The organism is Streptomyces sp. NPDC020731 (assembly GCF_044334705.1).
Classification (GTDB): domain Bacteria; phylum Actinomycetota; class Actinomycetes; order Streptomycetales; family Streptomycetaceae; genus Streptomyces.
This window is the reverse complement of sequence record NZ_JBIRTN010000002.1, coordinates 225516-281931: the sequence shown is the minus strand read 5'-3', so window position 1 is coordinate 281931 and position 56416 is coordinate 225516. Positions and strand designations below refer to the sequence as shown.

The 56416-nt window shown below is 71.8% G+C and carries 49 protein-coding genes (2 of these 49 only partly in view); 19 read left to right on the top strand and 30 right to left on the bottom strand.

Features of this window, described 5'->3' with window-relative positions; translation table 11 throughout:
* The 4 genes from ACH4VX_RS03985 to ACH4VX_RS03970 all read right to left on the bottom strand — a co-directional run.
* Positions 1 to 755: the 5' portion of an AIM24 family protein gene (locus tag ACH4VX_RS03985; protein ID WP_398365748.1), read on the bottom strand. Its footprint begins 1 nt before the window's first position; the window shows 755 of its 756 coding nt (coding positions 1-755); it begins with the start codon at positions 753 to 755; its stop codon straddles the left edge of the window (only 2 of its three bases are visible, at positions 1 to 2).
* Between the two features lie 17 nt (positions 756 to 772).
* Positions 773 to 1453, bottom strand: a complete 681-nt coding sequence (locus ACH4VX_RS03980; RefSeq protein WP_215205501.1) for an AIM24 family protein — start codon at positions 1451 to 1453, stop codon at positions 773 to 775.
* 12 nt (positions 1454 to 1465) lie between these two features.
* Complete coding sequence (locus ACH4VX_RS03975) at positions 1466 to 3166, bottom strand: TerD family protein (RefSeq protein ID WP_398365747.1); 1701 nt, start codon at positions 3164 to 3166, stop codon at positions 1466 to 1468.
* A gap of 136 nt (positions 3167 to 3302) precedes the next feature.
* Positions 3303 to 3899: a M48 family metallopeptidase gene (locus ACH4VX_RS03970; RefSeq protein ID WP_398365746.1), complete on the bottom strand. Its 597-nt coding sequence runs from the start codon at positions 3897 to 3899 to the stop codon at positions 3303 to 3305.
* 217 nt (positions 3900 to 4116) lie between these two features.
* Between ACH4VX_RS03970 and ACH4VX_RS03965 the strand changes: the two genes are divergently transcribed.
* Together ACH4VX_RS03965 and ACH4VX_RS03960 are read left to right on the top strand one after the other, a co-directional pair.
* Positions 4117 to 5343 carry a TOMM precursor leader peptide-binding protein gene (locus ACH4VX_RS03965; protein ID WP_398365745.1) on the top strand — a complete coding sequence of 409 codons (1227 nt, stop codon included), beginning with the start codon at positions 4117 to 4119 and terminating at the stop codon, positions 5341 to 5343.
* The gene (locus ACH4VX_RS03960; protein ID WP_398365744.1) at positions 5336 to 6703 is read left to right on the top strand and encodes an ABC1 kinase family protein; all 1368 of its coding nucleotides are present in this window, start codon (positions 5336 to 5338) and stop codon (positions 6701 to 6703) included. The genes ACH4VX_RS03965 and ACH4VX_RS03960 overlap by 8 nt, the downstream gene beginning before the upstream one ends.
* 43 nt (positions 6704 to 6746) lie before the next feature.
* Here the strand turns inward: ACH4VX_RS03960 and ACH4VX_RS03955 are convergent, their stop codons facing one another.
* The 5 genes from ACH4VX_RS03955 to ACH4VX_RS03935 all read right to left on the bottom strand — a co-directional run bounded on the left by ACH4VX_RS03955 (position 6747) and on the right by ACH4VX_RS03935 (position 10712).
* Complete coding sequence (locus ACH4VX_RS03955) at positions 6747 to 6950, bottom strand: hypothetical protein (RefSeq protein WP_398365743.1); 204 nt, start codon at positions 6948 to 6950, stop codon at positions 6747 to 6749.
* A gap of 136 nt (positions 6951 to 7086) precedes the next feature.
* On the bottom strand, positions 7087 to 7410 hold the full coding sequence (locus tag ACH4VX_RS03950) for a hypothetical protein (RefSeq protein WP_398365742.1): 324 nt from the start codon (positions 7408 to 7410) through the stop codon (positions 7087 to 7089).
* Positions 7407 to 7775 (bottom strand): WhiB family transcriptional regulator, encoded by a 369-nt coding sequence (locus ACH4VX_RS03945; RefSeq protein WP_385049698.1) that lies wholly within the window; start codon positions 7773 to 7775, stop codon positions 7407 to 7409. Before ACH4VX_RS03945 ends, ACH4VX_RS03950 begins: the two co-directional genes overlap by 4 nt.
* Positions 7776 to 7942: 167 nt before the next feature.
* Positions 7943 to 8257, bottom strand: a complete 315-nt coding sequence (locus ACH4VX_RS03940) for a hypothetical protein (RefSeq protein ID WP_398365741.1) — start codon at positions 8255 to 8257, stop codon at positions 7943 to 7945.
* A 163-nt stretch (positions 8258 to 8420) separates the two neighbouring features.
* Positions 8421 to 10712 carry an ATP-dependent DNA helicase UvrD2 gene (locus ACH4VX_RS03935; RefSeq protein ID WP_398365740.1) on the bottom strand — a complete coding sequence of 764 codons (2292 nt, stop codon included), beginning with the start codon at positions 10710 to 10712 and terminating at the stop codon, positions 8421 to 8423.
* Between the two features lie 100 nt (positions 10713 to 10812).
* Here ACH4VX_RS03935 and ACH4VX_RS03930 point away from each other — a divergent pair, with 100 nt between their 5' ends.
* Entirely contained in the window at positions 10813 to 11070 is a 258-nt protein-coding gene (locus ACH4VX_RS03930; protein WP_398365739.1) for a mycoredoxin, read from the top strand.
* Between the two features lie 87 nt (positions 11071 to 11157).
* Here ACH4VX_RS03930 and ACH4VX_RS03925 read toward each other — a convergent pair whose 3' ends face one another.
* From ACH4VX_RS03925 to ACH4VX_RS03900, 6 genes are all read right to left on the bottom strand, one after another.
* On the bottom strand, positions 11158 to 11733 hold the full coding sequence (locus tag ACH4VX_RS03925) for a hypothetical protein (RefSeq protein ID WP_398365738.1): 576 nt from the start codon (positions 11731 to 11733) through the stop codon (positions 11158 to 11160).
* A gap of 126 nt (positions 11734 to 11859) precedes the next feature.
* Positions 11860 to 12804 carry an NAD(+) diphosphatase gene (nudC, locus tag ACH4VX_RS03920; RefSeq protein ID WP_398365737.1) on the bottom strand — a complete coding sequence of 315 codons (945 nt, stop codon included), beginning with the start codon at positions 12802 to 12804 and terminating at the stop codon, positions 11860 to 11862.
* Positions 12805 to 12952: 148 nt separating this feature from the next.
* Positions 12953 to 14365 (bottom strand): dipeptidase, encoded by a 1413-nt coding sequence (locus ACH4VX_RS03915; protein WP_398365736.1) that lies wholly within the window; start codon positions 14363 to 14365, stop codon positions 12953 to 12955.
* Positions 14366 to 14375: 10 nt separating this feature from the next.
* Positions 14376 to 17849, bottom strand: a complete 3474-nt coding sequence (locus ACH4VX_RS03910) for an ATP-dependent DNA helicase (RefSeq protein WP_398365735.1) — start codon at positions 17847 to 17849, stop codon at positions 14376 to 14378.
* 100 nt (positions 17850 to 17949) lie between these two features.
* Entirely contained in the window at positions 17950 to 21252 is a 3303-nt protein-coding gene (locus tag ACH4VX_RS03905) for an ATP-dependent helicase (RefSeq protein ID WP_398365734.1), read from the bottom strand.
* Between the two features lie 257 nt (positions 21253 to 21509).
* Complete coding sequence (locus ACH4VX_RS03900; RefSeq protein WP_398365733.1) at positions 21510 to 21896, bottom strand: MGMT family protein; 387 nt, start codon at positions 21894 to 21896, stop codon at positions 21510 to 21512.
* Positions 21897 to 22082: 186 nt separating this feature from the next.
* Between ACH4VX_RS03900 and ACH4VX_RS03895 the strand changes: the two genes are divergently transcribed.
* The 3 genes from ACH4VX_RS03895 (at position 22083) to ACH4VX_RS03885 (ending at position 28015) form a co-directional block, all read left to right on the top strand.
* Positions 22083 to 24767: a lysylphosphatidylglycerol synthase domain-containing protein gene (locus ACH4VX_RS03895; RefSeq protein WP_398365732.1), complete on the top strand. Its 2685-nt coding sequence runs from the start codon at positions 22083 to 22085 to the stop codon at positions 24765 to 24767.
* Between the two features lie 69 nt (positions 24768 to 24836).
* Entirely contained in the window at positions 24837 to 26378 is a 1542-nt protein-coding gene (locus ACH4VX_RS03890) for an alpha/beta hydrolase (RefSeq protein WP_398365731.1), read from the top strand.
* Between the two features lie 137 nt (positions 26379 to 26515).
* A complete protein-coding gene (locus ACH4VX_RS03885; RefSeq protein ID WP_398365730.1) occupies positions 26516 to 28015 on the top strand; it encodes an alpha/beta hydrolase in 1500 nt (499 codons plus the stop codon).
* Between the two features lie 71 nt (positions 28016 to 28086).
* Here the strand turns inward: ACH4VX_RS03885 and moeZ are convergent, their stop codons facing one another.
* The 7 genes from moeZ to ACH4VX_RS03850 all read right to left on the bottom strand — a co-directional run bounded on the left by moeZ (position 28087) and on the right by ACH4VX_RS03850 (position 36955).
* A complete protein-coding gene (gene moeZ / locus ACH4VX_RS03880) occupies positions 28087 to 29265 on the bottom strand; it encodes an adenylyltransferase/sulfurtransferase MoeZ (protein ID WP_398365729.1) in 1179 nt (392 codons plus the stop codon).
* A 63-nt stretch (positions 29266 to 29328) separates the two neighbouring features.
* A complete protein-coding gene (locus ACH4VX_RS03875) occupies positions 29329 to 30084 on the bottom strand; it encodes a spherulation-specific family 4 protein (protein WP_398365728.1) in 756 nt (251 codons plus the stop codon).
* Entirely contained in the window at positions 30072 to 31091 is a 1020-nt protein-coding gene (locus ACH4VX_RS03870) for an NAD-dependent epimerase/dehydratase family protein (RefSeq protein ID WP_398365727.1), read from the bottom strand. The genes ACH4VX_RS03875 and ACH4VX_RS03870 overlap by 13 nt, the downstream gene beginning before the upstream one ends.
* A 246-nt stretch (positions 31092 to 31337) precedes the next feature.
* Complete coding sequence (locus tag ACH4VX_RS03865; RefSeq protein ID WP_398365726.1) at positions 31338 to 32462, bottom strand: hypothetical protein; 1125 nt, start codon at positions 32460 to 32462, stop codon at positions 31338 to 31340.
* Positions 32459 to 34135 (bottom strand): DUF3492 domain-containing protein, encoded by a 1677-nt coding sequence (locus tag ACH4VX_RS03860; RefSeq protein WP_398365725.1) that lies wholly within the window; start codon positions 34133 to 34135, stop codon positions 32459 to 32461. The genes ACH4VX_RS03865 and ACH4VX_RS03860 overlap by 4 nt, the downstream gene beginning before the upstream one ends.
* Positions 34136 to 34307: 172 nt before the next feature.
* Positions 34308 to 35891 (bottom strand): DUF3152 domain-containing protein, encoded by a 1584-nt coding sequence (locus ACH4VX_RS03855; protein WP_398365724.1) that lies wholly within the window; start codon positions 35889 to 35891, stop codon positions 34308 to 34310.
* Between the two features lie 8 nt (positions 35892 to 35899).
* Entirely contained in the window at positions 35900 to 36955 is a 1056-nt protein-coding gene (locus tag ACH4VX_RS03850; RefSeq protein ID WP_398365723.1) for an alpha/beta fold hydrolase, read from the bottom strand.
* 219 nt (positions 36956 to 37174) lie between these two features.
* Here ACH4VX_RS03850 and ACH4VX_RS03845 point away from each other — a divergent pair, with 219 nt between their 5' ends.
* From ACH4VX_RS03845 to ACH4VX_RS03830, 4 genes are all read left to right on the top strand, one after another.
* A complete protein-coding gene (locus tag ACH4VX_RS03845; RefSeq protein ID WP_398365722.1) occupies positions 37175 to 37402 on the top strand; it encodes a hypothetical protein in 228 nt (75 codons plus the stop codon).
* 199 nt (positions 37403 to 37601) lie between these two features.
* Complete coding sequence (locus tag ACH4VX_RS03840) at positions 37602 to 38246, top strand: TetR/AcrR family transcriptional regulator (protein WP_398365721.1); 645 nt, start codon at positions 37602 to 37604, stop codon at positions 38244 to 38246.
* A gap of 152 nt (positions 38247 to 38398) precedes the next feature.
* Positions 38399 to 38626 (top strand): DUF3107 domain-containing protein, encoded by a 228-nt coding sequence (locus ACH4VX_RS03835; protein ID WP_030220063.1) that lies wholly within the window; start codon positions 38399 to 38401, stop codon positions 38624 to 38626.
* 177 nt (positions 38627 to 38803) lie between these two features.
* Positions 38804 to 39073, top strand: coding sequence for a hypothetical protein (locus tag ACH4VX_RS03830; protein WP_398365720.1), 270 nt, complete (start codon positions 38804 to 38806; stop codon positions 39071 to 39073).
* Between the two features lie 129 nt (positions 39074 to 39202).
* Here ACH4VX_RS03830 and ACH4VX_RS03825 read toward each other — a convergent pair whose 3' ends face one another.
* A complete protein-coding gene (locus tag ACH4VX_RS03825) occupies positions 39203 to 39958 on the bottom strand; it encodes a ferritin-like domain-containing protein (protein WP_398365719.1) in 756 nt (251 codons plus the stop codon).
* A 492-nt stretch (positions 39959 to 40450) separates the two neighbouring features.
* Here ACH4VX_RS03825 and ACH4VX_RS03820 point away from each other — a divergent pair, with 492 nt between their 5' ends.
* The gene (locus tag ACH4VX_RS03820) at positions 40451 to 42721 is read left to right on the top strand and encodes a DEAD/DEAH box helicase (RefSeq protein WP_398365718.1); all 2271 of its coding nucleotides are present in this window, start codon (positions 40451 to 40453) and stop codon (positions 42719 to 42721) included.
* Positions 42722 to 42797: 76 nt separating this feature from the next.
* Positions 42798 to 43673 (top strand): alpha/beta fold hydrolase, encoded by an 876-nt coding sequence (locus ACH4VX_RS03815; RefSeq protein ID WP_398365717.1) that lies wholly within the window; start codon positions 42798 to 42800, stop codon positions 43671 to 43673.
* On the opposite strand, the gene ACH4VX_RS03810 is transcribed toward ACH4VX_RS03815, so the two are convergent.
* Positions 43670 to 44704, bottom strand: a complete 1035-nt coding sequence (locus ACH4VX_RS03810) for an ArsR/SmtB family transcription factor (RefSeq protein ID WP_398365716.1) — start codon at positions 44702 to 44704, stop codon at positions 43670 to 43672. The genes ACH4VX_RS03815 and ACH4VX_RS03810 overlap by 4 nt on opposite strands.
* A 70-nt stretch (positions 44705 to 44774) precedes the next feature.
* Between ACH4VX_RS03810 and ACH4VX_RS03805 the strand changes: the two genes are divergently transcribed.
* Positions 44775 to 45683: an aldo/keto reductase gene (locus ACH4VX_RS03805; protein WP_398365715.1), complete on the top strand. Its 909-nt coding sequence runs from the start codon at positions 44775 to 44777 to the stop codon at positions 45681 to 45683.
* Between the two features lie 449 nt (positions 45684 to 46132).
* Here ACH4VX_RS03805 and ACH4VX_RS03800 read toward each other — a convergent pair whose 3' ends face one another.
* On the bottom strand, positions 46133 to 47026 hold the full coding sequence (locus tag ACH4VX_RS03800; protein ID WP_398365714.1) for an NYN domain-containing protein: 894 nt from the start codon (positions 47024 to 47026) through the stop codon (positions 46133 to 46135).
* A gap of 229 nt (positions 47027 to 47255) precedes the next feature.
* Between ACH4VX_RS03800 and ACH4VX_RS03795 the strand changes: the two genes are divergently transcribed.
* Positions 47256 to 47408 (top strand): hypothetical protein, encoded by a 153-nt coding sequence (locus ACH4VX_RS03795; RefSeq protein WP_398365713.1) that lies wholly within the window; start codon positions 47256 to 47258, stop codon positions 47406 to 47408.
* A 108-nt stretch (positions 47409 to 47516) separates the two neighbouring features.
* Here ACH4VX_RS03795 and ACH4VX_RS03790 read toward each other — a convergent pair whose 3' ends face one another.
* The 3 genes from ACH4VX_RS03790 to ACH4VX_RS03780 form a co-directional block, all read right to left on the bottom strand.
* Positions 47517 to 48122: a MarC family protein gene (locus tag ACH4VX_RS03790; RefSeq protein WP_398365712.1), complete on the bottom strand. Its 606-nt coding sequence runs from the start codon at positions 48120 to 48122 to the stop codon at positions 47517 to 47519.
* 52 nt (positions 48123 to 48174) lie between these two features.
* The gene (locus ACH4VX_RS03785) at positions 48175 to 49032 is read right to left on the bottom strand and encodes a PHP domain-containing protein (protein WP_398365711.1); all 858 of its coding nucleotides are present in this window, start codon (positions 49030 to 49032) and stop codon (positions 48175 to 48177) included.
* Between the two features lie 119 nt (positions 49033 to 49151).
* Entirely contained in the window at positions 49152 to 49793 is a 642-nt protein-coding gene (locus ACH4VX_RS03780) for a DUF6758 family protein (protein WP_398365710.1), read from the bottom strand.
* Between the two features lie 166 nt (positions 49794 to 49959).
* Between ACH4VX_RS03780 and ACH4VX_RS03775 the strand changes: the two genes are divergently transcribed.
* Positions 49960 to 51210 carry an MFS transporter gene (locus tag ACH4VX_RS03775; protein ID WP_398365709.1) on the top strand — a complete coding sequence of 417 codons (1251 nt, stop codon included), beginning with the start codon at positions 49960 to 49962 and terminating at the stop codon, positions 51208 to 51210.
* Between the two features lie 30 nt (positions 51211 to 51240).
* Here the strand turns inward: ACH4VX_RS03775 and ACH4VX_RS03770 are convergent, their stop codons facing one another.
* Complete coding sequence (locus tag ACH4VX_RS03770; protein WP_398365708.1) at positions 51241 to 51825, bottom strand: suppressor of fused domain protein; 585 nt, start codon at positions 51823 to 51825, stop codon at positions 51241 to 51243.
* A gap of 496 nt (positions 51826 to 52321) precedes the next feature.
* On the opposite strand from ACH4VX_RS03770, the gene ACH4VX_RS03765 reads away from it, so the two are divergent.
* Together ACH4VX_RS03765 and ACH4VX_RS03760 are read left to right on the top strand one after the other, a co-directional pair.
* A complete protein-coding gene (locus ACH4VX_RS03765) occupies positions 52322 to 53443 on the top strand; it encodes a magnesium and cobalt transport protein CorA (RefSeq protein ID WP_398365707.1) in 1122 nt (373 codons plus the stop codon).
* 23 nt (positions 53444 to 53466) lie between these two features.
* Positions 53467 to 53982 carry a hypothetical protein gene (locus ACH4VX_RS03760; protein ID WP_398365706.1) on the top strand — a complete coding sequence of 172 codons (516 nt, stop codon included), beginning with the start codon at positions 53467 to 53469 and terminating at the stop codon, positions 53980 to 53982.
* On the opposite strand, the gene ACH4VX_RS03755 is transcribed toward ACH4VX_RS03760, so the two are convergent.
* Positions 53979 to 54731: a hypothetical protein gene (locus ACH4VX_RS03755; RefSeq protein ID WP_398365705.1), complete on the bottom strand. Its 753-nt coding sequence runs from the start codon at positions 54729 to 54731 to the stop codon at positions 53979 to 53981. The two genes, ACH4VX_RS03760 and ACH4VX_RS03755, sit on opposite strands and share 4 nt — an antisense overlap.
* A 214-nt stretch (positions 54732 to 54945) precedes the next feature.
* Between ACH4VX_RS03755 and ACH4VX_RS03750 the strand changes: the two genes are divergently transcribed.
* Positions 54946 to 56229 carry a magnesium transporter MgtE N-terminal domain-containing protein gene (locus ACH4VX_RS03750; protein WP_398365704.1) on the top strand — a complete coding sequence of 428 codons (1284 nt, stop codon included), beginning with the start codon at positions 54946 to 54948 and terminating at the stop codon, positions 56227 to 56229.
* On the top strand, positions 56219 to 56416 hold the 5' portion of the coding sequence (locus ACH4VX_RS03745; protein ID WP_398365703.1) for a DUF1003 domain-containing protein. Its footprint extends 411 nt past the window's final position; only the first 198 of its 609 coding nucleotides appear in the window; its start codon is at positions 56219 to 56221; its stop codon lies off the right edge, out of view. The genes ACH4VX_RS03750 and ACH4VX_RS03745 overlap by 11 nt, the downstream gene beginning before the upstream one ends.

Below are 56416 nucleotides of genomic sequence, written 5' to 3'. Positions count from 1 at the left end.
CAGCTCCAGACGTTGCCCTGGTTCTGACCGCGGGCCCCCTGCTGTCCCATGCCGTACTGGGCGGCGACGCCCGAGCCGAGCTGGGCGTTCTGCGGCGGCAGCAGTTCGCTGGGCTGGACGAGCACGAAGCCGCTGCCCATGAAGCTGAGCTCCCAGCCCTCGCCGGTGCTGCCGCGGCGCCGCCACACCCCGGAGGAGTGGGTCTGGGCCTGCATCTGCACGCGCAGGGACGTGGACCAGGCGACGATCGCGTCGGCGTCGCAGTTGACGTACTTGTCCGGCGTCACCTGCATCAGCAGCGGCATGCCCGAGGTCATCAGGGCGACCTTGCCGCGGCCGGTGATGTTGAGCTGGTACTTCCCGGAGCCGGAGATGCCGTACAGGCTGTCGACGGCGATGACCTCGTGGTGCAGCGAGGAGTCCATCGCGAGCACATAGCTGCTGTCGACCGTCAGCCCGTCCTGCTCCACCTCCATGACGTGGACGCGCTGGGCGAGGTTGGCGAGGTAGACGGTGCCCTGCCCGTGGCAGCGCATCAGGTCCAGGCCCTCACCGGTCTGCGCACGCGCGCGTGATGCGCTGTTGCTCTGGAACTCGGCGTCGAACTCGACGAGCCCCTGGTAGGCGACCATGGTGCCCTTGCGGGCGAGGACGTCGTCGTGGCCCTCCAGGGCGACGCGGAGCATCTGCTGGTTCTGCAGGCTCCAGCGCTCCTGGGTCTGCTGGTCGTTGAAGGCGAAAAGCGGGCTCTGCATGGTGTGGTTGCTCCCCCTCAGCCCCGGACCCGGAGACGGTCCGTGCTGTCCTCACTGGGCTGGACGACGACGATGCCCTGACCGGAGAAGGCCATCTGGTATGCCTCTCCGCTGCCGCGGCCGATCAGCGACTGGGCCCGGAAGCTGCGCTTGCCCTTCACCTTGAGGTTCGGGGACCAGGCCACCAGGGCGTCCGGGTCGACGTACGTCTCGTCGTCGCCGCCGCCGCAGTCCACGACGATCGGCTTGCCGCGCGAGGTCAGCGCGACCCAGCCCTGCCCGGAGATCTTGGTGTTCCACAGGCCCTGTCCGGCGAACTTCGCCAGGCCCTTGACCCGCTCCACGCCCCACGTGAGATGGGCGTCGAAGGCGAGCAGGTTGGTGGCGTTGACGGAGATGCCGTCGCCGTTGAGGTTGATCACGACGACGTTGGCGCCGTAGTCGGCGAGGTAGAGCAGGCCGTCGCCGGAGCACTTCATCAGCGGCGCGCCCTCACCGGTCATCCAGTCCTTGGCGATCTGGCGGACGGCCGGCGGGTTGGGCTCGTACTGGACGAACCCTTCGTAGGCGACCATCGACCCCACGCGCGCGAGGAGGTCGTTCCCGGTCTGCATGGCGACCTTCAGCATGTGGTTGCCGTGGTTCTCCATGCGGGCGGTGACGGGGGCGGGGGCGTAGCCCGCGAGTGGCTGGTTCATGACGGGCTCCCTTTAGATCTCGTACGGCTGGACGACGATGAAGTTGCCGGGTGCGCCCCGGAACTGGAGGTTCACGCTCTCCCCGGTGTCGCCGGGGTAGGAGTTGCGGCGCATCCGCACCTGGCTGGAGACAACCACCTGGGAGGCGGCCGACCAGGCGACCACGGCGTTGCAGTCGGCGAAGGTGGTGGGCGTGACCGGCAGCACCACGGGCGTGCCGTGGGTCTTGACGACGATGGTGCCGGTTCCCTGGAACTGCATCGTGAACAGCGCGCCGCCGGGAATGCCGTGTCCCTCGATGCGGCGGACCTCGTACTGCAGGCTCTCGTCGAAGGCGAGGACGTTCTCGGCGGAGACGCACACCGCGTCGCCCTGGAGCTCGATCGGGTGCAGCATCGTGGAGTTCTCGGCGAAGAACACCTGGCCCTGGCCGGTGCAGCGCATCAGCTGCATCTCCTGGCCGGTGGCGTTGCCGACGATGCGGCCGGAGAAGCCGGCGCCCTTGTAACTGAAGTCGACCTTGCCCTGGTAGAGCACCATGCTGCCCTGCCGGGCCAGCACGGGCTGTCCGCCGATGCCGAGGTCGGCGCGGACCAGCTTCTTGTTCTGCTGGGTCCAGCGCTGACCGGTGGGCGTCTCCTTGAACTGCTGGAGCGCGCCGAGCACGCCGGGGCTCTGCGGTGCGCCCTGGGGAGCGCTCTGGGGCGCCCCGTACGGGGCCTGCTGGTGGGGCACCTGTCCGGGCGGGGGCTGCTGTCCGTAGCCCGGAGGGGGCGTGTGCTGTCCGTAGCCGGGCGGCGGGGCGGGTGCCTGCGGTGCCTGTGGCTGTCCGTAGCCCGGGGGCGGCGGGACGGGCTGGCCGTACGGCGGCGGCTGCTGGCCCGGCTGGCCGTAGGGCGCGGGCGCCGGGGGCGGGGGCGGCACCGGGGAGCCGCCGGGCGGGGTGTGCAGGGGGGCGACGATGGTCGGCGCGGCGTGCACCGGCGGCACGGAAGGTGCGGGGGCCGGCGGCGGCGCGAAGCCCTGTGCGGCGGGCTGGGACGCGGGGGCCGGAGCAGGCGCGGGGGCGGGCGGGGCACCGCCGGGTACGCCGAACGCGGGCGGCGCGGTGGCCTGGGCGGGCGGGGCGAAACCGGGCGCGGCGCCACCGGCCTCCGGCTGCTGCTGGGGGGCGGCCGGCTCCTCCTCGGCCACCTCGCCGCCGAAGTTCCGCAGCAGCGCGTCGAGCCCGCCGTCGAAGCCCTGTCCGACGGCGGCGAACCGCCAGACGTCCTTGAAGTAGAAGTCACCCAGCATCACGGCCCGCTCGGTGGAGAACTCCGAGCCGCTGAACGGGTACCGGGCCACTTCCTCGCCGCCCGCGACGATACGGATGTACCCGGGACCGACCTGCGACATCTGCCCGGCACCGTCGAGGGCCGCCGTGAAGGACAGCTTCCTGATCTGCTGCGGGATCCGGTCCAGCGTCACGCGGAACGACTCGGTGTCGCCCGCCTGGGCGCCCAGGAGCTGAACGGACTCCTCGGGGGACTTCGGCTGGTTGTAGAAGATGAAGTACCGGTCGTCGGAGAGCCGCTCCTCGGCGTCGAGGCCGAAGCAGCTGATGTCGAAGGTCAGCCCCGGGCCGGAGACCTGCACACCTACGTACAGATCCGTCCCCGCCGTGAGGTCACTGATCCTGGCCTTGTGGCCGCGTTGGAATTCCCTGGCCATACGTACGACCGTCCCCCATCCCGAATGCGAGTGCGTCGCGCCAGGCTAACGGCAAACTCGGACACCGGATGAAGTCGGTACAGACCCGGTACACAACGCGCGCGTAGGCCTACAGTGCGCCCACTTCGGGCGGTGCTCACATATCGCGCACACCCGGTACATGCGGCAGCCGCTCGGCCGCGACCACCCCTTCGAGGTAGCCACGGGCCCGTTCGGTCCTGGGATACGCCTCCAGCAGCCGCCAGAAACGGGGCCCGTGCCCGGGCACCAGCAGATGCGCCAGCTCGTGGCAGAGGACGTAGTCGACGACGTACTCGGGCATGCCCTGCAGACGGTGCGACAGCCGGATGCTTCCCTCGGACGGGGTGCACGAGCCCCAGCGCGTGTTCTGGTTGGTGACCCAGCGCACCGAGCCGGGCCTGGCCCGCCCGTCGAAGTACTGGTCGGACAGCCGTCGGGCGCGCTCGGCCAGCTCCGTGTCCCCGAGTGTCCGCCTGCTCTCCTGTGCGGCCAGCTTGTCGAGCATGACGGTCACCCAGCGCTGCTCCTCCGCCTCGGACATCCGGGCGGGGATGAGCACGACGGTGCGATCGCCCTCGCGGTACGCGGAGACCGTTCTGCGGCGGCGGGCGCTCCTGCGGACCTCGATCGCGCTCGCCCGTGAGCCGTTCGTCGGCTGGCTCGTCGTGCTGCGCTGTGGCGTTCCGGCGCGGTGCAGTGGGTCGGCGGGCACGCCCCGACGGTACCCGCTGCACACGGGGAAGTCTTGGCTCCGGGACGGTTCCATGGCGATCCCCCCCACCGGGCGCCGGATTTGTACGATGAATCCCGCCGCCTGTGGACAACTTTCGGCGGCCTTCGGCCCGTCCCGGCATGCTGGCATGTGTCGGACGAGCCGCGAAGGGCTCGACCGCCCAACGGGGACGATCCGGAACATACGGGGGCCTGTCATGCATCCGATGGTCAAGCCCGCGCTTCGGCGCGGATGGCGCGATCTCAACACCGTGCAGTTCGGGATGACACCGGCGCACGCCTTGACGCTGGGCCCGGTGGACACGGCCACGGGCAGCTTCCTCGACCTGCTCAACGGCACCCGCGGACTGGAGCTCCTGCGGGAGGAGTCACGGCGCATGGATCTGCCCGAGGGCCATGTCGACCGGCTGGTACGCCGGCTGTCGCGGGCCGGGCTGCTGGACGACTCGCGGGGCGGCGGGCCGGCCGCCGAGGCCCTGCGGGAGAAACCGGAGGTCCTGGACCGGCTCCGTCCGGACCTGGCGTCCCTCGCCCTGACCACCTCCGAACCGGGTGATCCGCTCCGCCGGCTGGCGGCACGCCGCAGTATGCGAGTGCAGGTGAGAGGCGGGGGCCGGGTGGGCGCCGCCCTCGCAGCGCTGCTGTCGGGGGCCGGAGTGGGCGAGATCGACGTGCGCGACGTCGGGCGGGTCGAGCCGTGGGACGTCGCGCCGGGCGGGCTGCCCGCCGAGGCCGTCGGCGACCGCAGGGACGAGGCGGCCCGCCGCGCGGTGCGCCGGGCCGCCCCGGACAGTTCGCCGCGCCGGACCGCCAGGTCTCCCCTCGACGAGGGCGACCCCGGCTTCGGTCTGGTCGTCCTCGCCCCGCGGGACGACGTCGCCGTGCACGCGCCCGATCCGGCGGCCGCCCGGACCCTTGTGTCCTCGGGCACACCCCATCTCTACGTCGGTGTCGTGGAGGGAACCGGTGTGGTCGGCCCGCTGGTCCTGCCCGGCGAGACGAGCTGTGCGGGCTGTCTCCAGCAGGACCGCACCGACCGGGATCCGGCCTGGCCGCGCCTGGCCGCCCAGTGGCGCTCCGGGCGGCAGCGCCGGGTGGGCGCCTGTGACCTGACGCTGGCCACGACGGTGGCCGGGCTGGCGGCCGCTCACGCGCTCACCTTCCTGGACGGCCGGGTTCCGTCCAGCGCCGGCGCACGCTGGGAGGTCTCCCTCCCCGCCCTGCACTGGCATGCGCGCCCGGTCAGGCCGCACCCGGTCTGCCCGTGCGGAGCCGCGCGCAGAGGTCCGGAAAAAGGTAAGGGAGAACACACCTCCGGGGAGGGGGGGTCACACGAGACAATGGCCGTGCACGGGCCGTCGGAGAAGTGGCGCCGCAAGGCGGACGCGAAGCGGCCGGCAGGGACTTGGAGGGCGCATGTCTGATCTTCCCCGGAAGGCGGTCACCCGGACCGCCAAGCTGGCCGCACTCCCGCTCGGCTTCGCCGGGCGGGCGACCTGGGGACTCGGCAAGCGGATCGTGGGCGAGTCCGCGGAGCTTGTCGGCCGCGAGCTCCAGCAGCGCACCGCCGAGCAGTTGTTCAAGGTGCTCGGCGAGCTCAAGGGCGGCGCGATGAAGTTCGGCCAGGCCCTGTCGGTCTTCGAGTCGGCCCTGCCGGAAGAGGTCGCCGGTCCCTATCGGACGGCGCTGACCAAGCTGCAGGAGGCCGCCCCGCCGATGCCTACCCGTACCGTCCACGCGGTACTGGCGAAGCGGCTGGGCGAAGGCTGGCAGGAGCTGTTCCTGGAGTTCGAGGACAAGCCGTCCGCTGCGGCCTCGATCGGCCAGGTGCACCGGGCGGTGTGGCACGACGGCCGCGAGGTGGCGGTCAAGGTGCAGTACCCGGGCGCCGGCGAGGCCCTGCTGTCCGACCTGAACCAGTTGAGCCGCTTCGCCCGTCTGCTGGGTCCGCTCATCCCCGGCATGGACGTCAAGCCGCTGATCACGGAGCTGAAGGACCGGGTCTCCGAGGAGCTGGACTACGGCCTGGAAGCCCAGGCCCAGCGGGCCCACGCCGAGGAGTTCACGGACGACTCCGATGTCGTCGTGCCGGACGTGGTCCACCAGTGCGAGCAGGTGCTGATCACCGAGTGGATGGACGGCATACCGCTGTCGGAGATCATCTCGGACGGCACGGAGGCACAGCGCGACCGGGCCGGCCAGCTTCTGGCCCGCTTCCTGTTCTCCGGTCCCGCCCGCACCGGTCTGCTGCACGCCGACCCGCACCCCGGCAACTTCCGTCTGCTGCCCGGCGGTCCGGAGGGCGAGGACGACTGGCGCCTGGGCGTACTGGACTTCGGCACCGTCGACCGGCTTCCGGGCGGGCTGCCCGAGCCCATCGGCGAGGCCCTGCGGATGACGCTGGACGGCGAGGCGGAGGCCGTCTACGAGATGCTCTGCGCCGAGGGTTTCGTCAAGGAGTCGGTCGAGCTGGCCCCCGACGCCGTCCTCGACTACCTCCTGCCGATCATCGAGCCGGCCCGGGCCGACGAGTTCACCTTCACCCGCGGCTGGATGCGGAGCCAGGCGGCCCGGATAGCCGACCCCCGCTCCCCCGCCTCCCAGCTGGCCAAGCAGCTCAACCTTCCCCCGGCCTACCTGTTGATCCACCGGGTGACCCTGAGCACGATCGGCGTGCTCTGTCAGCTGGGCGCGACGGTGCGGCTGCGGGAGGAACTGGAGGAGTGGCTGCCGGGTTTCCTTCCGGAGGAACCGGCGGAGGAGGAGCCGGCCGCCCAGGCCTGACGGACCCGATGGGCACGTTGAGCGCCGCGGGCACCGGCTGCCCCTACCACCACTGCGAGTCCAGACGGCCCTCGATCGCCCGCAGGTTGTCGCGGGAGCACGCCTCGCAGTAGTGACGACGGGCGCCGTCCTCCACGGAGAAGGTCCAGGTCGGCTGCGGCCCCTCGGCGCGGGTGCCGCAGCGGGCACACACCAGCGGCTCCGCCGCGGAGCCGTCGTCGTCGCTGCCACCGGGATGACTCGTCACCCGGCGACGATAACGCCGTTCCCGACGGCCCGCCCCGCGCAACGCACCGCGGGGGCCGGTCCGTTCACACGGACCGGCCCCCGCGGGGAGAGCTGGGCCTCCGGGCTGGGAAGGCCGCCGCTTCAGGTGGGATCGGTTACTGCATGACCGCCATGGCGAGCGCGCGGCGGGCGCGCCGGGAGGCGCGCTCGGCCCGGCGCTGCATCCGGCGAGCGGTCACCAGGCCCGCGGCCTGGCGCTCCCGCTGCGCCTCCTGCAGTCGCTCGTGCATATGCGCACGGGCCAGGGCTTCTGGAATGAGTTGCATCTCTCGGGTCCTGTTCTGACGCGAGTCGTTCGCGCCGCTGGTGGTGAAGTCTTCGGTCGCGGAGCCTGCGGGCTCGTCGGCGGACGGCATCATCGGGGCCTGCTTCTGGGGGTCGTGCGTGAAGGGGCGGTCGATCGTTCCTGGGGTGTTCATGCCATGACCGGGTTCTTGCGCGGGCGGCCACGCGGCCGCTTACGGGCGACGACAACTCCCTGGACGAACAGCTCGCCACCCCAGACGCCCCAGGGCTCACGCCGCTCCTTGGCGCCGGCGAGGCAGGCCTCGATCAGCGGGCAGGTGCGGCAGAGGGACTTGGCGTACTCGACGTCCGCCGGCGACTCGGCGAAGAAGACCTCCGGGTCGTAGGAGCGGCACGGGACGGGCACGCCGAGGTTCTCGATGGCGTCGTCGAGCGCGGTGAGCGCGGTGAGCGGAGTCAAGGTCGGGTCCTCCGTGGAGCCGGGCTTGGGGATCGTGTCGGAAGGCGGTACGGACGGGACGTGCGCTTCGAGTTGCACGGTTCGTCTTCCTCGTCTGGTCGTTTCCGGCCTGTTGGCCGGATGGCGGCTGGTGCCGGGCTCTTTTCTTGTCCCGAAGCACTTCGCTCTCCCCGCTTAAGGGAAAACAGAAGGGCCGCGGATCCCGGATGGGGTTCCGCGGCCCTGAAGGCGCCGGCCTGATCGAATCAGGCTGGATCACTCCAGGGTTCTGGCCCACGGAAGGCCCACATCAGGTGGTGCTGCGTCGTCTGCTTCCGGAATCCGGCACCGGCCGCCGCAAAGGCATAGGTCTTCGCCTGTGCCACTACCGCTTCCAGTGCCTTGGTCGGTCGCTCATCGCGCTCACGGACGGCAGGAGCCGCGGGAGCAAGGGAGGACGCCGGGCGTGCGGCATGAATGCCGGACAGACCGGTGCCCTGGTTCGAGGCGCCGAGCATGCACAGGGAGACGGCCGAGCGATCGGTCAGTTTGACGATGGAGCTGGTGTTGATGCTGATCACTGGACTCGCCTCCTCTCGGCGTCTAGGGGACTGGGGTGAACCGGTCCGCGGATATGCAAGTACAACACGGATTCAGGGCCTTGGAGAAGGCCGCCGTCCCCGTGCCTAAGAACCTATGGGGATTGCCGGGGCATGCGCAAACTATTTTTCCGACGAGTTCGGATCAGTCCTGATCCCGTTCCTCGTTGATGTCACGGCCTGCGCAGATGGCCAGGACGTCGGCTCCGTAGCGGCCCAGCTTGCGCATCCCCACCCCGGGGATCCTGGCCAGTGCGTGCTCGTCGTCGGGGACCGTCTCGGCGATGGCCATCAGCGTCTTGTCGGTGAAGACGCAGAAGGCGGGCTGCCCGCTGCGCCCCGCCTGGTCGGCGCGCCACTCACGAAGCCGCTCGTACAGGCCCTCGTCCATGTCGGTGGGGCAGTCCTCGCAGCGCATCAGCTTCATCTCGCCCGCGTCGGTCAGCGTGCGGCCGCACACCCGGCAGCGCGCGGGGCTGCGCTGTCTGCGCCTCGGGCTCGGGACGACCGAGGCGGACGCCGCCTCGAACGAGCCGCGCTCCACACCTCCCGCGCCGACCGCACCGCCACGGCCCGCGGCGGCGTTCGAGCCGGGGCGCAGTCCGCGGAGGAAGCGGCTGGGACGACGGTTCGGCCGGCTGCCGGGTGAGCGGGAGAGCGCCCAGGAGAGATGAAGCCGCTCGCGGGCGCGGGTGACACCGACGTAGAGGAGACGGCGCTCCTCCTCGATCTGCTCGTCGGTCTTTGCGTAGGTGATCGGCATCATGCCCTCGGCGACGCCGACCAGGAAGACGACGTCCCACTCCAGGCCCTTGGCCGAGTGCAGCGAGGCGAGGGTGACGCCCTGCACGGTCGGAGCATGCTGGGCGCCGGCCCGCTCGTCGAGTTCGGCGACGAGGTCGGCGAGGGTGGCGCCAGGTCTGGCGGCGGCGAAGTCCTGGGCGAGATGCGCCAGCGCGGCCAGTGACTCCCAGCGCTCCCGGACCGCTCCCGAACCGGCCGGCGGCTGGGTCGTCCAGCCCTCGCCCGAGAGCACGGCGCGCACCTGGGAGGGCAGGTCGGGGGCGTCGTCGAGGAGGGTGTCGTTGCCGCCGAAGCGGGCCGCACCGCGCAGGGCGATGCCGGCCTTGCGCACCTCGGGACGGTCGAAGAACCGCTCGGCGCCCCGCAGCTGGTAGGGCACGCCGGCGTCGGCGAGGGCCTGCTCGAAGGTCTCGGACTGGGCGTTCGTCCGGAACAGGACGGCGATCTCGCTCGCCGGGACCCCCGCGTCGATCAGCTCACGGATGCGGCGGGCGGCGCCCTCCGCCTCGGCGGGCTCGTCGGCGTACTCGGTGAAGACCGGCTCGGTCCCCGCGGCACGCTGGGAGACCAGTTCCAGCCGGTGATCGGCGGCCCGGCCACTGGCCTGGGCGAGCAGGCCGTTCGCCAGGTGGACGACCTGGGGGGTCGAGCGGTAGTCGCGGACCAGCTTGACGACGGTGGCCCCGGGATGGCGGGTGCGGAAGTCGAGCAGATGGTCGGGGGTTGCGCCCGTGAACGAATAGATCGTCTGGCTGGCGTCGCCGACCACGCACAGGTTCTCCCGCTCGCCGAGCCACAGTTCCAACAGGCGCTGCTGGAGCGGGCTGACGTCCTGGTACTCGTCGACGACGAAGTGCTGGTACTGGGCGCGGACCTGCTCGGCGATGTCGTGCCGGTCCTGCAGGACGGCGACGGTCAGCAGCAGCACGTCCTCGAAGTCGATGACGGCGCGCTCCCGCTTGAGGTCCTCGTAGGCGGAGTAGAGCTGGGCGATCTCGGCGGGGTCTCGGGGGGACTCCCGGCCGGCCTTGGCGGCGGCGGCCGCGTAATCGGCCGGGACGGTCTGCGTGACCTTGGACCATTCGATCTCCGCGGTGACGTCCCGCAGCTCACCGCGGTCGAGCCGGATGCGGCAGGCAGCGGCCGCGTCGGCGACCAGCTGGATCTTGCGGTCGACGAGCCGCGGCATGGAGCCGCCGATCGCTTTCGGCCAGAAGTACTGGAGCTGGCGCAGCGCCGCGGAGTGGAAGGTGCGGGCCTGGACACCGGCGGCACCGAGCTGGCGCAGCCTGCCGCGCATCTCCCCGGCGGCACGGTTGGTGAAGGTGACGGCGAGCACACTGGAGGGCTGGAGGATACCGGCGCGCACCCCGTAGGCGATCCGGTGGGTGATCGCCCGCGTCTTGCCGGTGCCGGCGCCCGCCAGCACGCACACCGGGCCCTGCAGGGCGGTGGCCACGGCGCGCTGCTCGGGGTCGAGCCCTTCGAGCACCGCGTCGGCCGAGTCCGGTACCCGGGGGAAAAGGGTGGAGTGCGTTGCTGCTGTCACACAGCCATGCTGCCAGGTCGCCGGAGACGGATGAGCCGGTTGTCCACAGGGAGGGCCTCGCAGTCGTACTAATGCGGCAGGCATCACGTGTGAGCTGTGCGGCACCCGGCGGGAATGCCGGCGCTTTCAAGTACGTTCCCCCACAGCGAGGACTTCCCCGAGCCGCCGAAGGAGCGCGAGAGGCATGCAGGGCACTGTGACGATGTACAGCACCACGTGGTGCGGCTACTGCCGCCGGCTGAAGAGCCAGATGGACCGCGAGGGCATCGCGTACACCGAGATCAACATCGAGCAGGACCCGGCGTCCGCCGCGTTCGTGGAGAAGGCCAACGGCGGGAACCAGACGGTGCCAACCGTTCAGGTGATCCCCTCCGCCGGTGGCACGGAGGTCGTGATGACGAACCCCAGCCTCGCCCAGGTGAAGCAGGCGCTCGGCGTCTGATTCACCTCCCGGAGAGCAGCCCTCGCCCCTGTTGTGGACGCGAGGGCTGTTCCTTTCGCCGGAGGGGGTGCGATAGGACAGGGTCATTCAGCCTGTTGCCGACGCGGCGCCGCCCGGCTGACCACTGATGACCTGGCGTACGGCCTCGTCGAACTCCAGGCGCAGAGGCGTGATCTGCGTTTCCCACGCGCGGGCGCGCTGCTCCCTCGGTGCTCCCGCCCAAGAGATCGGAATCGGGTAGCAGCGATGCCGGATGGCTCTGGCTGCGTCGTCGACCTCATCGGGACCGATTTCAGCGACACGATGACTGCTGTCATGAACGTCGTGGTAAACCCCCCACAGATCACCGCAGGGGTCACTCATCACTGCTCGGCGGAGTTGATCCAGCGCAATCTGGAAGTATCTGTACTCGGCACGGCGGGCCTCGAGCATCCAGAGGTCACGCTCCGCCTTCACGCCGTTGCGGGCGACCTCCAGCGCAGTCCGATGACCGGCCTCCGCCACCTCCAGCGCGCTTCTGTAGTTCGCCTCCGCCACCGCCAGAGCCGTCTGGTGACTCGCTTCCGCCTGGGCCAGGACGGTACGCATCTGCCAGCGGGCGACCAGCACACTCACCGGAATGCCGAGAAGGGCCAGAACCGCCGCGACACCCGTAAGGCTCATGGCGGACCATCATGCCCGGTCGCGCCCCGGCTCGGCTCGGCTCCTCGATGCGGGAGGTCCACACCACGATGAAGCGGAGCGGCATCCCCTCGATGAGGGGACCACCCCGCTTCATCGTGTCCCGGTTCAGAAGGCACTGCGGGTCGGCAGGTCCTTGCCGTACCAGCGCTCGATCAGACGGGCCGCGATCGAGATGCCGTACGGCGGGAGCACCTCACCGGACTCGAAGGCGGCGCCGAGTTCGTCGCGGGAGAACCAGCGGGCCTCGTGGATCTCGTCGCCGTCGACATTGATCTCGGTCGAGGTGGCGCGGGCGACGAAGCCCAGCATGAGACTGGACGGGAAGGGCCAGGGCTGGCTGGCGACGTACTCGACCTCGCCGACGCCGATGCCGGCCTCCTCGTGGACCTCGCGGCGCACCGACTGCTCGATGGACTCCCCCGGCTCGACGAATCCGGCGAGCGTGGAGAAGCGGCCCTCGGGCCAGTGGACCTGGCGGCCGAGCAGGATGCGGTCCCGGTCGTCGACCACGGCCATGATCACCGCAGGGTCGGTGCGCGGGTAGTGCTCGGCGCCGCAGGCGGGGCAGCGGCGGATGTGGCCGGCGGCGGCGATGACGGTGCGCTCGCCGCAGCGGGAGCAGAAGCGGTGCAGCCGCTGCCAGTTCTCCAGGGCGACCGCGTGCACCATCAGGCCGGCCTCGCGCTGCGACAGGAGCAGTCCCGCCTCGCGCAGGCCCGCCGGGCGGGCGGAGGCGTCCATGCGGCCGGGCAGGGAGTCCTTCTGGAGGGCGAAGTAGCTGACGCCCTCGTCGTCGATGCCCAGGAAGTAGCGGTGGGCCTCGGTGAGCGGGGCCTCGAAGGACGGGGTCATGACGAGTTCGGTACGCCCGTCCGCCGCCTCGTCGATGAGGACCTGACCGCCGGAGACCACGAAGCAGCGGGTCGAGGGGTGGCTCCACGCCGCCGCGAGCCATGCCTCGTCGAGCCGGTGGTGGGCGGCGCGGTCGATGCCGCTCGGGGCGGTGAGCGAGACGGGTCGGTCGGCGGTGTGGTCGGTCCAGGTGGTCACGGGTGCTTCCAACTCCCCCGGTGGAACGGATTGGGTCGGTGGGCGGTTCGGCGGGCATGCGGCGGAAGGGACCGGGTCCCGTGCGGCGCGGCGGCGGGTCCCTTCCAGTGTGCCCCGCGCGGGCGTCCGGTTCGGACGGCGTGCGAGGTCAGGGGGCGTGCCGCCAGTACTCGGCGAGGTCGCCCCACAGGTACGCGCTGGTCTCGACGCCTTTGAGGAGCAGGTCCAGGTCGACCTTCTCGTTGGGGGCGTGCCAGCCGTCGGACGGAACGGAGATGCCCAGGAACAGCACCGGTGCGCCGAGGACGTCCTGGAGATCGGCGGCCGGTCCGGAGCCACCCTCGCGGGTGAAGCGGACGGGTTCGTCGAAGGCGCGGCCCATCGCACGGACCACGGACTGCAGGGCCGGGTGGTCCAGCGGTGTCAGGCAGGGGCGCGTGGCGGGGCTGAAGGAGATCTCGTGGCGGATGCCGTCGGGCAGCTGTCCGGGCACCCAGGCGCCGACGGCCTTGCGCACATGTTCCGGGTCCTGGCCGGCGACGAGACGGAAGGACAGCTTCACCATGGCGGAGGACGGGATGATCGTCTTGCTGCCGGGGCCCTGGTAGCCGCCGCCGATGCCGTTGACCTCGGCGGTGGGCCGGGCCCAGAGGCGCTCCAGGGTGCTGTATCCGGCTTCGCCCCGGGTGCCGTGGGACTTGGCGGTGCGCAGCCACTGCCGCTCGTCGAAGGGCAGCTCGGCGAAGAGTTCGCGTTCGCGGTCGGTGAGCTCGACGACGCCGTCGTAGAAGCCGGGGATCGCCACGCGCGCGTGCTCGTCGTGCAGGGCGGCCACCAGGCGGGCGACGGCGGTGGCCGGGTTGGGCACCGCGCCCCCGAAGGAACCGGAGTGGATGTCCTGGTCGGGGCCGTACAGCCGGATCTCGCACTCGGCGAGGCCACGCATGCCGGTGCACACCGTGGGAGTGTCCTCGGACCACATACCGGTGTCGGAGACGATCACGGCGTCGGCGGTGAGCCGGTCCGCGTGCTGTTCGACGAGCGCGCGGAAGTGCGGGGAGCCTGATTCCTCCTCGCCCTCGATCAGCAGTTTCAGGTGGACGGCCGGGGTGGTGCGGCCGGTGGCGGCGAGGTGGGCCCGGACGCCGAGGGTGTGGAAGAACACCTGGCCCTTGTCGTCGGCCGCACCGCGCGCGTAGAGACGGCCGTCCCGGACGACGGGTTCGAAGGGCTCGCTGTCCCAGCCGTCCTCGCGGGCCGCGGGCTGCACGTCGTGGTGTCCGTAGACCAGCACGGTGGGCGCTCCGGGGTCGGCGGAGGGCCATTCGGCGTAGACGGCCGGGGCGCCGGGGGTGTGCCAGACCTCGACGGTCGGGAAGCCGGTCTCCTGGAGTGCGGCGGCGAGCCAGTCGGCGCTGCGGCGCACGTCGGGCGCGTGGTCGGGCTGGGCCGAGACGGACGGGATGCGCAGCCACTCGGTGAGGTCGTCGAGGAAGGCGACGCGGTGCTGTGCGATGTACGTACGGACGGCGCTGACGGCAGTGTCAACGGGCTGGCTCATGTCCTCGAGCCTATCGGCCCGCGCCGGTGTCCTCGGAGTGCGGTATCTCACCGGACGGCTCCCCGAGCAGCAGTCGTTCCAGCTCCGCGCGGCCGGGCAGGGGGACGGGGCGGACGATCTCACCGGTGCGTACGTACAGGAACGCGGCCGTGACGGTCTCCAGGGGGACGCCCTGCTGCTCGGCCCAGGCGAGCCGGTAGACGGCGAGCTGGAGCGGGTCGGCGGTGCGGTCGCGGCCGGTCTTCCAGTCGACGATCTCGTATGCCGTCCCGTCCCCGTCGTTCTTCCTGTAGACGGCGTCGATGCGGCCGCGGACGACGCGGCCGGCGATCGACAGCTGGAAGGGGGCCTCCACGCGATGGGGGGTGCGGTGGGCGTACTCGGTGCGTTCGAAGGCCTCCTTGAGGGCCTCCAGGTCGCGTTCGTCGGCGATCTCGGCATCGCTGCCGGGCAGCTCGTCCGGGTCGAGCATGGGCAGCGTCAGTTCCTCGAAACGCGCCTCGACCCAGGCGTGGAAGCGGGTGCCGCGGCGCGCGGCCGGCTGCGGTGGGCGGGGCATGGGGCGGGCCAGCTCCTGGGCGAAGCCGTCCGGATCGGCGGCCAGGCTCAGCAGCTGGGAGGCGGTCAGCGAGGCGGGCAGCCGCACCTCGGTGACGCTCTCGCGGGTGCGCAGCAGCTCTCCGGCGAGGGCGTCGAGGTCGCGGTCCCAGGAGGCGACGGTGCGGGCCTCCTCGGGGGTGGGACGGGGACGCGGCGGATGGGCCGGCTCCGCGGTGCGCGGGTGCGTGGTGGCTTCCGGGGCCGTCGCCTGGTGCGGGACGGTGGGGCGGTCGGCGGTCCAGGAGTCCCAGCCGTCCGGGCCGGCGCCCGCGAAGGAGTCCTCCTCGGGGAGGGGGTCCTCGTCGTCGGGCGGTGGCGGCCAGTCCGGGTCGTCGTAGGAGTCGGGGTCGTGTACGGCCGTGGCGGAGCCGTCCGGGTGGGCGGCGAGACGGTCGAGGTGGGCGAGGACGGTCTCGGCGGCCGCGCGGCGGCGGGTGAGGGCGGCGTCGTCGAGGGGCAGGGGCCACACCTGGTCGTCGCCGGCCCGGTGCAGGGCGGGGTTCTCCTCGTCCTCGGCGGGCTCGTCGGCCCACGCCTCGATCTCTCCGTGTCCGGCCGCGCAGTGCTCGTAGAGAGCGTGCAGGAACTCGGAGGGGCCGCGCGGTTTCTTCTGACTGGGTCCCCACCAGTGGCCGGATCCGAGGAGCAGGGAGCGGGGGCGGGTGAAGGTGACGTAGCCGAGGCGGAGTTCCTCGGTGTGCTGGTGTTCCTTCATGGCCTCGTGGAAGGCCTTCAGGCCCCGGGAGTCCCAGGACTCGACGTCGGGCAGGGTGTCGGCGTCCCCGCGCAGTTCGTGCGGCAGCACCTTGCCCTGCGCGGTCCACTTCTCGCGGCCCTGGCCGCTGGGGAAGGTGCCGGTGACCAGTCCGGGGACGGCGACGACGTCCCATTCGAGGCCCTTGGACTTGTGCGCGGTGAGCACCTTGACGGTGTTCTCGCCGCCGGGCAGCGCGTTGTCGAGGCCCTTCTCGTACTGGGCGGCGGTGCGCAGGAAGCCGAGGAAGGCGAGCAGGGTGGCCTCGCCGTCACCGGCGGCGAAGGACGCGGCGATGTCGAGGAAGTTGGAGAGGGTTTCGCGCCGGCGGGCGGCCAGGGCGTGCGGGGACGCGGAGAGTTCGACCTCCAGGCCGGTGACGGCGAGGACGCGGTGCAGGACGTCCATGAGGGGGTCGGCGAGGGAGCGGCGCAGGTCGCGCAGTTCGACGGCCAGGCGTGCGAAGCGCACGCGCGCGTCCGGTGAGAAGGGCAGGCCGTCGTCGTCCCCGCGGCCGTCCAGCGGTGTCTCCAGGAACGTGTCGAGGGCGTCGGCGAGCGAGATCACCTCGGCCGGGTCGACACCCTCGACGGCTCCGGCGAGCCGCCGGTCGGGGTCGTCGTCGCCGTCCACGCGCGCGTGGGAGACGAGCCGCCGTGCGCGTCGTCCCAGCAGGGCGAGGTCGCGGGGGCCGATGCGCCAGCGCGGGCCGGTCAGCAGCCGTACGAGGGAGGCGTTGGCACCGGGGTCCTGGAGCACCTCGCAGACGGCGACCAGGTCGGCGATCTCGGGAAGGTGCAGCAGCCCGGACAGGCCCACGACCTCGACAGGGACGTCCCGTGCGACCAGGGCGCCCTGGATCTCGGCGAAGTCGCCGGCCGTACGGCACAGCACGGCGATCTCGCCGGGTGCCTTGCCGGTGTCCACGAGGTGGGCGACGGAGTCGGCGATCCAGTCGATCTCCTCCGCGTGGGTGGGCAGCAGGGCACAGCGGACGGTGCCGTCGCGTTCGGCGCCGGGGGCGGGGCGGAGGGCTTCGACGCCCGCGTGCATGGCGCGCAACGGCTCGGCGAGGCCGTTGGCGAGGTCCAGCAGTCGGCCGCCGCTGCGGCGGTTCTCGCTGAGCGAGTGACGGGTGGCGGAGCGGCCGTCGGCGTGGGCGAAGTGCTCGGGGAAGTCGTCGAGGTTGGCGACGGAGGCGCCGCGCCAGCCGTAGATCGCCTGGCAGGGGTCGCCGACGGCGGTCACGGGGTGGCCGGTGCCGCCGCCGAACAGGCCGGCCAGCAGGACCCGCTGGGCGACGGAGGTGTCCTGGTACTCGTCGAGGAGGACCACGCGGAACTCGTCGCGCAGGACGCGGCCCACCTCGGGAAGGGCCGCGAGCCGGGCGGACAGGGCGATCTGGTCGCCGAAGTCGAGCAGGTCCCGTTCGCGTTTGGCGGCCCGGTAGCGCAGTACGAGGTCGGCGAGCTCGCGCCGCGCGGCGGCCGCCTCGGGGACCTTGCGCAGGTCGGCGTTGGTGAGCTTGGTGTTCTCCAGGGCGCGCAGCAGCTCGGCGTCGTGGGCACGCAGGTCCTCGGGCCGTACGAGGTGTTCGGCCAGCTCGCTGTCGAGGGTGAGGAGGTCGCCGACCAGGTCGGGGAAGGAGCGGGTGAGCGCCGGGTAGAGGCCGGGGGCCTCGCGCAGGACGCGCGCGGCGAGCTGGTAGCGGGTGGCGTCGGCGAGCAGCCGGGAGGTCGGTTCGAGGCCGATGCGCAGGCCGTGGTCGGTCAGGAGGCGGCCGGCGAAGGCGTGGTACGTGGAGATCACCGGCTCGCCCGGGGGATTGTCCGGATCGATGACGTCCGGGTCGGTGACGCCCGCCCTGATCAGTGCCTTGCGGACGCGCTCGGCGAGTTCACCGGCGGCCTTGTTGGTGAAGGTGAGGCCGAGTACCTGTTCGGGGGCGACCTGGCCGGTGCCGACCAGCCACACCACGCGTGCCGCCATCACCGTCGTCTTGCCCGACCCGGCTCCGGCCACGATCACCTGCGGGGCGGGCGGCGCGATGATGCAGGCCGTCTGCTCCGGGGTGAACGGGATGCCGAGGAGCTCCTTGAGCTGATCGGGATCGGTGATACGAGCGGGCACACGCAGAATCTAGCGGCGGGCACTGACAGCGGAGACCGTCAGAGCGCTCCCGAAGCGGAGAACCGCAGGTCGGCGCAGGTGGTGCGATATGTCACGCCGGTCACTCGACCACGTGCCGGCCCTCGGGCCGGGCGCTGCACGAGGCCCGGAACGCGCAGTGGGCGCAGTGCTGGCCCGCGGTCGGACTGAACCGTTCGTCGAGGACCTTCCCGGCGGCGGTGGCCAGCAGATCACCGATCCACTCCCCCTCCGGGGGCTCCTGGGCCTGCACCTTGGGCAGGGTCTCTCCGCCGTCCCGTTTCGCGGCCCCCTGGCGCAGCTGGACGAGCTCGGCTCCGCCCGGTTCGGGACGCGCGCCGTCGAAGACGTCGTCGACGGCGCCCTCCCCTACGGCGAGCTGGTAGACGGCGAGCTGGGGGTGGCGCTCCACCTCCTTGGCGCTGGGCGTCTGTTTGCCGGTCTTGAAGTCGACGACGTAGGCGCGTCCGTCGCCGTCGGCCTCGACGCGGTCCATCTGGCCGCGGATGCGGACCTCGTAGTCGCCCGCTCCGAGGGTGACGTCGAAGTCGTGCTCGCTGGCCACCGGGGTGCGGCCGGCGCGGTCCATGACGTGCCACTGGAGGAAGCGTTCGAGCGCCATGCGCGCGTTCTCCTTCTCCTGTGCCGACTTCCACGGCGCGTCGAAGGCGAGCGCGTTCCACACGGAGTCGAGGCGCTCCATGAGGACGTCGAGATCGGCCGGGGTGTGCCCGGAGGCCACCTCGTCGGCGAGGACGTGCACCACGTTGCCGAAGCCCTGGGCGGCGCTCGCGGGCGCGTCGGCCTTCACCTCCCGGCCCAGGAACCACTGCAGGGCACAGGTGTTGGCGAGCTGGTCGAGGGCGCTGCCGGAGAGCACGACGGGCTGGTCGCGGTCGCGCAGCGGCACCTTGCTCTCCGTGGGCTCGAACATGCCCCACCAGCGGTAGGGGTGCGCGGACGGCACCAGTGGGCGGCCGTCCTCGTCGGCGAGCGCGGCGAGCCGGGCCAGCCGCTGGGCGGCGGCCTCCCGCAGGGCGTCGGAGACCCGGGGGTCGACCGTCGTGGCGCGCAGTTCGGCGACGAGCGCGGCGACGGACAGGGGGCGGCGCGGGCGCCCGGTGACGTCCTTGGGCTCGACGCCCAGTTCGGTCAGGAAGCGGGAGGGCTGGTCGCCGTCGTCGGCGGGCGCCTTCACGGCCGTCACGACGAGCCGCTCACGCGCGCGCGTGGCCGCGACGTAGAACAGACGGCGCTCCTCGGCGAGCAGCGCGCCGGGGGTGAGCGGTTCGGCGAGTCCGTCGCGGCCGATGCGGTCGGCCTCCAGCAGGGAGCCTCGGCGGCGCAGGTCCGGCCACAGGCCCTCCTGGACGCCGGCCACGACGACCAGACGCCACTCCAGGCCCTTCGAGCGGTGCGCGGTCATCAGGCGCACGGCGTCGGGGCGGGCGGCGCGCCGGGTGAGGGTGTCGGCGGCGATGTCCTCGGCCTCGACCTCCTCCAGGAAGTTCAGGGCACCCCCGCCGCCGGTGCGCTCCTCCGCGCGGGCGGCGGTCGCGAACAGCGCGCACACGGCGTCGAGGTCCCGGTCGGCGTTGCGGCCGGCCGCGCCGCCGCGCCGGGCGGAGCGTTCCAGGCGCTGGGGCCACGGTGTGCCGTCCCACAGGTCCCACAGGGCCTCCTCGGCCGTACCGCCGCCCGCCAGGCGCTCGCGGGTCCGGCGCAGCAGGCCGCCGAGGCGCTGGGCACCCCGCGCGTGGACGGGATCGTGCACGGCGAGCCGCTCCGGTTCGGCCAGCGCACGCGCGAGCAGTTCGTCCGAGGGCGGCGGCAGCGGGTTGCCCGCGGCCCGCTCCTCCTCGCGCAGGGCCCGGCCCAGGCGGCGCAGGTCGGCGGCGTCCATGCCGGCGAGGGGGGAGGTGAGCAGGGTGAGGGCGGTTTCGGTGTCGAGCCAGCACGCGCCGGAGTCGGTTCCGGCGTCCTCCCGTTCGCCCGCCTCCGCCGTCGCCACCGCGCGCAGGGCCGTCAGCAGCGGGGCCACCGCCGGTTCGTGGCGCAGGGGCAGGTCGTTGCCGTCGACGTCCACGGGAACGCCCGCCGAGGTGAGCGCGCGGCGGACGCCGGGGAGGGTGCGGGCGCCGGCCCGGACCAGGACGGCCATGTCGTTCCAGGGAACGCCGTCCTCCAGGTGCGCCCGGCGCAGGATGTCGGCGATGTTGTCCAGTTCCGTGCCGGACGTCGGATAGGTGTACACCTCGACCCGGCCGCCGTCCCGGTCCGGAGTCAGCTCCCGGTGGGCGCGGACCTTCTCGGCGGGCAGGCGGGGCAGCGGCATGCGCCGGGTCACCCGCCGGGTGGCCTCCAGCAGGGCGGTGCCGGAGCGCCGGGAGGTGCGCAGCACCTCGACCGGGGCCGGGCGGCCGTCCGCACGGGGGAAGGCGTACGGGAAGTCCAGGATGCCGTTGACGTCCGCGCCCCGGAAGGCGTAGATCGACTGGTCGGGGTCGCCGAAGGCGACGAGGGTGCGGCCGCCTGCCAGGGCGTGCAGCAGCCGTACCTGGGCGGGGTCGGTGTCCTGGTACTCGTCCACGTAGACGGCGTCGTACCGCGCGGCCAGTTGCCCGGCGATCTCCGGGCGGCCGGCGAGGAGCACCGCCCGGTGGACCAGTTCGGCGTAGTCGAGGACGCCCTGCAGGTCGAGGACGTCGAGGTACTCGGCGAGGAAGGCGGAGGCGGCGCGCCAGTCGGGGCGTCCGATGCGGCGGGCGAAGGCGTCCAGGGCCTCGGGGCCCAGGCCCAGCTCGCGGCTGCGGGCGAGCACCGCGCGGACCTCGTCGGCGAAGCCGCGGGTGGTCAGGCAGGCGCGCAGTTCGTCCGGCCAGCGCACATGGGCGAGCCCGAGCCGCTCCAGGTCCACCTGGCCGGCGAGCAGCTCGCGGACGGTGACGTCCTGCTCGGGGCCCGACAGCAGCCGCAGCGGCTCCACGAAGAGGTCGCTGTCCTGGTGGGCGCGGAGCAGGGCGTAGCAGAACGAGTGGAAGGTGGTCGCCTGGGGGGCGCGCGCGGCCCCGATGCGCAGGGCCATGCGGTCGCGCAGCTCGACGGCCGCCTTGCGGCTGAACGTCAGCACCAGGATGCGCTCGGGGCTTCCGTCACGGGCGATCCGCGCGGCCACGGACTCGACCAGGGTGGTGGTCTTTCCGGTGCCCGGACCTGCGAGAACGAGCAGCGGGCCGGTCTCGTGCTCAACCACGGAGCGCTGTGCGGCGTCCAGTCGAGGGGGATTCCCGCGAACCGGCGGGGTACGCACCAGTCGATAAGCACCACGGCTCCCCCGCCGCACCTGGGGGTGCGACAGGCCGCTGGTGGAGGAAGAGGTGCTCACGTGGTTCGCCGGTCCTGGTGGGTGTGCTGTGGGGCCGTTCGCCGCGCGTGCGGGGCGGTGGGCGCGGGGTGAAGGGGACACGCGCAGCCGACGCTACGCCGGCGAAAAGTACGGAAGCAGGCTTTCCGCTTCTTCCCTCCGGGCACTCCGGCCGCACATGCCCCTTGCCCCACGAACCTACGTCATGCCACGAATGTGCCCTGTCTCACCTCGAGGGGTCAGAGGTCACACGGCGGCGTGCGCGATGGCGGAAGCTGTCAGGTGTGACCTTCGGTGTATCCACCGCCGTCCCACCGCGCGCACCTCATGTCGAGGCGCGGCACATGGCCCTCCGCGGCCCGGCTCGCCTCCTTCAGGGGCGTGCCCTCCGCGCGGTAGTGGCCGAGGGCCCTCAGCTCGTGGCCCGGCAGCAGCACGCCGTCCGCGCGGACGACACGCCACCACGGCACCGCTCCCCCGTACAGGGCCATCACACGCCCGACCTGCCGGGGACCGCCCTCCCCCAGCCACTCGGCCACGTCCCCGTACGTCATGACGCGTCCCGGCGGGATCAGCTCGGTCACCTCGAGGACCCGCTCGGCGTACTCGGGCAGGGCGTCCGGGTGCTCCGGACCGGCGTCGGACGGAAGGCTCTCCTGGCTCATCCGGCCCATCCTGCCCCACCCCACCGACAACGCGACGCGCTCGCGCGCGTGCGCACGGCTCGCCCCGGAGCGGCGCTTCGGGCAGACTGTGCCGCCCCGCATTCGGACCCTGATGCCCCCTTGTGCCGGTACGGCATGCCACCATCGTGCGGGCGGTGACTGGTGATACAAGACCGAGAAGAGACGATGAAGCAGCAGGGTGCGCACCCCGGAGGCACGGCGGGCACCCCTGACGCCTCGTCGCGCCCGGACACCGCGGACCCCGAGACGGCGCACATCGACGAGGTGGAGGGCGACGAGCCGCTGCTCCCCGCGCGGGTGCACCGCCCGTCCGACCTCATGCGGCTCCTGGCGGGCGTGCTCGCCGTCGTGGTGCTGCTGGCGATCGCCGCGTTCGCCCACGGCACCACCTCGGGCCTGGAACAGGACATCAACAAGGGCACCGGGCAAGCACCCGACCTGCTGATCAAGATCGCGGGCCTGGCCTCCAGCATCGCGATCCTCCTGGTGCCGGTGGCCTTCGCCATCGAGCGGCTGATCAAGCGGGACGGACTGCGGATCGCCGACGGCGTGCTCGCCGCCGTCCTCGCGCACGGTGTGACACTCGCCACCGACCTGTGGGTCGCGCGTGCCGCTCCGGACTCGATCCAGGAAGCACTCACCCAGCCCTCCCCCGGCGACATCCACGCCCTGACCGACCCGGTGCACGGCTATCTGGCCCCGGTGATCGCGTACATGACGGCCGTCGGGATGTCCCGCAGACCCCGGTGGCGCGCGGTGCTGTGGGTGGTACTGCTCCTCGACGCCTTCTCGATGCTCGTCACCGGGTACACGACACCGTTCTCGATCATCCTGACGGTCCTGATCGGCTGGACCGTCGCCTACGGCACCCTCTACGCGGTCGGTTCGCCCAATGTGCGCCCCACCGGCCGCACCTTGATGGCGGGCCTGCGCACCGTCGGCTTCCGCCCCGTGACCGCGTCCCGGGTGGAGTCCGGCGACGCCTCCGAGGCCGGGGACCGGGGACGCCGGTACTTCGTCACCCTGGAGGACGGTCCACCGCTGGACGTCACGGTGGTCGACCGTGAGCAGCAGGCGCAGGGGTTCTTCTACCGCGCGTGGCGCAATCTGGCCCTGCGCGGCTTCGCCACCCGCAGCAGCCTGCAGTCGCTGCGTCAGGCGCTGGAGCAGGAGGCACTGCTGGCCTACGCGGCCATCGCGGCCGGCGCCAACGCGCCCAAGCTGATCGCGACCTCCGAACTCGGCCCCGACGCGGTGATGCTCGTCTACGAGCACAGCGGCGGGTGCACCCTCGACTCGCTGCCGGACGAGGAGATCACCGACGAACTGCTGCGCGACACCTGGCACCAGGTACAGGCCCTGCAGTCCCGCCGTATCGCGCACCGCCGACTGGTGGGCGACGCCATCCTGGTGGATCGTTCCGGCACGGTGATCCTCACCGATCTGCGCGTCGGCGAGATCGCGGCCGGCGATCTGCTGCTGCGCATGGACACCTCCCAGTTGCTGGTGACGCTGGGCCTCAGGGTGGGCGCCGAACGCGCGGTGGCCTCCGCGCTGAGCGTCCTCGGCCCCGACACCGTGGCGGACTGTCTGCCGATGCTCCAGCCCATCGCGCTGAGCCGTTCCACGCGCGGGACCCTGCGCAAGCTGGCCCGGGAGCGGGCGGAACGCGAACGTGAGGCGGTCCTGGAGGCCTCCCGGCAGTCCAGGCCGGCCCGCGCGGAGCACGACGCCCACGACGCCGGCCCTGTCGTCCTCGACAAGCCCGACAAGAAGGCCGTACGCGCGGAGCAGCGGGCCGAGAAGCGGGCCATCGACGAAGCCCTGGAGGAAGCGCGCGAGGAGGACCTGCTCACCCAGATCCGGCACGAGGTGCTGCGGATCAGGCCGCAGGCCCCGGTGGAGCCGGCCCGCCTGGAGCGGGTCCGGCCGCGGACCCTGATCAGTTTCATCGCCGGTGCGATCGGCGCGTACTTCCTGTTGACGCAGCTCACCCACATCGAGTTCGGTCCGCTGATCGCCAACGCGGAGTGGGGCTGGGTGGCCGCGGCGGTGCTGTTCTCTGCGGCCAGTTACGTCGCGGCGGCCATGGCCCTGCTCGGGTTCGTACCCGAGCGGGTGCCGTTCGTGCGGACCGTGGCGGCACAGGTCGCCGGGTCGTTCGTGAAGATCGTCGCCCCGGCGGCGGTGGGCGGTGTCGCCCTGAACACGCGGTTCCTCCAGCGTGCGGGGGTGCGGCCCGGCCTCGCGGTGGCGAGCGTCGGCGCGTCACAGCTCTTCGGGCTCGGCTGCCACATCCTGATGCTGCTGTCCTTCGGTTATCTCACCGGCACCGAGAAGACGCCCTCCCTCACCCCGTCCCGCACGGTGATCGGGGGCCTGCTGACGGTGGCGGTGCTGGTGCTCGTGGTGACCTCGGTGCCGTTCCTGCGGAAATTCGTCGTCACGCGCGTGCGGTCGCTTTTCGCGGGTGTCGTGCCGCGCATGCTCGATGTGCTGCAACGGCCGCAGAAGCTGATCACCGGCATCGGCGGCATGCTGCTGCTGACGGCCTGCTTCGTGATGTGCCTGGACGCCTCGATCCGGGCGTTCGGCGACGAGACGACCTCGGTGAGCATCGCCGGCGTCGCCGTCGTCTTCCTCGCGGGCAACGCACTGGGATCGGCGGCCCCGACGCCGGGCGGTGTCGGCGCGGTCGAGGCGACCCTCACGGTCGGTCTGATCGCGATCGGGCTCCCCAAGGAGGTCGCCGCGCCGGCGGTGCTGCTCTTCCGGCTGCTGACACTCTGGCTGCCGGTGCTGCCGGGCTGGCTGGCCTTCACCCACCTCACCCGCAAGGCGGCCTTGTGAGCCGGGGCCCCTTACCTCGTACGGCCCGTGTCCCGCGCGTACCGCTCCGGGCGACCGCAGGATGGGACCATGCCCCGCCCCTTCCGTCCGCGTGCCGCCGCCCTGACCGTCTGCACCGTACTGCTGCTGGCGGGCTGCGGTGAGAACGACGACAAGGGCGAGGACCTGACGGAGCAGCGGCTCAGCTGGAAGAACTGCCCGGCTCCGTCCGAGGCGCAGGGCGGGGGCTCCGCCCCCTCGCCCCTCCCCGGCAACCGGGGCGAGTGGAGCTGCGCCACCATGAAGGCGCCGCTGGACTGGGACGACCCCGAGGGCGACACCATCGACCTCGCGTTGATCCGGGCCGGGTCGAGCGGCTCGGCGAGCGAACGCATCGGCTCCCTGATCTTCAACTTCGGCGGCCCGGGCGTCTCCGGCGTCACCACCCTGCCCGCCTTCGGCGATGTCTACGCACCCCTGCGCACCCGCTACGACCTGGTGAGCTTCGATCCCCGCGGGGTGGGCCGCAGCGCACCCGTGACCTGCCTGGACGACCAGCAGCTCGACGCGTACCTCCAGCAGGACGCCACCCCCGACGACAACGCCGAGCGCACCGAACTCGTGGACGGCACCGAGACGTTCAACGCGGCCTGCGAGAAGAACTCCGAGCGGGTGCTGCCGCACCTGCGCACCACGGACACCGCCCGTGACCTCGATCTGATGCGCCAGGTCCTCGGCGACGACACTCTCCACTACTTCGGCATCTCCTACGGCACCGAACTGGGCGGCGTCTACGCCCACCTGTTCCCGAAGAAGGTGGGCCGCGCGGTGTTCGACGCGGTCGTCGACCCCACGGAAACCGTGGAACAGGGCTCGCTCGCACAGGCGCGGGGATTCCAGCTCGCACTCGACAACTACGCCGACGACTGCGTCTCGGGGGCCGAGGAGTGTCCCGTCGGCGACAGCGCGCAGGACGTGAAGGACCGTATCGCCGAACTGCTGAAGGACCTCGACCGCACGCCCGTCCCCGGCATCCTCCCGCGCGAACTCACCCAGACCGCGGCAACCAACGGAATCGTGCAGGCGTTGTACTCGAAGGACCTCTGGAAGCTCCTCACCGACGGTCTCGAGCAGGCGTACGACGGTGACGGAACGACTCTGATGGTGTTGTCGGACGTGAACAACGGGCGCAGCGAGAACGGCGAGTACAGCAACATCATCCCGGCCAACGTGGCCATCAACTGTGCCGACGACGAACCCCGCTACACCCCCGAGGACGTGGAGCGCGGGCTGCCCGAGTTCCGGGCCGCGTCCCCGCTGTTCGGGGAGTATCTGGCGTGGGGAATGATCGGCTGCACCGACTGGGCGGTGCCCGGCGCCGCCGAGCACCCGGAGGTCCGCGCCCCCGGCGCCGCTCCGATCCTGGTGATCGGCAACACCGGTGACCCGGCCACCCCGTACGAGGGGGCACGCAGGATGGTGCGGGCGCTGGGCGAGGGCGTGGGTGTGGAACTGACGTACAAGGGGCAGGGGCACGGGGCCTACAACAGCGAGAACACGTGCGTCCAGGACGCGGTGCACGGCTATCTCCTGGACGGAAAAGCGCCGACGGACGGAACCGTCTGCTCATGAGTGAGCCTGCCACTCCGAACAAAACAGCAGGTCAGAGCGTTATCCACAGGCCGCCCCGGCGGGTGGCGGATCTGCCTACCATGGCTCGACCGCCATCCGCGGCACATGCGGACGGCCAGCGAGGGGGGAAGTGGCACATGACCCGTTTCACACGGTGGACGGCCCTGACGGTCGCCGCCGCGCTGCTGACGGCCGGCTGCAGCGGCGGCGGCTCGTCGGACGGCGACTCCGGCAACGACGGCAAGAGCGACGGGGCGGCGCTCGACTGGGGGCGCTGCAAGGCCTCCGGGGACGCCCCCGCACCGGGCGAGGACTGGCAGTGCGCCACCCTCCGGGTGCCGCTGGACTGGTCGAAGCCGGACGGCTCCACGATCGGGCTCGCCCTGATCCGGGCCAAGGCCACGGGCGACGACCGCCTCGGCTCACTGCTGTTCAACTTCGGCGGACCGGGCGGGTCCGGCGTGTCGATGATGCCGTCCTACGCGGCCACCGCCTCCGAGCTGCGCGAGCGGTACGACCTGGTGAGCTGGGATCCACGCGGGGTCGCCGCCAGCGAGGGTGTCCGCTGCCGCGACGACAGGACCATCCGGGCCGCCGAGTCGTCGGTGGACGGTACCCCGGACACACCGGCCGAGGAGCGGATGTTCCTCCAGGACGCCGCCGACTTCGGCAAGGGCTGCCAGGACGCCGCCGGGAAGCTGATGGCCCACGTCTCGACCACCGACACCGCTCGCGACATGGACCGCATCCGGCAGGCCCTCGGCGACGACCGGCTGAACTACTTCGGCATCTCCTACGGCACCGAGCTGGGCGGCGTCTACGCCCATCTCTTCCCGAAGAAGGTGGGGCGCATGACGCTCGACGCGGTGGTCGACCCGAGCGCCGACACCGTGGGCCACGCCAAGAACCAGACCCGGGGCTTCCAGACAGCCCTCGACAACTACCTGAAGTCCACCGGGCGGGACCCCGAGCAGGGTTCGCGGGAGATCGCGGAGCTGCTGGAGCGGATCGACTCCGACCCGCTGCCGACGTCGTCGTCCGGGCGCGAGCTGACGCAGACGCTGGCACTGACCGGCATCGTCCTGCCGCTGTACAGCAAGTCCAGCTGGCCGGTGCTGACCAGCGCGCTGGAGGCGGCTGAGGAGGGTGACGGCACGGAGCTGCTGGCACTGGCCGACGGCTACAACGAACGCGACGCCTCAGGGGGCTACGGCACGACGACCCACTCCCAGCGGGTCATATCGTGCCTGGACGACAAGCAGCGGCCGACCTCGGAGGAGACCAAGAAGCTGCTGCCCGAGTTCGAGGAGATCTCGCCCGTGTTCGGGTCCTTCCTCGGCTGGGACACGGCCGGCTGGTGTCACGACTGGCCGGTTCCCGGTCAGTTCGACACCCCGGAGGTGAGCGCGCCGGGCGCGGCGCCGGTCCTGGTCGTGGGCAACACCGGCGACCCGGCCACCCCGTACGAGGGTGCCCGGAAGATGGCGGACGAGCTGGGCGAGGGCGTCGGTGTGGTGCTCACCTGGAAGGGCGAGGGCCACGGTGCGTACGGCAGCGGGAGCGACTGCGTCGACTCCACGGTGGACGCGTATCTGCTGGACGGCACGGTGCCCGAGGACGGCAAGATCTGCTCATGACGACGGCGGGGGCTCCGCGCACTCGTGGTGCCCGGAGCCCCCGCGTCGGCCCGTGTTCGTGCCGGGGTCGGTCAGTAGATCGGCTTCTCCGGCTCGATCTGGTTGACCCAGCCGATCACGCCGCCGCCCACGTGGACGGCGTCGGCGAAGCCCGCGGACTTCAGAACGGCGAGGACTTCCGCACTGCGGACGCCCGTCTTGCAGTTCAAGACGATCTTCCTGTCCTGCGGCAGGCTCTCCAGGGCGTTGCCCATGAGGAACTCGTTCTTGGGGATCAGGCGGGCGCCCGGGATGGAGACGATCTCGAACTCGTTCGGCTCGCGGACGTCGATGAGCTCGATGCTCTCGCCGTCGTCGATCCACTCCTTGAGCTGCTTGGGAGTGATCGTGGAGCCGGCGGCCGCCGCCTGGGCCTCCTCGGACACGACGCCGCAGAAGGCCTCGTAGTCGATGAGCTCGGTGACGGTCGGGTTGTCGCCGCAGATCGCGCAGTCGGGGTCCTTGCGGACCTTGACCTGGCGGTACTGCATCTCCAGGGCGTCGTAGATCATGAGCCGGCCGACCAGCGGCTCACCAATGCCGGCGAGCAGCTTGATCGCCTCGTTGGCCTGGATGGAGCCGATGGACGCGCACAGCACGCCCAGGACGCCGCCCTCGGCGCAGGAGGGGACCATGCCGGGGGGCGGGGGCTCCGGGTAGAGGCAGCGGTAGCAGGGGCCGTGCTCGGACCAGAAGACCGACGCCTGGCCGTCGAAACGGTAGATCGAGCCCCATACGTACGGCTTGTTCAGCAGTACGCAGGCGTCGTTGACCAGGTAGCGGGTCGCGAAGTTGTCCGTGCCGTCGACGATCAGGTCGTACTGGCTGAACAGGTCCATCACGTTGTCGGCCTCGAGCCGCTCCTCGTGGAGGACCACGTTCACGTACGGGTTGATGCCCTTGATCGTGTCACGCGCGGACTCGGCCTTGGGCCGGCCGATGTCGGACTGGCTGTGGATGATCTGGCGCTGCAGGTTCGACTCGTCGACCTCGTCGAACTCCACGATGCCGAGCGTGCCCACGCCCGCCGCGGCCATGTACATCAGACCCGGCGAGCCCAGGCCACCAGCGCCCACAAAGAGCACCTTGGCGTTCTTCAGCCGCTTCTGCCCGTCCATACCCACGTCGGGGATGATCAGGTGGCGGGAGTACCTGCGGACCTCGTCTACGGTGAGCTCGGGGGCCGGCTCGACCAGGGGTGGCAGCGACACGGGGACTCCGTTGGTCGGTCAATCACTACGGTTGTTCCTCGCTTAACAGTGCCATGGCCTTTTTCATTCCGAGACACCCGTCCCGATAAGCGAGACGATGTCGTCCCAGTAGCCGGGCAGGGGCTCCCAGGGGGCAGTGCGGGCGCGGTGACCCGTGTGGTGCGTGTGATCCGTGAAGTAGATCGTCGCGGCGCCCTGCCAGCGGGCGATGCGCAGGGCCTCGTCCAGGTGCGGGCGGGGCACTCCGTGCACGAAGTGGCAGAAGCGTTCGGGCGGGTGGTCGGCGGTCCACTCCGCCACCTGCGACCAGCGGTAGTCGTTCCACGGGCCGGAGAAGGTGACCAGTTGGTCGGCGTGTTCGGCGTATCCCGGGTACGGATGGGTGCCGTGGCCGAGGACGATGTGGGCGTCATGGAGCCCCCGGAGCGTGCTGGTCGTGCGCCGGACCTCGGGGAGTGCGGCCCGGTCGGCGGGACAGCGGTCCAGCAGGAAGCCGTCGATCCGGTACCAGTCGATGAAGCGGTGGGCGTCCGAGATCACCTCGCCGAACGTACGGAGGCCGTACGCCGCGTCGAGGCGGCCGAGGACGCGGACACCGGCGTTGCGGAGGCGGCCGGCCGCCTCCAGGCAGTGCGGGTCGGGTCGGGTGCCGGGGCCGTCGGCCACGTCGAGGACGACCCAGTGCAAAGGGGTGCCCGGGCGGGTGAGTTCGCTCCACTCGGTCGGGGCGACGAGGGGGTGCGCGAGGCCGGGGACGCCGAAGCCCGTACGGACGCCAGTGCTCGCCGTACCGGCTTTGACGCTGGTCAGATACGGCATGCCGCCTCCATCCAGATGTCGGCGAGGGACTCCTCGAGGTTGATGCGGGGGCGCCAGCCGAGGCGGTCGCGGGCGGTGCGGACGTCGGCCTGCTGCCAGTTGCCGCAGCCGTCGGGGTACGGGAAGGCGACGGGGGTGGTGGCCGGGTGGTGGTCGGGGTCGAGGCGGGGGTGGCCGATCGTGGCGCGGATGGGAGTGGTGGGGTGAGGTGCGTGGGTGGGGTGGGGTACGTGCGGTGGGTGCAGGCCCGGGGTGGTGTCCAGTTCGTTGAGGGCGCCGCCGTAGCCGGCCACCCTGGCGAGGATCCCGGCGGCGTCGCGGAGGCGGACGGCGCGGCCCGAGCCGATGTTGATGACGCCCTGCGCGGCGGAGAGGGAGGCGGCGTGGACGGCGCGGGCCACGTCGCGGACGTCGATGAAGTCCCGCTGTGTGCCGAGACCGCCGAGCTTCAGTTCGCTGTCGCCGGACTGCATGACGCGGCGCATCGCCTCGGCGAGGCGGCCGAGGGGGGAGCCGGCGGGGGTGCCGGGGCCGACGGGTGAGAAGACCCGGAGGACCACGGCGTCCAGGCCGGAGCCGAGGACCAGCTCGGTGGCGGCGAGCTTGCTGACGCCGTAGGGGCCGCCGGGGCGGGGGACGGCGTCCTCCGCCGTGGACGAGCCGGACTGACTGGGGCCGTACTCCGAGCCGCAGCCGATCTGTACCAGCCGTGCGCCGCAGCCGCTGCGGCGGAGGGCCTCGCAGACGGTGGCCACGGCGACGGTGTTGTGCCGGGTGAGTTCGCGGGCGCCGCCTCTCGTGGCACCGGCGCAGTTGACGACCACACCGGGGTGGACGGCATCGAGGAAGCGGGTGAGGGCGCCGGGGCTGCCGGTGGCGAGGTCGAAGCGGACGTCGGCGTCGTCGCCGCGGCCGAGGGCGGTGAGCTGGACGGCGGGGTCGGCGAGGAGGCGGTCGGCTACGAAGCGGCCGATGTAGCCGTTGGCTCCGATCAGGAGGACTCTCATCGGGCGGCTCCTTCGGCGTCCGGGGTGGTCATGCGGGGTTCTCCTTCGGGTGTGTTTCCTGTGGCGCGAGCGCCTGATGCCGGTGGGTGGGGCGGGGGCGCATCAGTGCTTCCCAGCGTTTGCGGGGCGCCCTGCGTGGGTGTGGACCCGGGGGCGGTGGGGTGCCTCCCAGACCCCTGAGGCACTGGGGAGGCACGACTGCCCGCGGATCGCGGAGGGGACGGCCCGGGGCCGGTGATCGCCTCGTCACTGCGGTCGCTCCGGGGGGATGTGCGCCGAGGCTCGGGCGAGGGCGCGTGAGGCGTGGATCAGGAGGATCAACGCCGCTGCCCCGCAGGTGAGGGTGGGGAGGGCGGCGGGGCTCCAGGCCGTGGCCAGGGTTTGGACCGGTGTGGCCAGGGCGTCGCAGCCGGGCAGTCGGGCGGCGAAGAGCGTCGCCAGGGCCGTCATCTGGGCGATGGCCGTGATCGTGAGGATCACCCTCGGCGCGTGGGTGAAGCCGTGGATCGTGAGGAGGCGGGCCAGGAGGAGAAGGCCGCCCAGGGCGAGCGTCGAGGGCAGGGCGAGAGGCTCGTGGAGGAGCGCGGACGTCACCGTGAGCAGACCGGCCACCACCCCCAGGAACAGGGCGAACACGCCGATGAGCACGGGCCGCACGGAAGCCGAGAAGTCCTCCAGACCACGGCTCGACGCCAGCCTGCGGCGGACACGGGCGGCGAAGAAGTGGGCCGTCCAGGCGGCGGGCGCGCAGGACAGGGCGAGTGCCACGGCCGGGGCGATGGCCAGCGGCCAGTCCCCCTCCGCCGTGCCGTCGGGCAGGCCGTCGGGGCCGCCGGTGACCGCCGTACCGAGCAGGCCGTCGCCCAGGAGGACGTAGCCGAGGAGCCAGCAGGTCCAGGACACCGTGGCGGAGCGAGGCGGGATGTCGGCCCGGACGCTCAGCGGACCCCGGCGCAGTGCCGCGCGCAGGGCGAGGACGGTGGCCAGGATGCCGATGGCCGCCGCGTAGAGGCGGGGCCGGCCGGGGGTGAGGCGCAGGGCGATCATCGTTGCCACGCACAGGGCGCCGGGGAGCAGGGTGAGGACGGTCCAGCCGGCGCGTGCCCTCGGACTCGTGGTGACCGGAGCGGGCTGAGGTGGTGCGTCGTCGCGGGAGACCCTGGCGTAGAGCTCCTCCGCGAGGGAGAAGACGTCGCGGTGGCGGAAGCGGGCGGCGGTTCGGTCGGTGATGCCGTGGGCCTCCAGGCCCGCCGCGATCTCCAGGGGGTCCACAGCCTGTTCGCACAGGTCGCGGTGGCGGTGCAGCAGCGCCTTGACCGGGTCGGCCGCGCCGGGCTGAGCGCTGCGGTTGAGTTCGCCGAGGTCGGTCATCGGGCTGTCTCCGTCGCGGGTGCCGGGGTGTCCATGGCCCACGTGGGGACGGCGCGGGAGGCGGGGTCGGTCCAGTGGCCGGGGACGCGGGCCTCGGCGGGGGCGGCGAACGGCAGGGGGTCGCCGGTGTCGTCGAGGAGGAGACGGCGGACCGGTGTGCGCGCGACGATCTCCAGGTAGATGCCGTGGAAGGCCGAGATGTTCTGCTCGACGGTGAACAACTCGAGTGCGCGGGCGCGCGCGGCGGCACCGAGGCGTACGCGGCGCTCGGGGTCGCGCAGCAGGGAGACGCACGCCTCGGCGAGCGCCCGCGGATTGCGCGGCGGTACGACGAGACCGGTGCCACCGATGGCCTCCACGACCGCGCCGACGTCCGTGGAGACCGTCGCGCGCCCGCAGAGCATCGCCTCGACGAGGCCGGCCGGGAAGCCCTCGACGACGCTGGAGAGAACGGTCACGGCGCCCGAGGCGTACGCGTCGGCGGGGGTGGCCGGGTCCGGGCCGCCGATCTCCTCGAAGGACACCGGGTTGGTGCCCACGGAGTGCGGGCCCTCGGCCTCGTCCGGGAAGAGTTGCGTGGCCAGCGCCTCGCAGTGGCCGAGGTAGGCGGCGCCCTCCGGGCCCGACGGACCGCCGATGATCCGCAGTCGGGTCTTCGGCTCCTCCTTGCGGATCTCCACGAAGGCGTGCAGCAGCGAGACCAGGTCCTTGGCGGGCTCCACACGGCCGACCCAGACGAGGGTGTGCGGGTCCGCGCTCTCCGGGGACTCCCCCGCCTCGGCGAAGGGTGCGGCGTCCATGCCGGGGTACACCGTGCGGAGCTTCGCCCGGTCGGCGCCGCAGCGTTCCTGCCAGCGGCGGGCGTGCGTGTTGCCCGGCGTGATGAACGCGGCCCGGCGGTAGGTCTCGGCGGCGAGCCTGCCGTGGAAGGCGGCGAGCAGGGAGCGGACCGCGGGTGAGGCGTCCGGGCGGGTGAGGTAGTGCGTCCGCAGGCGTACGCCGTACTCGGTGACGAGGAGGGGGATGCCGAAGAAGTGGTGGGCGAGCAGGCCGGGAAGAGCCGCCACCCCGCCGGCGGCTGCGTGGCACAGGTCCACCGCGCCCAGCCCGTCCTCCTCGTACCAGTCGAGCGAGAGGGGGCGCAGGGCGCGCTCCAGGTGTGCGGTGACGGCCAGCAGATCGGGTACGCGGGCCTCGCGCGCCGTACGCAGGGCGCCGGGCGCGCGACAGGCGCGCTCCAGGGCACGTACGGCCGTCTCGGAGCGGAGTGCGGCCACCAGACCGCCTTCGTCGCGGGCGAGCTCGGCGAGGCCCCGGAGAGCGGTGGCGAAACGGTCCGCCTCGGCTGTCGCGGGCTGCGGGCCGGGGATGGTGGGGTCCGTCGCGGTGCAGAGGGCGGTGGCCAGTTCGCCGTAGTGCTCCGAGAAGCGCCGACGTGCGCGGCGGCCGTACACCACCCCGTCGTCCTCGGCCGTCCACAGCGGTGCGGTGCGGACCCTGCCGACCTGGGGTGGCAGCGGGACCCAGCCCGCGTCCTCCTGGACCTCACCGCTGCTGAACGCGTAGACGTCGAACTCGTGTCGGCCGAGTCCGCGCACCAAGCGGTCGCACCAGAGCCCGCCCTCACCGCCCACGTACGGATAGCCACCCTCCGTAAGCAGTCCGATGCGCACGTGTGCACCCCCGATCTCCCGTATGGGGAGCCGCCGTTGGTCCGGCGGCTCGCAGCGGGACGAAGGTATGCGGACAAGGAGGTGGCGTGATGGACGGTTGTCCATCACGCCACCAAAAGGGGTGAACGGGCGTAACTTTCCCGTGCGGGGCGCGTTTCGCCGCGCTAGGCGATCAGCTCTTCGGGTACGGCCATGCGTTCGGCCGGCAGCTGATTCCACCGTGGTCGAGGAACTTGGTCTGCTGCTGCATGACCGGGGCCAGGTCACCGTCCTTGTCGCAGGTGACGTGGTTGAAACCCAGGCGGTGGCCGATCTCGTGGTTGATCAGCATCTGGCGATAGGCGTGGATCTTGTCACCGTAGGTGTCCGCTCCCTGTGCCCAGCGGTCCGCGTTGATCATCACGCGCTCGGTGGCCGCCGAGTCACAGGAGACGTTGTCCACGGTGGTGTCCAGGCCGGACTTGGCGCACCAGGCGGCGGTCGTGTCGGGACCGGCGAGGGTGATCACGAAATCGACCTCGCCGGAGTGGACGCGCTCGAAGGTGCGCGCGCCGTTGTGCGCCCAGCTGCGGTTGTCGTTGAGCGTCTTCTGGACCGCTTCGGCGAAGAGTTCACCGTCGAGGCCGAGCCCCTGCTCCACGTCCACGCGGTAGGTGACCTTCTCCCCCTTGCCCGGAGCCTTGTCGATGCCGGGGATCGCGATGAACCTCCCCGTGCCCCCGCGCGCTGCGCTCAGCGGGTACCTCTTGTCCATCTTCTGCCGGTACGTCAGCGGTTCGGCGCTGGGCACGGAGGGCGTCTCCCGGTCGTCCCCGCGCGAGGCGGGATCCCGGACGTCGCGTGCCTGCTCGCCGGCGGCCTGCGCCTGCACGCCGGTGCTGTCGCGTTCGTCGGTGACCTGCCCGGCCACGACGACGGCCAGCACGGTCGTGACGGCGGCGGCCGCGATCCCGGTGAACGTCCGCCCCTTGCCGCTCCTGGCCGGCGCGGGCTCTCCGGTCGGCGACGCGGCGTCGTCATCGAGGCCGGCGGGGATGCCGGTGGCCGGGGCGGCGCTCCAGTCGGTGACGGCGGCGTAGGGGTCCGCGGGACCCGGCGGGCGGGATGCGGAGGCGGACGGGCGCGGGGAGAAGAGGTCGGCGCCCTCGCCGAAGGCGTCGAGGTAGTCCTGGCGCGGCCCTCCGTGAGGCGCCTGCCGCTGTCGCGGGAGGGGCACGCCCGGCCCCGTCGGCGCACCGGCCCCGGCCGCCGCACGACCGTCCAACGTGCCCCAGCCGCCCCCGGGTTCCCGCTGCTCGGGATGTCCACCACGGGCCCGGGGAACGCCACGGGCGGGAGTTCCGTCGGGCAGCCGGGGGGCCTCGTGGGCGGGAGTTCCGTCGGGCAGCCGGGGAGCCCCGTGGGCGGGAGTCCCGTCCGGGAGCCGGGGAAAGCCGTGCGCCGGGGTTCCGTCCGGCAGGCGCGGTACGCCGTGTGCGGGCGTCCCGTCCGGGAAGCGCGGCGCCCCGCCGGCCGGTGTCCCGTATCTCGCCGTTCCGTGCGCGGGAGGAGTCCCGTGCCCCTGGGCCCCGTCCAGGGGGCCCTGCTGCGGCGGAGGCGCGGGCGTCCGGCGCGGGCCCGGTCCGTTCGTCTGCCGCGGCCGGCCTGCCTGTCCGGCCCCGGACGAACCGCCCGGCGCCGGACGGTCGCCCCGTACGGCGCTCTTGTCCGCGGTGTCGCCCTTCGGGGCGGGTCCACGGCGGCTGTGGCGTCCCACGTCGCGCCTCAGCCCCTCATGTTCTCGGCGGTGGTCCCCCCACCGGTGTCGGCGGGTGGACCCGGAGCGCCCTGCGCGCCCGGCTCACCAGTATCCCCCTGATCCTCCGAATCCGTTGTATCCGCGAGGAGTTCACGGAAGGCGAGGGCCACCGTCCCGGGGTACTCCATCATCGCGACGTGCCCCGCGTCCGGAATCGTCACCAGCCGGCAGTCCCGGAAGGCGCGCGCCGACCGCTGGGCCATGCGGAAGCCGACGAGCTGGTCCCGGCCGCCGTAGACGAGCAGGGTCGGTACGAGCACCCGCTCGGCCTGGCGCCACAGTCCCTGCTGGCCACCCAGCAGGTAGGCGCTGACGAGCCCCCGCGCGGAGCGTGCCATCGCGTCCCAGAAGTACGGCAGCCGCAGCCGCCGCTCCATCTCCTGCACGGCGTTGCGGAACCCTTCCGGCGACACCCGCGCGGGGTCGCCGTAACAGAGCTGCATCACGCCCCGGACGCGCTGTTCCGCCGTCCACTCACGGGTGATCCGGGTGAACAGCGCTGCGACCCCGGGCACCGCCAGCAGTCCCGTGGGGACGGCGGTGCGCTGCACCCGCAGTTCCGGCAGGGCAGGTGACACGAGCGTGAGGGTACGGACGAGGTCGGGGCGCACGGCGGCGACACGGGTCGCGACCGCGCCGCCGAGCGAGTTGCCGAAGAGGTGCACCGGGCCGCGGCCGGTCGCGTCGAGATAGCGGATCACCGCGCGTGCGTGCGCGGTGATCGAGTAGTCGCCGTCGTCCGGGGGCGGGGAGTCACCGAAGCCCGGCAGGTCGACGGCCTCGCTGTCGACGACGTCGTCCAGCAGCGGCATGAGTGCCGACCAGTTCAGCGAGGAACCGCCGAGTCCGTGGACGTAGAGAGCGGAGGGCAGCCCTTCCCGCGCGGGTGGCCGCGACCGTACCGACAGCGTGACCCCGGGCAGCTCCACCGAGCCGAGCCGCTCGCCCTCCGCGACCCTGACCGCCGCCACCTTGGGAAGCACGTTTGCGGGCAGCGCGGACGGCAGCTCGGTCGAAGACATGCGGCAATGTTACGAGACGATCACGCAGTGGTTCATGTGTTCACCGTCACAGGCCGCCACAAGGGGCGGGTCCCGTCGTGCGCTCCCCGTCACGCCCGGTCGCGGATCGCATGGCGTCCGAATCGGGTGTCTCCTAGGCTCGTAGAGAGGGCACCCGCACAGCACCCCTGCAATCTTCAGGGGCGTTCGCAGCAGACGTTCGCAGGAAGGGAGCCCGGCATGGCCGTAGATCCGACCGACCCCGAGACGTTCGTGGAGGACGAGGACGCCCGAGAGGGCGAGGAGTTCGACGTCGAGGCACCCGAGGTCGACGCGGCCGAGCAGCGCGCGGAGGTGAAGCCGGACCGCGACGATCCGATGACCGGCGTCGATCCCGACCGCGCCAACGAGGCGGACCTGATGGAACAGGCCAGGATCGTCTCCCTCGACGAGGACGACTACCGGTGACGAGCGCACCGACAAGGACCGTCGTCGAGCAGTGAGGAGGAAACTTCTTGCCCGCTCTGACAGCTTTTGAAACCGTCCGTATGGCTTTCACCGTCGTCCGGTCCGTGAAATTCTGCGCTCTCACCGCGCACACCACGGTTACCGAAAAGTACGATGGCGGCGCGGCTCACACCGCACATGGACGACAATGGGAGGCGGCGTGACAGCCATCGAGCAGACAGACGCGGTACGCCCGAGGGGTACACGCCTGCCACGCCGTGCCCGACGGAACCAGCTGCTGGGCGCCGCCCAGGAAGTCTTCGTCGCGCAGGGCTACCACGCGGCCGCGATGGACGACATCGCCGAGCGCGCGGGTGTCAGCAAGCCGGTGCTCTACCAGCACTTCCCGGGCAAGCTCGACCTGTATCTCGCCCTGCTGGACCAGCACTGCGAGGCCCTGATCCAGTCGGTGCGCCACGCGCTGGCGTCGACGTCGGACAACAAGCAGCGCGTGCGGGCGACCATGGACGCCTACTTCGCGTACGTCGAGGACGACGGCGGGGCGTTCCGTCTGGTCTTCGAGTCGGACCTGACGAACGAGCCCGCCGTGCGCGAGCGTGTCGACAAGGTGACCAACGAGTGCGCGGAGGCGATCTGCGACGTGATCGCCGAGGACACCGGGCTGTCGCGGGCGGAGTCGACGCTGCTCGCCTCGGGGCTCGGCGGTCTCGCCCAGGTGGTGGCGCGGTCCTGGCTGCACAGCGACCGCAGCGTGCCGCGCGACCAGGCGGTGCAGCTGCTGGCCTCGCTGGCCTGGCGCGGCATCGCGGGATTCCCGCTGCACGGCAACGAGCAGCACCACTGAGGAGGCGGGCGGGCGCCGGCGGCTGTTTGTTCCCGTCGGCTGTTCGCTCCTGGCGTGGCCGGGCGCAGCGTGTACGTCCCCTCACCGGGCTAATGTGTGCTGGTACGGCGCGGAAGGTCGCGCACTTCACTGACCGTCGGAGGGACATAGCCGTGGAGGTCAAGATCGGCGTGCAGCACGCGCCCCGCGAGATCGTTCTGGAGAGCGGTCAGAGCGCCGAGGAGGTCGAGCGCGTGGTGGCCGAGGCGCTGGCCGGGAAGTCGCAGCTGCTGAGCCTCGTGGACGAGCACGGCCGCAAGATCCTGGTCCCGGCCGACCGTCTCGCCTACATCGAGATCGGCGAGCCGGCTCCGCGCAAGGTGGGCTTCGGCGCGCTGTAGGCGCGACCGGCAGTCGAGTGGTCCCGTGAAGGGCCCGGCGGTTCGAGACCGCCGGGCCCTTCACGTGTTCACGGACGGCGCACGGGTCCTCCACAGGGAGGATTGGATTCCGCAGGTCAGGGGTAAGACGGGCTACGACCGATGTGAGCAGGCCGGCCATGTGGGAGGGACCCCGACATGCTCTTGGAAGCGCTCAGCTCCGCGATCCTCGGCCTGGCTCTGGCGTGGGTGGCCGCCCGCCGCCTGCCACATCGTCTCCCCGCCCGCGCCCTGGTCCTGCCGACCGGTGTGGCCGGAGCGCTGTTCGGCGCCTTCCTCATGAACACCGCACTGGACGCCGGCAACCTGCTGACGATCCTGCTCGGCGCGGCGATCGTGTCCGTGGCGTCCCTGTCGCTGCTGCTGCGCCCGGCGGGAAGACTGCGCGGCCGGTCGGCGACCGCGTGACCGGCCGCCGTGGGTGGCGCCGGTCGTGAACCGGCCGCCGGCCGCCCGTCCGGCGGATCACGCCGCGGGCGGCGGGCCGGCGCCGTCGGTCTCCCCCGACGTGACGCACCGGGCAGGACCCGGCCGTCCTCAGGCCGCCAGACCCAGTGCCGCCATGCGCTTGGTGTGCGCCTCGGTGATCCGGGAGAACATCTTGCCGACCTCGGCGAGGTCGAACCCGTCCGCGACGCCGCCCACGAGCATGGTCGACAGCGCGTCCCGGTCGGCGACGACCCGCTGGGACTGCGACAGCGCCTCGCCCATCAGCCGCCGCGCCCACAGTGCGAGCCGTCCGCCCACGCGCGGGTCCGCGTCGATCGCGGCGCGCACCTTCTCGACGGCGAAGCCGCCGTGGCCGGTGTCGTCGAGCACGGCCAGCACCAGGGCACGGGTGTCGGAGTCCAGACGGGCCGCGACCTCGCGGTAGAAGTCGCTGGCGATGGAGTCGCCGACGTACGCCTTGACCAGCCCCTCCAGCCAGTCGGAGGGCGCCGTCTGCTTGTGGAAACCGTCGTACGCGGCGACGAACGGCTCCATCGCGAGCGTCGGCTCCTCGCCGATCCCGGCGAGCCGGTCACGCAGCCGCTCGAAGTGGTGGAACTCGGCCGACGCCATCTTCGCCAGCTCCGCCTTGTCCGCCAGCGTGGGCGCCAGCTTGGCGTCCTCCGCGAGCCGCTCGAACGCCGCCAGTTCGCCGTACGCGAGCGCGCCGAGCAGGTCCACGACAGCGGCTCGGTACTGGGGATCGGCGGAGGCGGTCGCCCAGTCCATGGCGGCGACGCCGGTGGGTCCGGCGGGGGTGTCGGAGGTGTCCGCGGCGTTGTCAGGCTTGTCAGAGCTCGTCATGAAGCGCACAATAGCCCGCTTGTCACGCCCCGGAAGGCCCCGGAAGGCCCCGGTGAATCAGTGTGACGACGACTACGTGACCAAATCGGCCATGGCGTGTGCGCGAATCCGGGGTATGGTGGTAATGCGCCTGCTGAGCACTCTGACGTACTCGACAGGCCGCATGTATGAGGATGCCCGGTCGGAGGCCCGATCGGCTCCGACCCGACAGCCCTCCTTGCCGTACGCCACGCTGCGTGCGGATTCCGGAGGGGGACCCTCAGCGGTACGAGCGCTCGAGCGTCGGCAGTGGTCCCGTGCCCTACGGCATCGCCCGTAAGGCGGCCGACGTCCCCGGCACGGTCCCTTGACACGACCCCCGCGCTCGCCTCGCACCGCGCACACAGAAGAGGCAGCACCCTGACTACGACGTTCCGAGAGCTCGGAATCCTCCCCGAGACCGCCGAGGCCCTGGAGGCCGTCGGCATCATCACCCCCTTCCCCATCCAGGAGATGACGCTCCCCGTGGCCCTGTCGGGCACGGACGTCATCGGCCAGGCCAAGACCGGCACCGGAAAGACGCTCGGCTTCGGCCTTCCGCTCCTCGAGCGCGTCACCGTCCCCGCGGATGTCGAGGCCGGCCGCGCGAAGCCCGAGGACCTCACCGACGCGCCGCAGGCGCTGGTCGTCGTCCCCACGCGCGAGCTGTGCACGCAGGTCACCAACGACCTGCTGACCGCCGGCAAGGTGCGCAATGTGCGCGTCACCGCGATCTACGGCGGCCGGGCCTACGAGCCGCAGGTCGAGGCGCTGAGGAAGGGCGTCGACGTGATCGTCGGCACCCCGGGCCGGCTGCTCGACCTCGCCGGGCAGAAGAAGCTCAACCTCAAGCATGTGAGGGCCCTCGTCCTCGACGAGGCCGACGAGATGCTCGACCTCGGCTTCCTGCCCGACGTCGAGAAGATCATCAACTTCCTTCCGGCCAAGCGCCAGACCATGCTGTTCTCGGCCACCATGCCGGGCGCGGTGATCGGTCTGGCCCGGCGCTACATGTCGCAGCCGACGCACATCCGCGCCACCGCGCCGGACGACGAGGGCGCGACGGTCGCGAACACCACGCAGTTCATCTACCGCGCGCACAACATGGACAAGCCCGAGATGGTCTCGCGGATACTGCAGGCCGACGGCCGTGGCCTGGTCATGGTCTTCTGCCGCACCAAGCGCACGGCCGCCGACCTCGCCGACCAGCTCAAGCAGCGCGGCTTCGCCTCCGGCGCGGTCCACGGCGACCTCGGCCAGGGCGCCCGTGAGCAGGCGCTGCGCGCGTTCCGCAACGGCAAGGTGGACGTGCTCGTCTGCACCGATGTCGCCGCCCGCGGCATCGACGTCGAGGGCGTGACGCACGTCATCAACTACCAGTCCCCCGAGGACGAGAAGACGTATCTGCACCGCATCGGCCGTACCGGCCGCGCGGGCGCGAAGGGTACGGCGATCACGCTGGTCGACTGGGACGACATCCCGCGTTGGCAGCTGATCAACAAGGCGCTGGACCTGGGCTTCAGTGACCCGCCGGAGACGTACTCCACCTCCCCGCACCTGTTCTCGGACCTCGGCATTCCCGAGGGCACCAAGGGCGTCCTGCCGCGCTCGGAGCGTACGCGCGCCGGGCTGGACGCGGAGGAGCTGGAGGACCTGGGCGAGCCGGGCGGGCGTGGACCGCGCGGGCGCGGTGGCCGGGGCGGGCGCGACGACTCCCGTTCCGCGGAGCGCGAGACCTCGGCCCGTACGCCGCGACGCCGTCGCCGTACGCGTGGCGGTGCGGTGCCGGACGAGGCCGCGCAGCAGTCCGTGAGCCCGGCCGTCGAAGGCGCCGGCGAGGCGGAGGCCGACGCGGTCGCCCGTACCCCGCGCCGCCGTCGCCGTATGCGCGGCGGAGTCCCGGCCGGGGCGACGACCGCGGCGGAGGCCGCCGTCGACACGGCGGAGGGCACGACGGCAGAGGGCACGACGGCGGAGGCCGTTGAGGCTCCCGCGAAGCCGCGCCGCCGCCGGACGCGCCGGAGCACGGTGGACACGACGACGGCCGTCGTCACCCCGAAGGCCGAGAAGACCACGGCGGCCGTGGCGGCCCCGGTGGTCACGGAAGCGCCGGTGGTCACGGAGTCCGAGGCTCCGGTGACCGAACCGCGCCGCACCCGCAGGACCGCGGACACCGCAGCGGTGGACACGGTGGAGGCGGCCACCGAGCCGACCGAGGCCGCGGAGACCAAACCGCGCCGCACCCGCAGGACGGCGGCCAAGGCCGAGACCGCGCTCGACACCGCCGAAGGCAGCACCGAGACGGCCGAGGCGACGGAGACCAAGCCCCGCCGCACCCGCAAGACCGCGGCCAAGAAGACCGAAGCCGTCGTCGACACCGCCGAAGCCGCCGAGGCCAAGCCGCGTCGCCGGACCCGTAAGGTCGCCGAGTCGGAGTCGGCCGTCGCCGTCGAGATTCCGGCGCAGGCGGTTCCGGAGGACGAGGCCGCGGAGGCCAAGCCGCGCCGCACCCGCAAGACCGCGGCCAAGAAGACCGAGACCGCGCTCGACACCGCCGAGGACGCCGAGGCCAAGCCCCGGCGTCGTACCCGCAAGGTCGCCGAGATTCCGGCGCAGGCCGCGGACGAGGCGAAGCCCAAGGTCCGCCGCACCCGCAAGGCGGCGGCCGTGGCCGAGCCGGAGCCGGAAGCCAAGCCCCGGCGGACCCGCAAGGCGGCAGTCGCCACGGAGTCCGCGGAAGGCTGACGCAACGAACCGACGGCCCGGTCCCACACCCGTGGGGCCGGGCCGTCGGCGTGTCCGCACCCGCTACCCTCACCCCGTGACCAGCCACTCCCCCTCCGCCCCGCCCACCGGCGCCCGCACCCGCCGACTCCGTACCTCACGCGGGGAGTTCGCCGTCGTGGACGTGCCACCGGCCGCCGGAGTCACGGTGCGGGGGGTCGCGTTGCTGCTGCCCGGATACACCGGCAGCAAGGAGGACTTCACACTGGTGCACGAGCCGCTCGCCGCGCGCGGCTACCGCACCGTCGCCGTGGACGGGCGGGGCCAGTACGAGTCGGACGGGTCCGAGGACGACGAATCCGCGTACGCGCAGGAAGAGTTGGCGCGGGACGTGCTCGCGCAGGCGAACGCGGTCGGTGCGCCCGTGCACCTCGTCGGACACTCGCTCGGCGGCCAGATCGCCCGCGCCGCCGTCCTCCTGGACCGCTCCCCCTTCCGTTCGCTCACGCTCATCTCCTCCGGCCCCGCCCGGATCTCCGTCTCCCAGGAGCAGCGCGTGAAGCTGCTGCGGGACGCGCTCGCGGTGATGTCGATGGCGGAGTGCTGGGAGGCGATCCTGGCCATGGGCACGCCCGAGGAGGTGGGCGGTCCGGCGCGCGGGCTCGGTGGTCAGGAGTACCTGCGGCGTCGCTGGCTGGGCACCAGTCCCGTGCAACTACTGGCCACTGGAAGGCAGTTGTGCACAGAACCGGACCGGGTCGCGGAACTGGCCGCCGTACCCCTGCCGTTCCACGTCCTGTCCGGGGCCCGCGACGACACCTGGCCGGTGCCGGACCTCGACGAGATGGCCCTCCGCCTCGAGGCGCACCGCACCGTCGTCGACGGGGCCGAGCACTCACCCACCGTCGACCGTCCCGCGCCGACCGCCCGCGCCCTCGCCGGCTTCTGGGACGGGCTTACGGCCATCCCTTAGTGGTCGGCTCCGGAAATCCTTCGGGGGTTGACCGGGTGTTGGGTGGATGTGGCGTTGAGGAGAGTCTCGGCTGCGGTGGTGCGGGCGTAGAGGACGGAGCGGCCGGCGCGGTGGGCGCTGACCAGGCCCGCGTTGCGCAGCGCGGTGAGGTACTGGGAGACCCCGGCTGGGGAGAGCCCGGTGCGGTGAGCCAGGTGTGTGGTGGAGGCCGGGGTCTCCAGCTCGGTCAGCAGCAGGGTTCGCGAGCGGCCGAGTACGGCGGCGAGGGCGTCGGCCCGGGTGATGCGCCGCGGCTGCCACAGCGAGCCGACACCGCGCGCCGGATAGGCGAGTTGCGGTGGATCCGGTGGTGTCGTTCGGGTGCGAAGCCTCGGTCCGGTGAAGGCCGAGGGGATCAGCAGCAGTCCCGTGCCTGCCGTTTCACGGGTCAGCGGCTGCTTGCGGCGGGCCATCCGCAGTCCGCCTGCGTCCCAGTTCACCGAGGTGTGCAGGTCGTTGAAGAGACGGCCCGCGCCGTGCTCGGCGACCATGCGGGCCCGGTAGAAGACGTCGGCGTCCAGCACCGTCCGGATCCGCGCCCAGTACGGGGCCAGCGCCAGCTCCCAGTACGCTTCAAGTTCATCTGTGACCTTCGCCAGGCGTGTCTCCGGGGCGGCGTGCAGCATCCGCAATCGGGGGCCAAGGCCGCCCTGGTGGCGGGCCAGATGGTCGAGGTCCTGGCGTACCCGGTCGGTGGGCGCAGCCCGGATCGCCTGCCACTCCGCCTTTGGCGTGGGAGCAGGCCCGACGGGGGCTGGGTTGAGGAAGTCGGGGACGTAGCCGGTGGGCGGGATCAGCTCGGAGAGCCAGCCCCGGTCCAGTCCGGCGGCCACCACGCGTGGCTGTACCTGGTCGATCCAGGGCCGGTGGACCAGATGCGCGGCGTGGGACCGCAGCAGCCGGAAGCTGGGCGCCACCTCCCACATCGGTGAGACGGCGAACCGCACCTGCGCCAGATCGCTCGCCGAGAACGACAGCTCCGCCAGGATCACCACTCCTCAATGGATTCAGCTATGTGTGAATCAATGGCGGCTCAGCCTATCGTGCGGAGATCATCCCGCTATGACCTCACAGATGATCAACGCGGCGGCAGCGGGTGCGTGGGAGCTCGGCGATCGCACGGTCAACCGGATCGGTTTCGGCGCGATGCGCCTGCCCCAGACCGGCGAGGCGTTCGCGGCCGATGCCGCCCTGCGCGACCGTGACCAGGCAATCAGCGTGCTGCGCCGCGCGGTCGAGCTCGGCGTGAACCACATCGATACCGCCGCGTTCTACTTCTCACCGCTGCGCAGCGCGAACGAGCTGATCAACCGGGCGTTGGCCCCTTATCTGGACGACCTCGTCATTACCACCAAGGTCGGACCCGGCCGCAGCCCTTCGGGTCAGTGGCTGCCGCACGCCACTCCCGAGCAGCTGCGCGGCCAGGTCGAAGAGAACCTGCGCCAGCTCGGCCGCGACCACCTCGACGTGGTGAACCTGCGCATCGTCGGCACCGACTCGATCGCCGAACGCTTCGGCGCACTCGCCGAACTGCGCGAGGCCGGACTCATCCGTCACCTGGGCCTGTCCAACGTCCGCCCCCACCACCTCGCCGAGGCCCAGACCATCGCGCCCGTGGTCTGCGTGCAGAACATGTACGGCATCGGCGCATCACCGGAACAGAAAGAATTCCTGGACCTCTGCGGTGAACAGCACATCGCGTTCGTGCCGTTCTACTCGATCGCCGGCACCGGACGCACAGCCGGCGCGACCACCGGCGACAACGACGAGATGCTCGCCATCGCCCGCGCTCACGGAGTCAGCACGGCTCAGATCCGGCTGGCCTGGACACTCCACCAGGGCCCTCACGTCCTGGCCATCCCCGGCACCGGCGACCCCGGCCACCTCGCCCAGAATGTGGCCGCCGGCTCCCTGCGCCTGTCCGAGGACGAACTCACCGCCCTGAACTCCCTTCGCCACGAAACAGTATGAACAGGCTCCTCGGCGCTGCGATCCGCTTCCGCCGGCCGGCTTGACCGCCGTGTCTGCTCCTGCCGCGCGTCCGACAGTCCTTGCCGCCGAGCGGCGACGGCTGAAGAAGTCGGCCTTCGGTGTCGGCCAGCACCGTGCGCCGCCGGCTCCCCCGGGACGCACTCAAGCCCTGGCAGCACCGCTCCTGGATCTTCATTACCGATCCGCAGTTCCGCACGAAGGCCGAGCGCGTGCTGGACCTGTACGCCCGAACCCGGCGGGGCGAGCCCTTGGGCGAGGACGAGTACGTCATCAGCGCGGATGAGAAGGCCTCCATCCAGGCCCGCTGCCGTTGCCACCCCACCCTCGCGCCCGGCCGGGCCCGACCGGCATTCCGCCGATCGCCCAGAAGAATCCTCGTTCCACCTCACAGCTTGATCAACCCCCGAAGGACTTCCGAGGCTGACCACTTAGTACTGCGCCTGCAAGTGGTCCCAGAACCCGTCGCGCAGGGCGCGCCGCAGGTCCGCCTGGCCGCGCAGGGAGTACTGCAGCAGCCCCTCCGCCTCGACCAGGAGGTCCTGGTCGACGGATCCGGGCAGATAGGGATGGCCGGGAAGCAGTTCCACCAGCGTGTCCCGGCCCCGCGCGACCAGCCATTTCGCGGCGATCTGCGCGCCGACGAACCGGACGTCCTCACGGGCGGGCCGGCTCGTCGCGGACTCGTACGGCGCTGCCGTGCGCCGGGAGACGTACGGCTTGAAGAAGTCCAGGTCGAGCGTGCGCTGACTGTCGACCTCCCAGAGCAGCGGTTCGGCCTGGTTGCGGCCCTCTGGGGCCTCGATGCCCCAGAGGTGGACCCGGGCGCCGTACCCCTGGGCCGCCTCGACCGCCGAGACGAGGTCCTCGTCGCCGCCGAGCAGGGCGGCGTCGCTGATGGCGCGGTGCCGGGCCAGTGACTCCAGGTCGCTGCGGATCAGGGAGTCGACGCCCTTCTGCTGGTTGTTGGCGTTGAGGTTGCCGAGGCGGACCTTGACGTCCGGGAGTTCGGCGATGGACTGCTGTTCGGCGGTGTGGATGCGGCGTCTGGCCCCGTCGTACCAGTAGACCCGCAGCAGTCTGCTGTCCGCGAAGATGGTGCGGGCGCGGTCGATGAGCGCGTCGATGAGTCCCTCGGCGTCGAGGTCGAAGGCCCGGCGGTCCTCCGTCCCGGCCACGAGCCGCCCCGCGGCGGCGTACAGATATCCCGCGTCGACGAAGATGGCGTGCGTCGAGGGCGTCTTCGCCACCTCGGCGAGCATGCGCTGGAGCAGCTCGTTGGTGCGGTCGATACGGGCGTGCAGAGCCGCGAGGTCTTCGTTCATCGCCTCCATTGTCCCGGTGGTCACGCTACGAACACAACCGGTCCCGGTCGGTCTCCTTCGAAACCCTTACCGGTCAGTATTTAGTCAATCGAAAAATTTCCTTAGCGTAGGGAATGTTTGTACCGCGCAGGGCGTTGAACTCGTCATGGAACAGGGGCCCGAGTGGCCCGTGGGCCGCCCACCGAGTAGTTCTCCTTCAGGAGGATGACCAGACGAAGGGAGAAGCCCCTTGCGCTTCGAAATCATGCGACTCGACGACGTCGACGGCACCCCCGTGGACACCACCGTCGTGGACGCCGCCTCCGTCAACCGCATCGTTCAGCAGGCCGCCGCCATCGGACAGCGCCTGTGGATCCGCCCGGCCAACACACCGGCCTCATAACGCGCGGCGCGCGGGACACCGGCCACACGGGCCGGGTCCCCGAGTACGTACGCACCGGAGCCCCCGCACCGTCATCGGTACGGGGGCTCCGCGCGTCCGGCGCCGGGGTCAGCCGCCCCGGATCACCTGGGTGACGCCGTTGATGATCTGCTGCACGGCGATCGCGGAGAGCATCATGCCGGCCAGGCGCGTCACCAGGACCACGCCGCCGTCCTTGATGACCCGGATGATCAGCAGCGAGTACCGCATCACCAGCCACAGCACGACATGGATGGCGAGGATCGCCGACCACACCGAGACCTGCCCGGTGAGGCCGTCGGCCTTCTGCACGGCGAGGATGACCGACACGATCGCACCGGGCCCCGCCAGCAGCGGCATGCCCAGCGGGACCAGCGCGACATTGACGTCCTTGGTCTGCTTGGGCTCGTCGGTCTTGCCGGTGAGCAGGTCCAGCGCGATCAGCAGGAGCAGCAGCCCGCCCGCGATCATCAGCGCGGGCACCGACACATGCAGGTAGGCGAGGATCTGGTGGCCGAGCAGCCCGAACACGGTGATCACGCCACCGGCGACACAGACGGCCTGGAAGGCCATCCGCTTCTGCGCCTTGGCCGGCCGGCCGGCGGTCAGGGCGAGGAAGATCGGGGTGATCCCAGGGGGATCCATGATGACAAAAAGGGTCAGGAAGAGAGAGCCGAAGACGGCGACGTCGAGCATGACAGCCTTGCTGAGGTACGAATGAGGAAAGGTGGGGAGCGGAGGGGAAGCCTCAGACTCCGCCGGCCCCCGGCACCGGGAACGCCCCGGTCGCGCGCCGCGTGATCTCGCCGTACACCTCGGGGTCCGTCGTGAACTCGCCGAGGACGCAGGTCTTCCGGCTGCCGTGGTAATCGCTGGAGCCGGTCACCAGGAGCCCCAGTTCCCTCGCGAGGCCGCGCAGCCGCGCCCGGGTCTCCGGGTCGTGGTCCATGTGGTCGACCTCGATGCCGTCGAGGCCGGCCTCGGCCAGCTCGGCGATCGCGGACTCCGGCACGGTCCTGCCCCGCTTGCTCGCGGCGGGGTGCGCGAAGACGGCGACCCCGCCCGCGTTCTTGACCAGCCGCAGGGCCTCGAAGGGGTCGGTCTCGTGCTTCTCCACGTAGGCCCGGCCGCCGTCGGCCAGCCACCCCTGGGTGAAGGCGTCGTTCACGGTGGGCACGACGCCCAGCTCGACGAGCGCGCTGGCCACATGGGGGCGGCCCACCGAGCCGTCACCGGCGATCCGCGCGACCTGCTCCCAGGTGACCGGCACGCCCAGCCCGTTCAGCTTGGCGACCATGCCCTGGGCCCGCGGCACCCGGTCGTCCCGGACCAGCTCGCGCTCGGCGAGCAGCGCGGGCTCCTCGGGGTCGAAGAGGTAGGCCAGCATGTGCATGCTGATGCCGTCGAGCCGGCAGGAGAGTTCCGCTCCGGGGACCAGCGTGAGCCCCGCCGGGAGCACGGAGAGCGCCTCGGCATGCCCGCGGGTGGTGTCGTGGTCGGTCAGCGCGATGACGTCGAGACCGGCGGCGGCCGCCTTGCGGACCAGCTCGGCCGGCGTGTCCGTACCGTCGGACGCGGTGGAGTGGGTGTGCAGGTCGATACGCACGACGCATTACTCCAAGCGGTGACGGACGGACGGGGACGCTCCAGGATAACCGGATTTTCGCACGTCCCCTGTCACACCCGAACCCGCCGTGCACCCCCTACCGGCCCGCCGTGCGGCGTCTACGCCTCCAGCAGGCGCGGTGACAGCGCACCGCAGGGCACCAGCTCCACCTCGGCCCCCGCGTCCCGCAGATCGGCCAGGACCAGCTCGTCGTACATCAGCATCCCGGACTGCTCCGGCCACACCACCGCCCACAGCCACATCCCGAGCGCCTCGCCCGCGAAGACGGCGCGGTCGTCCGGCGTCTTGGCGACGTGCCAGAGCGGGGTCGGGCGGCCGGCGGCCAGCACCTTGGCCTGGGGTGGCTTCTCGACGTTCATGTACGGCCCCGGGTCGGGGCCGTCGATGCCCGCGTACCGCGCGCCGAGGCCCACGCCGAGTTCCTCGGCGACCAGGATGAGCTCACCCATGCCGCCGAGCGGTCCCGGCCCGGTGCACGCGACGGCGGTCGCCCGGCCCCCGCCGCGGTCGTCGCCCGCGCTGGCCACGCCCGTGAACAGCCAGCCCACCGGCAGTGGCCACGGCATCCACACCGGCACCTTCGTGCGGTGCACGACGACTTCGAGGGCCTCGACACTCGGCGGTATCACGGGCTGCAGCGGGTGCACGATGCCGTGCACAGCGCACTGCCAGGCATCCGAGAAGAGGCCGGGAGCCCTGACCCGGCCACCGCACTTCGGGCAACTGGGTTCGCCCCTCATAGGCACCCACGGTCCTACCCCTGCCGCGCCACGTCAAGGACGATCACCCGTCCGGGCGGAACCGGCCGCGCGGAAACTGCATGTAGCTTGCACTAATTAGCCTTGCTAATTTATTGTGTGTATAGACCAACCATCCGTTCAGTCATGTCCCGGGACGGGAGCACCCATGGACGACCCCCGCGGCCCTCACGACCCCTACGACACGGGATCGGGCGGCATCCTCCGCCAGCCGAAGTCCGTGTGGGCGACAGCCGGCGCGTCCGTCGTCGCCTTCATGGGGATCGGGCTCGTCGACCCGATCCTGCCCTCCATCGCCAAGGGCCTCGACGCCACCGCCGGGCAGGTCTCCCTGCTCTTCACCTCGTACTTCCTCATCACCGCGCTCGCGATGCTGGTGACCGGCTTCGTCTCCAGCCGCATCGGCGGCCGGAAGACCCTGCTGCTCGGGCTCGCGCTCGTCGTGGTCTTCGCCGGGCTGTCCGGCACCTCGGGATCGGTCGGCGAGCTGGTCGGCTTCCGGGCGGGCTGGGGGCTCGGCAACGCGCTGTTCGTCTCGACGGCCCTCGCGGTCATCGTCGGCGCGGCGGCCGGAGGCAGCGCGGCGGCCATCCTGCTGTACGAGTCGGCCCTCGGCCTCGGCATGGCCTGTGGGCCCCTGCTGGGCGCGCTGCTCGGCGACGCGAGCTGGCGCTACCCGTTCTTCGGCACGGCCGTCCTGATGGCGGTCGGCTTCCTGTGCATCGCGGCGTTCCTGAAGGAGCAGCCGAAGCCCGCCCGCAAGACCTCGCTGCTCGACCCGGTCAAGGCGCTCGGGCACGGCGGACTGGCGTCCGCGGCGGTCTCGGCGTTCTTCTACAACTACACGTTCTTCACCGTGCTGGCCTTCACGCCGTTCGTGCTGGACATGTCCCCGTACCGGTCGGGCGCGGTGTTCTTCGCCTGGGGCGTGCTGCTCGCCGTCTTCTCGGTGCTCGTCGCCCCCCGGCTGCAGAAGCGGTTCGGCTCGCCGAAGGTGCTGGGCGGCTCTCTTCTGCTGCTCGCGGTGGACGTGCTCGTCCTCGGCTACGGCGACCACACCACGGCCGTCGTCTGCACCGTCCTGTCCGGCGCCCTCATCGGCGTGAACAACACGGTCTACACCGAGCTGGCACTCGGGGTGTCGGACGCGCCGCGGCCGGTGGCGAGCGCCGGGTACAACTTCGTGCGGTGGTTCGCGGCGGCCGCCGCGCCCTTCTTCGCGCCGAAGATCGAGGAGTGGACCGATGTCCACGTCCCGTTCGTGGTCGCGGCGGTCACGGCGGCGCTGGGCGCGCTGGTGGTCGTCGTACGGCGCCGGGCGCTCAGCCTCCCCCACGGCAGAGGAGCCGCAGCCGCACCGCGCCACGCCGAGGACGAGGCCGCCGTCTTCACCAACTGACCGGCTCCGGAACGGCGTTGGTGACCTTGATCACTTCAGCGGCACGGACCTGCGGGACGGATCCCGGAGGTCCGTGCCCTGGTTCAGCCAGCGCTCCTGGAGGGCCTGGGCGCCGTGCACCCGCTTCCAGGCGGCCTCGTTCGGGGTCATCGGCAGCAGCGGCAGGAACCGTACGGGGTCCAGGGGCTCGTCGAGCTCCAGGTCCTCCACCAGGCCGCCCGGCTCGGCGACCAGCACCGAGGTGAACGGGGCGCCGGGCCACAGCGGTTCGCCCACGTCGAGCGAGGCGCCGGGGACCACGACCACTCCCTCGACCTGCGGGGACGCGGCCAGCACGGCGAGCGGGCGGAGCACCTTGTCGGTGTCGGCGACCCCGCCCCGGACGGACAGCACCAGCTCGACGCGTGGACCCTTGACCGGGTCCGCGATCACCGCCGTGGGGTCGGCCATGGGCTGCGCGGACATGCCGAGGGTGGCGTAGCGCACGATGTCGCCCTCGTGGAAGCGCAGCACCTCGATGCGGTCCGTGCCCAGGAAGGTGACCGCCGCGCGGGCGTCCGGTTCGCCCAGCGTCGTACGCAACCGGGCCTCGACCAGAGGAAGAACATCAGCCATGCGGCGAGCATAGAACTCGTCAGTACCGGGCAAAGCAGAGCCTTGACATGGCAGTCGGCTGATACGCTTGGCCGGTGGTTCGGGCAGCACGCAGAAGCGTCCGATCGCCCCGAACGCCTGTGTGACACTCCCCATTCGAGGGGGGAATCCCCAAGGGGATCGTGGATCGTCCCTCACGGGGGACCGGCCGGAGGAGGTGGGGCTGGCATGGACCGAAGTCGACCGTGCAGTAGCACCCGCTCTTCCGCCCGTTGATGCAGCTGCTCCTGTCTGGCTCCCGCCTTTCGTCCGCGCGTCTTCATCGGAAGAGCACTTTGTTTCGTTCTGCCTGATCTGCCCCAGTAGCTGTATCAGCGACGAAGCCCGCCACCGCGACGGTGCGGTGCTCCCCGCTTTGTGGACGCGCCAAACATCCGCAGTCCAGGACGTCCTCATTCCGGGTTGTTCCACCCGTCGTTGCGGCGCCTTTCGTTGCCTGTCCGCGAAGGAGCCCGCCATGTCGATGATCCGCGACCTGCGCGCCGTGGTCCGTCCCTCCTCCCGTGTCTCGCTGCGCAAGGAGAGCGGCCCGTACGACACCACCCGTGACCCCACGACGACCACCGCCGTCGTCGACTGCGCCGTCTACCGCGACGGCCGCCGCCTGGTGACCGAGGGCGGCCCGCTCACCCCGCACGAGGCGATGCGGCTGGTGCGCCGTGACGGAGGCTTCGTGTGGATCGGTCTGCACGAGCCGAGCGAGGCCGAATTCGCCGGGATCGCGCGGGAGTTCGGGCTCCACCCGCTGGCCGTGGAGGACGCCGTCCAGGCCCACCAGCGGCCCAAGCTGGAGCGCTACGACGACTCGCTGTTCACGGTCTTCAAGACCGTCCACTACATCGACCACGACGAGCTCTCCGCCAGCAGCGAGGTCGTCGAGACCGGTGAGGTGATGTGCTTCACCGGCCGGGACTTCTTCATCACCGTCCGGCACGGCGGGCAGGGCTCCCTGCGGGCCCTGCGGCACCGCCTCCAGGACGACCCCGAGCTGCTGGCCAAGGGCCCCTCGGCGGTGCTGCACGCCATCGCCGACCATGTGGTGGACGGTTACATCGCGGTGGCCGACGCGGTGCAGGACGACATCGACGAGGTCGAGACGGAGGTCTTCTCGCCGGGCCGCAAGGGCACCCCGCGCGGCACCGACGCCGGACGGATCTACCAACTCAAGCGCGAGGTCCTGGAGTTCAAGCGGGCCGTGTCCCCGCTGCTGCGGCCGATGCAGCTGCTCAGCGAGCGGCCGATGCGGCTGATCGACCCGGACATCCAGAAGTACTTCCGGGACGTGGCCGACCATCTGGCCCGGGTGCAGGAGCAGGTCATCGGCTTCGACGAACTGCTGAACTCCATCCTCCAGGCCAACCTCGCCCAGGCCTCCGTGGCGCAGAACGAGGACATGCGGAAGATCACCTCGTGGGCCGCCATCGTCGCCGTACCGACGATGGTGTGCGGGGTGTACGGGATGAACTTCGACTACATGCCGGAGACCCACTGGAGGTACGGCTACCCGGTGATCCTCAGTGTCACGGTGGCCATCTGTCTGGGCATCCACCGCACGCTGAAGCGCAACGGCTGGCTCTGAGCGCCCCTGGTTAGGCTGGGCCCATGACAAGTGCGCTGCTCGACCGGGCCCTCATCGAGGAGGCCACGAAGAAGTCCGGCCTCGTCTGGGTCAGGGGGCCCGGCGTTCCGCCCCGCGCCCTGTGGCACGTGTGGCACGAGGGTGCCGCGTGCGTGATCGGCGACGGGCCCGGCGAGCAGCCGCTGCCAGGGCTGGCCGACGGCGTGTCCGCCGAGGTGACGGTCCGCAGCAAGGACAAGGGCGGCCGGCTGGTCTCCTGGACGGCGACGGTCGTCGAGCTGCCGTCCGGTTCCGAGGAGTGGGCGGCGGCGGTCGCCGAGCTCAAGGGCAAGCGGCTCAACGCGCCCGACGGCGAGGCGATGACCGGGCGCTGGGCCCGCGAGTGCCGGGTCCTGCGCCTGGAGCCGACCGGGGCGACGGCCCCGCTCCCCGACGGCTCCCTGGCCGAGGCCCCCCTGCCGACGCCGGTGACGACCCGGCGCCCCGCCCCGGCGGGACTGCCCCGGCTGCTGCTGAAGAGGAAGCGGCGACGGGCCTAGGAGGTCGGGAGCTGCTTGCCGTAGTCGAGAGTCTCGCCCTTGGCCGGTTCCTTCAGTTCGAAGTCGGTGCCCCAGGACGAGAAGGTGAGGGTGCCCGCCTTCCCGGCCCGCACCAGGCGCACCGGGTACGGCTTGCCCTCGAGCGAGACGTCCAGGGTGCCGCCGGAGCCCTCGTCGCCGGTGACGCGGATGGTGCGTACGCCCGACTGCTCGTGGTGGCCGTCCGTGGCCAGCTCGCCGTGCAGGGTCAGCAGACCGCCGAGGAGGACGTTCTTGTCCGTGAAGCCGATGAACTTCTTGTACGACGGATCGCTCTGCGGCACCTTCACATACTTCTCGGCGAGCTTGCCGGCCGCCGCCGCGTCCGCCTCGCCGTCCTTCTCGCCGTCCTCGTGACCCCAGAACTCGGCGCCTGCCTTCAGGTACAGCTCGTCGTCGACCCGCAGCAGGCGAAACGTCTCCCCCTCGGTGGTGACCGAGCCGACGCCGCCCTGCTCCTTCAGCCGCATGTCGAGCGTGTACGTGCGTCCGCTGGTGACCACGGTGCCGTGCAGCCGTACGGTGCCGACCGACTCGGCGGCCTTCTGGGATCTGCTCCGGATCTGGTCGGCGGGCAGTCTGCCGACACCGTTGGTGCCCTCGTTCGGATCCTCGGAGCATCCCGTGAGCGCCGTCCCCGTCACGAGCAGCGCGCACACGGCGCCGGCCAGCGTGGCCCTGCGGGAACGGCCCTGGGAGATCGGAATCACAGGTGGGCTGCCTCTCTGACGGGGGACCTGAACGGCGTACCGCAGGGTACCGGGGCCGGGTGGACCCGGCGGAGCCAGTCCGTCCGGACCGGTCGCCGGCGCACGGCCGATCGGTACGGGCTAGCCTGAAGCCCACCCGAGCGGGCAATTCGGAAAACAAGCGCAGCAGGCGGTACCCGCGACGAGAACACCCGCACGGAAAGGAGTGGCGGCCATGGCAGGGGGCGCCCCCCGGTTCTTCGTCTCGCACGTCTCCGGTGTCGCCGTCTTCGATCCGGCCGGCGACCAGGTGGGGCGCGTGCGCGATCTGGTCGTCATCCTGCGGCCCGGCCGGCGTCCGCCGAGGCTGCTCGGCCTGGTGGTCGAACTCTCCACCCGCCGCCGCATCTTCCTGCCCATGAACCGGGTGACCGCCGTGCAGTCCGGCCAGGTCATCACGACCGGAGTGCTCAACGTGCGGCGCTTCGAGCAGCGGCCCACCGAGCGGCTCGTCTTCGGCGAGCTGCTCGACCGGCGGGTGACGCTCGTGGAGAGCGGCGAGGAGGTCACCGTCCTCGACCTGTCGGTGCATCAGCTGCCGGCCCGCCGCGAGTGGGAGATCGACCGCGTGTTCGTGCGCAAGGGGAAGAAGGGCGGCGCGTTCCGGCGCGGCAAGGGCGAGGCGCTGACCGTCGAGTGGTCCGCGGTCACCGGGTTCTCCCTGGAGGAGCAGGGGCAGGGCGCCGAGAACCTGCTCGCCACCTTCGAGCAGCTGCGCCCCGCCGACCTCGCCAACGTCCTGCACCACCTCTCCCCCAAACGCCGCGCGGAGGTGGCCGCCGCCCTCGACGACGACCGGCTCGCCGACGTCCTGGAGGAGCTGCCCGAGGACGACCAGATCGAGATCCTCGGCAAGCTGAAGGAGGAGCGCGCCGCCGACGTTCTGGAGGCCATGGACCCCGACGACGCGGCCGACCTGCTCGGCGAGCTGCCCGAGGCGGACAAGGAGCGGCTGCTGAGCCTGATGCAGCCCGACGACGCGGCCGACATGCGGCGCCTGATGTCGTACGAGGAGCACACGGCGGGCGGTCTGATGACGACCGAGCCGATCGTGCTGCGGCCCGACGCGACCGTCGCGGACGCCCTCGCCCGGATCCGCGAGCCGGACCTCTCCCCCGCGCACGCCGCGCAGGTCTACGTCTGCCGCCCGCCGGAGGAGACGCCCACCGGCAAGTACCTGGGCACGGTCCACTTCCAGCGCCTGCTGCGCGACCCCCCGTACACGCTGGTCGGCTCGATCCTGGACGACGACCTGCAGCCTCTGGAGCCCGACGCCGCGCTGCCCGTGGTCGCCGGGTTCTTCGCCACGTACGACATGGTGGCGGCGCCCGTGGTCGACGAGGCGGGATCGCTGCTGGGCGCGGTGACGGTGGACGACGTACTGGACCACATGCTGCCCGAGGACTGGCGGGAGACCGAGTTCCACTTCGACGAGGGGGCGGTGACCGATGGCTCCTGAGCGCGACGGCGTGCGAGAGCGTGTGCCGGCGGGTGCCACGGCCGCCGGACGGCCGCGTACGCCCCGTCTGGACCAGCCACGCCCTCCCCGGCGCCGCATCCTGCCCGAGTGGGACCCGGAGGCCTTCGGGCGGCTCTCGGAGAGCGTCGCGCGGTTCCTGGGCACCGGACGGTTCATCGTCTGGATG

Bases quoted from the DNA above. Each gene is read 5' to 3' on its own strand.
- ACH4VX_RS03980 (WP_215205501.1), bottom strand. From the start codon at position 1,453: ATGAACCAGCCACTCGCGGGCTACGCCCCCGCCCCCGTCACCGCCCGC.
- ACH4VX_RS03975 (WP_398365747.1), bottom strand. From the start codon at position 3,166: ATGGCCAGGGAATTCCAACGCGGCCACAAGGCCAGGATCAGTGACCTC.
- ACH4VX_RS03965 (WP_398365745.1), top strand. From the start codon at position 4,117: ATGCATCCGATGGTCAAGCCCGCGCTTCGGCGCGGATGGCGCGATCTC.
- ACH4VX_RS03960 (WP_398365744.1), top strand. From the start codon at position 5,336: ATGTCTGATCTTCCCCGGAAGGCGGTCACCCGGACCGCCAAGCTGGCC.
- ACH4VX_RS03950 (WP_398365742.1), bottom strand. From the start codon at position 7,410: ATGAACACCCCAGGAACGATCGACCGCCCCTTCACGCACGACCCCCAG.
- ACH4VX_RS03935 (WP_398365740.1), bottom strand. From the start codon at position 10,712: ATGCCTGCCGCATTAGTACGACTGCGAGGCCCTCCCTGTGGACAACCG.
- ACH4VX_RS03930 (WP_398365739.1), top strand. From the start codon at position 10,813: ATGCAGGGCACTGTGACGATGTACAGCACCACGTGGTGCGGCTACTGC.
- ACH4VX_RS03925 (WP_398365738.1), bottom strand. From the start codon at position 11,733: ATGAGCCTTACGGGTGTCGCGGCGGTTCTGGCCCTTCTCGGCATTCCG.
- ACH4VX_RS03915 (WP_398365736.1), bottom strand. From the start codon at position 14,365: ATGAGCCAGCCCGTTGACACTGCCGTCAGCGCCGTCCGTACGTACATC.
- ACH4VX_RS03900 (WP_398365733.1), bottom strand. From the start codon at position 21,896: ATGAGCCAGGAGAGCCTTCCGTCCGACGCCGGTCCGGAGCACCCGGAC.
- ACH4VX_RS03895 (WP_398365732.1), top strand. From the start codon at position 22,083: ATGAAGCAGCAGGGTGCGCACCCCGGAGGCACGGCGGGCACCCCTGAC.
- ACH4VX_RS03890 (WP_398365731.1), top strand. From the start codon at position 24,837: ATGCCCCGCCCCTTCCGTCCGCGTGCCGCCGCCCTGACCGTCTGCACC.
- ACH4VX_RS03885 (WP_398365730.1), top strand. From the start codon at position 26,516: ATGACCCGTTTCACACGGTGGACGGCCCTGACGGTCGCCGCCGCGCTG.
- ACH4VX_RS03875 (WP_398365728.1), bottom strand. From the start codon at position 30,084: ATGCCGTATCTGACCAGCGTCAAAGCCGGTACGGCGAGCACTGGCGTC.
- ACH4VX_RS03870 (WP_398365727.1), bottom strand. From the start codon at position 31,091: ATGAGAGTCCTCCTGATCGGAGCCAACGGCTACATCGGCCGCTTCGTA.
- ACH4VX_RS03865 (WP_398365726.1), bottom strand. From the start codon at position 32,462: ATGACCGACCTCGGCGAACTCAACCGCAGCGCTCAGCCCGGCGCGGCC.
- ACH4VX_RS03850 (WP_398365723.1), bottom strand. From the start codon at position 36,955: ATGTCTTCGACCGAGCTGCCGTCCGCGCTGCCCGCAAACGTGCTTCCC.
- ACH4VX_RS03845 (WP_398365722.1), top strand. From the start codon at position 37,175: ATGGCCGTAGATCCGACCGACCCCGAGACGTTCGTGGAGGACGAGGAC.
- ACH4VX_RS03830 (WP_398365720.1), top strand. From the start codon at position 38,804: ATGCTCTTGGAAGCGCTCAGCTCCGCGATCCTCGGCCTGGCTCTGGCG.
- ACH4VX_RS03825 (WP_398365719.1), bottom strand. From the start codon at position 39,958: ATGACGAGCTCTGACAAGCCTGACAACGCCGCGGACACCTCCGACACC.
- ACH4VX_RS03820 (WP_398365718.1), top strand. From the start codon at position 40,451: ATGACGCTCCCCGTGGCCCTGTCGGGCACGGACGTCATCGGCCAGGCC.
- ACH4VX_RS03805 (WP_398365715.1), top strand. From the start codon at position 44,775: ATGACCTCACAGATGATCAACGCGGCGGCAGCGGGTGCGTGGGAGCTC.
- ACH4VX_RS03800 (WP_398365714.1), bottom strand. From the start codon at position 47,026: ATGAACGAAGACCTCGCGGCTCTGCACGCCCGTATCGACCGCACCAAC.
- ACH4VX_RS03790 (WP_398365712.1), bottom strand. From the start codon at position 48,122: ATGCTCGACGTCGCCGTCTTCGGCTCTCTCTTCCTGACCCTTTTTGTC.
- ACH4VX_RS03780 (WP_398365710.1), bottom strand. From the start codon at position 49,793: ATGAGGGGCGAACCCAGTTGCCCGAAGTGCGGTGGCCGGGTCAGGGCT.
- ACH4VX_RS03775 (WP_398365709.1), top strand. From the start codon at position 49,960: ATGGACGACCCCCGCGGCCCTCACGACCCCTACGACACGGGATCGGGC.
- ACH4VX_RS03770 (WP_398365708.1), bottom strand. From the start codon at position 51,825: ATGGCTGATGTTCTTCCTCTGGTCGAGGCCCGGTTGCGTACGACGCTG.
- ACH4VX_RS03765 (WP_398365707.1), top strand. From the start codon at position 52,322: ATGTCGATGATCCGCGACCTGCGCGCCGTGGTCCGTCCCTCCTCCCGT.
- ACH4VX_RS03760 (WP_398365706.1), top strand. From the start codon at position 53,467: ATGACAAGTGCGCTGCTCGACCGGGCCCTCATCGAGGAGGCCACGAAG.
- ACH4VX_RS03750 (WP_398365704.1), top strand. From the start codon at position 54,946: ATGGCAGGGGGCGCCCCCCGGTTCTTCGTCTCGCACGTCTCCGGTGTC.